General features: G+C 61.7%; 51 protein-coding genes and 1 pseudogene. 26 read left to right on the top strand and 26 right to left on the bottom strand.

All coding sequences use genetic code 11. The annotated features are described in order from the left end of the window. Positions 1-122 precede the first annotated feature (122 nt). From D6T64_RS05115 to D6T64_RS05090, 7 genes are all read left to right on the top strand, one after another. On the top strand, positions 123-851 hold the full coding sequence (locus D6T64_RS05115; protein ID WP_119972621.1) for a hypothetical protein: 729 nt from the start codon (positions 123-125) through the stop codon (positions 849-851). A gap of 1 nt (position 852) precedes the next feature. Then, a complete protein-coding gene (locus D6T64_RS23395; protein ID WP_158594810.1) occupies positions 853-2,472 on the top strand; it encodes a hypothetical protein in 1,620 nt (539 codons plus the stop codon). Between the two features lie 14 nt (positions 2,473-2,486). Then, positions 2,487-3,986 carry an SCO6880 family protein gene (locus tag D6T64_RS05105; RefSeq protein ID WP_199719066.1) on the top strand — a complete coding sequence of 500 codons (1,500 nt, stop codon included), beginning with the start codon at positions 2,487-2,489 and terminating at the stop codon, positions 3,984-3,986. Next, positions 3,986-5,644, top strand: a complete 1,659-nt coding sequence (locus D6T64_RS05100; protein ID WP_233550836.1) for an ATP/GTP-binding protein — start codon at positions 3,986-3,988, stop codon at positions 5,642-5,644. The genes D6T64_RS05105 and D6T64_RS05100 overlap by 1 nt, the downstream gene beginning before the upstream one ends. A gap of 77 nt (positions 5,645-5,721) precedes the next feature. After that, positions 5,722-6,984 carry a type IV secretory system conjugative DNA transfer family protein gene (locus D6T64_RS05095; protein WP_325049774.1) on the top strand — a complete coding sequence of 421 codons (1,263 nt, stop codon included), beginning with the start codon at positions 5,722-5,724 and terminating at the stop codon, positions 6,982-6,984. Further along, positions 6,918-7,451, top strand: a complete 534-nt coding sequence (locus D6T64_RS23510) for a type IV secretory system conjugative DNA transfer family protein (RefSeq protein WP_325049773.1) — start codon at positions 6,918-6,920, stop codon at positions 7,449-7,451. Before D6T64_RS05095 ends, D6T64_RS23510 begins: the two co-directional genes overlap by 67 nt. After that, a complete protein-coding gene (locus D6T64_RS05090; RefSeq protein ID WP_233550835.1) occupies positions 7,448-7,867 on the top strand; it encodes a DUF4913 domain-containing protein in 420 nt (139 codons plus the stop codon). Before D6T64_RS23510 ends, D6T64_RS05090 begins: the two co-directional genes overlap by 4 nt. Here D6T64_RS05090 and D6T64_RS05085 read toward each other — a convergent pair whose 3' ends face one another. The 5 genes from D6T64_RS05085 to D6T64_RS05065 are packed head-to-tail and all read right to left on the bottom strand — an operon-like array spanning position 7,868 to position 12,682. Continuing rightward, a complete protein-coding gene (locus D6T64_RS05085; protein ID WP_119972618.1) occupies positions 7,868-9,061 on the bottom strand; it encodes an XRE family transcriptional regulator in 1,194 nt (397 codons plus the stop codon). Then, complete coding sequence (locus D6T64_RS05080; RefSeq protein ID WP_147364475.1) at positions 9,021-9,668, bottom strand: hypothetical protein; 648 nt, start codon at positions 9,666-9,668, stop codon at positions 9,021-9,023. The genes D6T64_RS05085 and D6T64_RS05080 overlap by 41 nt, the downstream gene beginning before the upstream one ends. A 50-nt stretch (positions 9,669-9,718) precedes the next feature. Continuing rightward, positions 9,719-10,588 carry a hypothetical protein gene (locus tag D6T64_RS05075; RefSeq protein WP_119972612.1) on the bottom strand — a complete coding sequence of 290 codons (870 nt, stop codon included), beginning with the start codon at positions 10,586-10,588 and terminating at the stop codon, positions 9,719-9,721. Between the two features lie 13 nt (positions 10,589-10,601). Next, on the bottom strand, positions 10,602-12,242 hold the full coding sequence (locus tag D6T64_RS05070) for a relaxase/mobilization nuclease domain-containing protein (RefSeq protein WP_119972609.1): 1,641 nt from the start codon (positions 12,240-12,242) through the stop codon (positions 10,602-10,604). Beyond that, positions 12,239-12,682 carry a plasmid mobilization protein gene (locus tag D6T64_RS05065; protein ID WP_119972606.1) on the bottom strand — a complete coding sequence of 148 codons (444 nt, stop codon included), beginning with the start codon at positions 12,680-12,682 and terminating at the stop codon, positions 12,239-12,241. Before D6T64_RS05065 ends, D6T64_RS05070 begins: the two co-directional genes overlap by 4 nt. A gap of 148 nt (positions 12,683-12,830) precedes the next feature. On the opposite strand from D6T64_RS05065, the gene D6T64_RS22195 reads away from it, so the two are divergent. The 4 genes from D6T64_RS22195 to D6T64_RS22190 all read left to right on the top strand — a co-directional run bounded on the left by D6T64_RS22195 (position 12,831) and on the right by D6T64_RS22190 (position 14,050). After that, positions 12,831-13,139 (top strand): hypothetical protein, encoded by a 309-nt coding sequence (locus tag D6T64_RS22195; RefSeq protein ID WP_147364474.1) that lies wholly within the window; start codon positions 12,831-12,833, stop codon positions 13,137-13,139. A 245-nt stretch (positions 13,140-13,384) separates the two neighbouring features. Then, positions 13,385-13,645 carry a glutaredoxin domain-containing protein gene (locus D6T64_RS05060; RefSeq protein WP_119972602.1) on the top strand — a complete coding sequence of 87 codons (261 nt, stop codon included), beginning with the start codon at positions 13,385-13,387 and terminating at the stop codon, positions 13,643-13,645. A 10-nt stretch (positions 13,646-13,655) separates the two neighbouring features. Then, on the top strand, positions 13,656-13,853 hold the full coding sequence (locus D6T64_RS05055) for a hypothetical protein (RefSeq protein ID WP_119972599.1): 198 nt from the start codon (positions 13,656-13,658) through the stop codon (positions 13,851-13,853). Then, the gene (locus D6T64_RS22190; RefSeq protein ID WP_147364473.1) at positions 13,850-14,050 is read left to right on the top strand and encodes a helix-turn-helix domain-containing protein; all 201 of its coding nucleotides are present in this window, start codon (positions 13,850-13,852) and stop codon (positions 14,048-14,050) included. The genes D6T64_RS05055 and D6T64_RS22190 overlap by 4 nt, the downstream gene beginning before the upstream one ends. A gap of 140 nt (positions 14,051-14,190) precedes the next feature. Here D6T64_RS22190 and D6T64_RS05050 read toward each other — a convergent pair whose 3' ends face one another. The 3 genes from D6T64_RS05050 to D6T64_RS05040 form a co-directional block, all read right to left on the bottom strand. Continuing rightward, entirely contained in the window at positions 14,191-15,216 is a 1,026-nt protein-coding gene (locus tag D6T64_RS05050; protein WP_119972596.1) for a zeta toxin family protein, read from the bottom strand. After that, positions 15,216-15,671, bottom strand: a complete 456-nt coding sequence (locus D6T64_RS05045; RefSeq protein WP_119972592.1) for a hypothetical protein — start codon at positions 15,669-15,671, stop codon at positions 15,216-15,218. Before D6T64_RS05045 ends, D6T64_RS05050 begins: the two co-directional genes overlap by 1 nt. A gap of 758 nt (positions 15,672-16,429) precedes the next feature. Continuing rightward, positions 16,430-16,807 carry an ArsR/SmtB family transcription factor gene (locus D6T64_RS05040; protein WP_119972588.1) on the bottom strand — a complete coding sequence of 126 codons (378 nt, stop codon included), beginning with the start codon at positions 16,805-16,807 and terminating at the stop codon, positions 16,430-16,432. Between the two features lie 39 nt (positions 16,808-16,846). On the opposite strand from D6T64_RS05040, the gene D6T64_RS05035 reads away from it, so the two are divergent. Then, complete coding sequence (locus D6T64_RS05035; protein WP_147364472.1) at positions 16,847-17,857, top strand: quinone oxidoreductase family protein; 1,011 nt, start codon at positions 16,847-16,849, stop codon at positions 17,855-17,857. 152 nt (positions 17,858-18,009) lie between these two features. Here D6T64_RS05035 and D6T64_RS05030 read toward each other — a convergent pair whose 3' ends face one another. Continuing rightward, positions 18,010-18,960, bottom strand: coding sequence for a helix-turn-helix transcriptional regulator (locus D6T64_RS05030; protein ID WP_119972582.1), 951 nt, complete (start codon positions 18,958-18,960; stop codon positions 18,010-18,012). Between the two features lie 88 nt (positions 18,961-19,048). On the opposite strand from D6T64_RS05030, the gene D6T64_RS05025 reads away from it, so the two are divergent. Continuing rightward, on the top strand, positions 19,049-19,414 hold the full coding sequence (locus D6T64_RS05025; protein ID WP_119972579.1) for a VOC family protein: 366 nt from the start codon (positions 19,049-19,051) through the stop codon (positions 19,412-19,414). A gap of 406 nt (positions 19,415-19,820) precedes the next feature. On the opposite strand, the gene D6T64_RS05020 is transcribed toward D6T64_RS05025, so the two are convergent. The 3 genes from D6T64_RS05020 to D6T64_RS05010 form a co-directional block, all read right to left on the bottom strand. Beyond that, on the bottom strand, positions 19,821-20,330 hold the full coding sequence (locus D6T64_RS05020; RefSeq protein ID WP_119972576.1) for a hypothetical protein: 510 nt from the start codon (positions 20,328-20,330) through the stop codon (positions 19,821-19,823). 274 nt (positions 20,331-20,604) lie between these two features. Beyond that, complete coding sequence (locus tag D6T64_RS05015) at positions 20,605-21,771, bottom strand: MFS transporter (RefSeq protein WP_092108683.1); 1,167 nt, start codon at positions 21,769-21,771, stop codon at positions 20,605-20,607. Next, positions 21,768-22,106 (bottom strand): ArsR/SmtB family transcription factor, encoded by a 339-nt coding sequence (locus D6T64_RS05010; RefSeq protein ID WP_199719065.1) that lies wholly within the window; start codon positions 22,104-22,106, stop codon positions 21,768-21,770. The genes D6T64_RS05015 and D6T64_RS05010 overlap by 4 nt, the downstream gene beginning before the upstream one ends. A 382-nt stretch (positions 22,107-22,488) precedes the next feature. Here D6T64_RS05010 and D6T64_RS05005 point away from each other — a divergent pair. After that, a pseudogene (locus D6T64_RS05005) lies at positions 22,489-23,654 on the top strand (IS30 family transposase). Positions 23,655-23,688: 34 nt separating this feature from the next. On the opposite strand, the gene D6T64_RS05000 reads toward D6T64_RS05005, so the two are convergent. After that, complete coding sequence (locus D6T64_RS05000; protein ID WP_119972572.1) at positions 23,689-24,501, bottom strand: arginase family protein; 813 nt, start codon at positions 24,499-24,501, stop codon at positions 23,689-23,691. A gap of 222 nt (positions 24,502-24,723) precedes the next feature. Further along, a complete protein-coding gene (locus D6T64_RS04995) occupies positions 24,724-26,133 on the bottom strand; it encodes an aminotransferase-like domain-containing protein (protein WP_119972569.1) in 1,410 nt (469 codons plus the stop codon). Here D6T64_RS04995 and D6T64_RS04990 point away from each other — a divergent pair. Next, positions 26,132-27,175, top strand: coding sequence for a DMT family transporter (locus D6T64_RS04990; RefSeq protein WP_119972566.1), 1,044 nt, complete (start codon positions 26,132-26,134; stop codon positions 27,173-27,175). The genes D6T64_RS04995 and D6T64_RS04990 overlap by 2 nt on opposite strands. A gap of 37 nt (positions 27,176-27,212) precedes the next feature. On the opposite strand, the gene D6T64_RS22185 is transcribed toward D6T64_RS04990, so the two are convergent. Continuing rightward, entirely contained in the window at positions 27,213-27,434 is a 222-nt protein-coding gene (locus D6T64_RS22185; protein ID WP_134360430.1) for a hypothetical protein, read from the bottom strand. Positions 27,435-27,716: 282 nt separating this feature from the next. Between D6T64_RS22185 and D6T64_RS04985 the strand changes: the two genes are divergently transcribed. Then, entirely contained in the window at positions 27,717-27,932 is a 216-nt protein-coding gene (locus tag D6T64_RS04985; RefSeq protein ID WP_035880385.1) for a PLD nuclease N-terminal domain-containing protein, read from the top strand. A 193-nt stretch (positions 27,933-28,125) separates the two neighbouring features. Continuing rightward, the gene (locus D6T64_RS04980) at positions 28,126-28,593 is read left to right on the top strand and encodes a GNAT family N-acetyltransferase (protein ID WP_035880386.1); all 468 of its coding nucleotides are present in this window, start codon (positions 28,126-28,128) and stop codon (positions 28,591-28,593) included. A gap of 547 nt (positions 28,594-29,140) precedes the next feature. On the opposite strand, the gene D6T64_RS04975 is transcribed toward D6T64_RS04980, so the two are convergent. From D6T64_RS04975 to D6T64_RS04960, 4 genes are all read right to left on the bottom strand, one after another. After that, the gene (locus tag D6T64_RS04975) at positions 29,141-30,028 is read right to left on the bottom strand and encodes a DUF6024 family protein (protein WP_035879775.1); all 888 of its coding nucleotides are present in this window, start codon (positions 30,026-30,028) and stop codon (positions 29,141-29,143) included. After that, positions 30,028-31,245: an HAD hydrolase family protein gene (locus tag D6T64_RS04970; RefSeq protein ID WP_081882460.1), complete on the bottom strand. Its 1,218-nt coding sequence runs from the start codon at positions 31,243-31,245 to the stop codon at positions 30,028-30,030. The genes D6T64_RS04975 and D6T64_RS04970 overlap by 1 nt, the downstream gene beginning before the upstream one ends. Next, positions 31,242-31,739, bottom strand: coding sequence for a hypothetical protein (locus D6T64_RS04965; RefSeq protein WP_051973807.1), 498 nt, complete (start codon positions 31,737-31,739; stop codon positions 31,242-31,244). Before D6T64_RS04965 ends, D6T64_RS04970 begins: the two co-directional genes overlap by 4 nt. Positions 31,740-32,574: 835 nt before the next feature. Continuing rightward, positions 32,575-33,753, bottom strand: a complete 1,179-nt coding sequence (locus tag D6T64_RS04960; protein ID WP_051973715.1) for an MFS transporter — start codon at positions 33,751-33,753, stop codon at positions 32,575-32,577. A gap of 809 nt (positions 33,754-34,562) precedes the next feature. On the opposite strand from D6T64_RS04960, the gene D6T64_RS04950 reads away from it, so the two are divergent. After that, a complete protein-coding gene (locus D6T64_RS04950) occupies positions 34,563-34,811 on the top strand; it encodes a hypothetical protein (protein ID WP_134360431.1) in 249 nt (82 codons plus the stop codon). Between the two features lie 48 nt (positions 34,812-34,859). Then, entirely contained in the window at positions 34,860-35,792 is a 933-nt protein-coding gene (locus D6T64_RS04945; RefSeq protein ID WP_119972563.1) for a phosphotransferase, read from the top strand. 72 nt (positions 35,793-35,864) lie between these two features. Here D6T64_RS04945 and D6T64_RS04940 read toward each other — a convergent pair whose 3' ends face one another. Continuing rightward, positions 35,865-36,467 (bottom strand): hypothetical protein, encoded by a 603-nt coding sequence (locus tag D6T64_RS04940; RefSeq protein ID WP_119972560.1) that lies wholly within the window; start codon positions 36,465-36,467, stop codon positions 35,865-35,867. 994 nt (positions 36,468-37,461) lie between these two features. On the opposite strand from D6T64_RS04940, the gene D6T64_RS04935 reads away from it, so the two are divergent. Next, positions 37,462-38,586 (top strand): epoxide hydrolase family protein, encoded by a 1,125-nt coding sequence (locus D6T64_RS04935; RefSeq protein ID WP_119972557.1) that lies wholly within the window; start codon positions 37,462-37,464, stop codon positions 38,584-38,586. 72 nt (positions 38,587-38,658) lie between these two features. Here the strand turns inward: D6T64_RS04935 and D6T64_RS04930 are convergent, their stop codons facing one another. Further along, the gene (locus tag D6T64_RS04930; RefSeq protein ID WP_119971496.1) at positions 38,659-39,180 is read right to left on the bottom strand and encodes a hypothetical protein; all 522 of its coding nucleotides are present in this window, start codon (positions 39,178-39,180) and stop codon (positions 38,659-38,661) included. A 372-nt stretch (positions 39,181-39,552) separates the two neighbouring features. Further along, on the bottom strand, positions 39,553-39,957 hold the full coding sequence (locus D6T64_RS23630) for a MerR family transcriptional regulator (RefSeq protein ID WP_377012970.1): 405 nt from the start codon (positions 39,955-39,957) through the stop codon (positions 39,553-39,555). A gap of 58 nt (positions 39,958-40,015) precedes the next feature. Between D6T64_RS23630 and D6T64_RS04920 the strand changes: the two genes are divergently transcribed. The 5 genes from D6T64_RS04920 to D6T64_RS04900 all read left to right on the top strand — a co-directional run bounded on the left by D6T64_RS04920 (position 40,016) and on the right by D6T64_RS04900 (position 43,437). Then, positions 40,016-40,819, top strand: coding sequence for an aminotransferase class IV (locus D6T64_RS04920; protein WP_119972551.1), 804 nt, complete (start codon positions 40,016-40,018; stop codon positions 40,817-40,819). A gap of 203 nt (positions 40,820-41,022) precedes the next feature. Then, on the top strand, positions 41,023-41,460 hold the full coding sequence (locus tag D6T64_RS04915; RefSeq protein ID WP_119972548.1) for a DUF1579 family protein: 438 nt from the start codon (positions 41,023-41,025) through the stop codon (positions 41,458-41,460). Between the two features lie 158 nt (positions 41,461-41,618). Beyond that, a complete protein-coding gene (locus D6T64_RS04910) occupies positions 41,619-42,101 on the top strand; it encodes a hypothetical protein (protein ID WP_119972545.1) in 483 nt (160 codons plus the stop codon). 168 nt (positions 42,102-42,269) lie between these two features. Continuing rightward, the gene (locus D6T64_RS04905) at positions 42,270-42,794 is read left to right on the top strand and encodes a nitroreductase family protein (RefSeq protein ID WP_119972542.1); all 525 of its coding nucleotides are present in this window, start codon (positions 42,270-42,272) and stop codon (positions 42,792-42,794) included. Between the two features lie 37 nt (positions 42,795-42,831). Then, entirely contained in the window at positions 42,832-43,437 is a 606-nt protein-coding gene (locus tag D6T64_RS04900) for a class I SAM-dependent methyltransferase (protein WP_119972537.1), read from the top strand. A gap of 93 nt (positions 43,438-43,530) precedes the next feature. Here the strand turns inward: D6T64_RS04900 and D6T64_RS04895 are convergent, their stop codons facing one another. After that, positions 43,531-44,091: a nucleoside/nucleotide kinase family protein gene (locus tag D6T64_RS04895; RefSeq protein WP_119972534.1), complete on the bottom strand. Its 561-nt coding sequence runs from the start codon at positions 44,089-44,091 to the stop codon at positions 43,531-43,533. A 216-nt stretch (positions 44,092-44,307) separates the two neighbouring features. Between D6T64_RS04895 and D6T64_RS04890 the strand changes: the two genes are divergently transcribed. Next, the gene (locus D6T64_RS04890; RefSeq protein WP_119972531.1) at positions 44,308-44,892 is read left to right on the top strand and encodes a recombinase family protein; all 585 of its coding nucleotides are present in this window, start codon (positions 44,308-44,310) and stop codon (positions 44,890-44,892) included. Positions 44,893-45,189: 297 nt separating this feature from the next. Here the strand turns inward: D6T64_RS04890 and D6T64_RS04885 are convergent, their stop codons facing one another. The 3 genes from D6T64_RS04885 to D6T64_RS04875 form a co-directional block, all read right to left on the bottom strand. Further along, on the bottom strand, positions 45,190-45,822 hold the full coding sequence (locus tag D6T64_RS04885; RefSeq protein ID WP_199719061.1) for a class I SAM-dependent methyltransferase: 633 nt from the start codon (positions 45,820-45,822) through the stop codon (positions 45,190-45,192). A 264-nt stretch (positions 45,823-46,086) separates the two neighbouring features. Beyond that, positions 46,087-46,506 (bottom strand): hypothetical protein, encoded by a 420-nt coding sequence (locus D6T64_RS04880; protein WP_119972528.1) that lies wholly within the window; start codon positions 46,504-46,506, stop codon positions 46,087-46,089. 106 nt (positions 46,507-46,612) lie between these two features. Then, positions 46,613-47,164 carry a DUF6578 domain-containing protein gene (locus tag D6T64_RS04875; protein ID WP_147364471.1) on the bottom strand — a complete coding sequence of 184 codons (552 nt, stop codon included), beginning with the start codon at positions 47,162-47,164 and terminating at the stop codon, positions 46,613-46,615. Between the last annotated feature and the right edge of the window lie 45 nt (positions 47,165-47,209).

The following is a 47,209-nucleotide window of genomic DNA, read 5'->3' as shown; positions in this document are numbered from 1 at the left end:
GCGAGCACGTAAAGACGTTCGTCAGCATCCTCGTTGGCGTCATGATCATCGGCGCAGCAACGGCATTGGTCGGATTCATCTCCGGCTCCTAGCCACCCCCCCAACGCGCGAAGGAGCAACGCATGACGAACACCGAACAGAGAAGCCCGCTCTCACGACCGGGATTCGTCGCAGCCGCCATCGTCGTCGGGATCATCGCCCTCGCCTCGATCATCGTCCTCGTGACCTCTCTCACCCGCGGCTCGGACGATAACAACGCGCAGCCAACAGAAGACCCATCAACGTCGTCGACGCCCGGTGCGGAGGCTTCCGACGAAAGCGTGTGCGGCCTATCGGGGTTGGAGACAGAGAGTGCACTGACGGCGGCACCAACCAACGAATGGGAACTCGTTGGCTCCGTCGCCGCACCGACCGATCCGGAGGGTTCAGGACCGGGGGCCACCTCGGATCAATTTCGAACGTGCTTTGCGCATACAGCGGAGGGTGCCCTCTTCGCAGCAGTGAATTCGGTAGCCGCTAGTACCGACTCACGAAACTCATCTCGCATGTGGGAATTGTTGGCTGATGGACCGGCCAAAGACACGGTCAAAGCCGCGGGTGAACAACCAACATCGACAGGCAACACGCGCCTTCAAGTTGCTGGCTTCAAAGTAAACAACTACTCAGCCGACGAGGCGACCATCGACGTTGCCTACACGATTACCTCAGAGGGCGGAGCCCTCGTGAGCTATCCAACAGTCCTCCGTTGGGAAGCTGGCGATTGGAAGGTCGTCGTCACGGAAACCGGGGCACCCATCGCGCCCGGCCCTCTGTCCAACCTTGGCGGCTATATTCCTTGGTCCGGTGTCTAACGTGGCTGCAACAGAAACTGATTGCTCAAACCCGGCCTTCGCCATTCTCAATGCCGCTGAATGCGCGCGGCAGGGCATTGGTGATGTCGTCGCGAATGCGTCGAACGATGCAGTTCAGGAGTTAGCCAACAGCGTTCTAGAAGGTTTCGGGAAGGCTCTGGCGAGCATTGGGACGATGTGGGTCGCCGTGCCGACCCCGGTCCTCACCGCCGGAGACGGTACGACTCGACTTCCTACGAATAACCCCGGCTCGGATGAGTTCGCGACAATCCTCGGATACGTGACCTTCATCGGTCTCACCCTCGCGGTTCTGTCGATTATCGCCCTGGGCGCGATGATCGCTCTTCGGAGCCGACGCGGTGAGGGGTTTCGTCATGTGGGCACCCTCGGAGTGATCTTCATAGCGATCTTGCTCATCTCCGGTGCGTCCGCGCTCGTGGGTGGGCTCTTGGGCGCGGTCGCTCCCGAGGGTTCGTCATCGACCGTCGGATTCTTGCAGAACTCGCTCTGGTACTACGTCGGCGGCCTCGCGGTCCTCTCCGTCATCATCGGCGGGATTCGAATGGCGTGGGAACAGCGTGCACAGCCGGGAAAGGAACTGCTTCAGTCGCTCATTACTCTCATCGTGGTTTCGGGAACTGGGCTTGCAATCATCACTCTCGCGACCACTGCCGCGGATGCGTTCTCGATTTGGATTCTCAACGGAGCTACGGACTGTGATGTGTCCGCGGCCGGGGAGTCCAATTGCTTTGGGACCAATGTTGCGGCGATGGTCGCCATTACAGCCAGCTCGCCGATCGGGCTGATCGGGGTTCTCATCCTGGGATCGATAGCTCTCCTGATGACCTATGTACAGGTTGCACTCATGGTCGTGCGTGGCGGGCTGCTGGTCATCCTGGCCGGCGTGTTACCGCTGACGGCGAGCTTTACGAACACTCAGATGGGCAAACAGTGGTTCGGGAAGGTGATCGGCTGGACGATTGCCTTCATTCTGTACAAGCCCGCTGCGGCACTGATCTATGCCGCTGCGTTCAGCCTTACCGGCACGGACGCGTTCAAGGACGATGGCGGAGGTATCTGGACGATCCTCACCGGACTTGCGCTGATGCTCATGGCCTTGATCGCATTGCCGGCTCTACTCAAGTTCGTGGCTCCGATGACGGGAGCTGTCGCAGGAGGTGGAGCCGCGGGCATGGCGATGGCCGGCGCCGCTGGCGCAATCGGCGGGGACCTGGCTAGCGGTGCGATTAAGCGAATGAGCAGTTCCTCTTCGACGCCAACGGGCGGCGGAGGCGGCGGAGGCGAAGCCCCGACCGGTTCAAGCGCCCCCGGTGGCGGCAAGCCATCGCCGTCAACCCCGACGCCCTCTGGCGCAGGGGGAAGCTCTGCGGCTGGTGCAGGAGCAGCCGGAGCAGGAGCAGCGGGCGGTGCCGCTGCAGCTGGTGGTGGGGCTGCAGCTGGTGGTGGGGCTGCAGCTGGTGGCGCGGCCGCCGCCGGGCCCGCTGCACCCATTGTGATGGGCGCAAAGATGGCGGGCGACGCAGCCAAGGGGGCCGAAGTCGCTGCCAAGAGTGCCGTGCAGTCGGCGGCCGATGACTCAACCGGACCTAGCGGTTCCTAAGCAGGAGGTTCTCGATGACAACGCACAGCGCACCGCGCAGCTACGGCAACTGGACAAAACCAAAGACCGCTGGCCTTCTGGGCTTGGGGTCAATCGGCACGGCGGTTCTGTTCGTTGGTGCCGGATTCAGCGTCATCGTGACGATGGCCTCAAACATTCTCAACGGCGTCGTCACAGCGCTCATTTTCGGCGCTTTTCTGCTGACGGTCGCCGTGAAAGACAAGCACGGTCAAAGCCTGCTCATGCGGGCCACCACCCGGGTCGGGTGGATGGTAACCAAGAGCACGGGGACGCACATCTACCGGTCGGGGCCGCTGGGCCGGGCCGAGTGGGGCACAGCGCAACTGCCGGGCCTGGCCGCAGGCTCAAGACTGACAGAGTGGCACGATAGCTATAATCGCCCGTTTGCCTTGTTGCAGATCCCGACTACGTCGGACTACACCGTCGTTATTGAGACGGAGCCCGATGGTGCAGCGCTCGTTGACCGCGAACAGGTCGACGTGTGGGTTGCCGAGTGGGGCATGTGGCTCGCAGGCCTCGGCGATGAACCCGGTATCGAGGCCGTGTCTGTGACGATTGAGACAGCGCCCGATACGGGTACGCGGCTCCGCCGCGAGGTGAACAGTCGCATTGATCCAGAGGCCGCAGACTTCGCCAAGAACATTCTCCACGACTTGGTGAAGCAGTACCCCGCCGGTTCTGCGACTATCAAAGCTTTCGTGGCGATCACCTTCAACGCCGCTGCCCGCGTCGGAGGCAAGAAGCGCACGCCGGATGAAATGGGCCGCGAGCTGGCATCGCGCCTGCCCGGTCTCACGCAAAGCCTGTCCTCAACGGGGGCGGGGGCAACGCGCCCCCTGAGTGCCCAGGAGCTCTGTGAAGTCATCCGCGTCGCCTACGACCCGGCTGCAGCTCGTCTCATCGATGACGCGAACGCGGCCGGTGAGCCGCCGGAGCTCTACTGGCCGGAGGTCGGCCCCACCGCCCATCAGGCGAACTGGGACACCTACCGGCACGATTCAGCGTTGTCGGTGACATGGATGATGAGCGGTGCCCCGCGCGGCAACGTCCCCTCAAGCATTCTGGCGCGCTTGTTGGCGCCGCACCGAGACGTCGCACGGAAGCGTGTCACATTGCTCTACCGACCAATTGATGCGGCCAAGGCCGCGGCGATCGTCGAGGCAGACGTACGCGCCTCAACATTCAATTTACAGTCCTCGAACAAGCCCACAGCACGGAGCATGACCGCGACACGGGCTGCTCTCGCCACGGCGCAGGAGGAAGCATCGGGCGCTGGCTTGGTCAACTTCGGGATGCTCGTCACCGCCACGGTGACAGGCGCCGCCCATGAGGCCGACGCGAAGGCCGCGATCGATAACCTCTCTGCGACGGCCCGGCTGCGGCTCCGTATCGTGCACGGTTCTCAGGATTCCGCGTTCGCGGCCGCGCTGCCGCTCGGCCTGGTCCTGCCCAAGCATGTGCGCATTCCATCTGAGATTAGGGAGCAGCTCTAATGCCCGCCATCGATTCCAACCGGCGCAAGACGCCGAAGGTGAAGCCGCCCGAGCGGGCCAAAGCGAAACAGAAGAAGCCAGACACCGTGAAGAAGCCCCAGGTCCGTCGTCCCGGTCCCCGAGGATGGTTGGGTCGAGGTCGCGGCGAGTCCAGCGTCATCCAGCCGGCAGATGAATGGCGCGGAACGACCGTTCAGGTGTGCGGCATGCATCCCTTTTCGGTCGGAACAGGAACCCCGATGGTCGGCGTCCCGATCGGCCTCCAAATCTTCACCGGAGCGACCGTGTGCGCCGACCCCATTTCCTGGTTCCAAGACGCAGGTCTCATATCGAACCCCTCAGTGTTCGTGCTGGGACTGCCGGGCCTGGGCAAGTCAACGCTCATCAGGCGGATGGCGGCCGGCGGCGCCGGATTCGGAAACCTGCCGTTGGTGCTCGGCGATCTGAAGCCCGACTACGTCGACATGATTCGTGCCCTGGGCGGGCAAGTCATCACCCTCGGCCGTGGCCGTGGGCATCTGAACGTCCTCGATCCCGGCGAGGCAACAGCGGCCGCTGAACGGTTGCGCCTCGCCGGTAAGGAGAAGGAGCGCCAAATGGTGCTCGCGGACGCTCACGGCCGCCGGCAAACGATGGTGTCGGCCCTGCTCACGATCCTCCGCAAAGACCCACCCTCCGCTCGCGAAGAATCCATCATCGACCGTGCCCTCACCGTGCTCGACGAGCGCAACGAGGGAGTCCCGGTATTGGGCGACTTGCTGCGCGTGATTCAGGAAGCACCCGCGGAAGTGCGCGCGGTGGCCCTGGACCGTGGCGACCTCGAGCGGTACAAGAAGATCACGGAGGAGCTCGAAGCCTCACTCATCAGCCTCACATCGGGTGGACGGTTGGGCGAGACCTTCGCCCACCCCACCGACGTTCCCATGATGAGGGACCGCCCTGTGGTGTACGACGTGTCCTCGATCGATGACTCCGACACCGACATGCAGGCCGCGATCCTGCTCGCCTGCTGGTCCGCGGGCTTTGGCACTGTCAACATCGCCAATACTCTGGCTGACGCCGGTCTCGAGCCCCGCCGTCACTACCTAGTCGTGCTCGACGAGCTCTGGCGGGCACTGCGCGCTGGAGCGGGCATGGTCGACCGCGTCGACGCCCTCACCCGGCTCAACCGTCAACGCGGCGTGGGCCTGGCAATGATTTCGCACACGATGAGCGACCTGCTCTCCCTGCCGAGCGAGTCCGACCGGATGAAGGCACGCGGATTCGTCGAACGGTCCGGCATGGTCATCGCTGGCGGTCTCCCGGGCGCGGAAATGCCCATGCTCACCAGCGCGGTTCCGCTCTCACGCGCCGAACAGGAACTGCTCACCTCCTGGCAGGCTCCCGGCACATGGGATACCGGCTTGGGACGCGAATCTGACCCGCCCGGCCGGGGGAAATTCCTCATCAAGGTCGGAGGCCATCCTGGCATCCCGGTCAAGGTCGAGCTGATCGAATCGGAGCGTGCGATCAACGACACCAACAAGCTCTGGCATCCAGCTTCCTCGTTCCCCGAACCCGACGAGTCGAACCCAATTATTGGACGTGGTAACGCCGACGACGACGGGCGTGAGGTCGACGCCGAAGGTACAGCAGCCGACGAGGACAGTGCAGCATGAGTGCATCGAACAGGCGAAACCAAAATGGTCTTGACGGGCAAACGATCATGCTGATCGTTTGCCTCACGCTCGCGGGCGTGGCTTTGGGCGCTGTCTGGGCGGCCGTGACATGGGGTTCACACATAGACAGGGTCAACCCCGATCTGACCGGTGACCCGTTCGGCCTGTTTTTCGGCGTTCTGCAAGGCTCCGTCGCCTGGCCAGCATCTGGGACATGGATTCTCGCCGCCACGCTCATCCTGGCCCTCGTCCTCGGACTCGCCGTCGCCGTGTCCGTCTCGCGAGCGCGGCGGCGTCGAAGCAATGTCGACGGAGCAGCAACCTACATGGGCAAGGGCCGCGATCTTCGCGCTCTCTCAGCTACCGGCGCGAAAGCGACCGCGCACCGCCTCGGCGTCACCGACTGGCTCGGCGTCCCCATCGGCATCACCGTTGCGGGACGTCAGAAGCTCTACGGCTCCCCGGAAGACATGCATGTGGATATTTGGGGGCCCCGCACCGGCAAATCGACGAGCCGTGCAATCCCGGCGATCCTGTCTGCGCCAGGCGCAGTCCTCACCACGTCGAATAAGCGAGACGTTCTCGATGCCACGCGTGATGTGCGAGCCGTAGCCGGCGGCCGCGTCTGGGCGTTCGACCCACAACGCATCGCCCTCGAAGAACCAACGTGGTGGTGGAACCCACTGAGCTACGTCACCGATGACGTGAAGGCCGCGAAGCTCGCCGAACACTTCGCTACCGGTTCTCGCGCCGGCGACTCTCGCGCGGACCCATATTTCGACAACGCGGGCCAAGACCTCCTGGCCGGCTTCCTCCTCGCCGCCGCCGTCGCTGGCCTACCTATTACCAAGGTGTTCACCTGGACCACAACGCCCGGCGATGAGGCTCCGGTCGACATTCTGCGCGCTCACGGATACGACCAGATGGCCGACGCCGTCGACGGCCAAGTGAACGGCGAGCCGCGTCGTCGCGACAGCGTCTATGGGACGGCCGCGCAGATGGCGTCCTGCTTGAAGGTCCGCGCCATTGGGCAGTGGGTGACGCCTCTGGGCGGCAACCTGGCGGGGGATTCCCGGCCGCAGTTTGACCCACACGCCTTCGTGCGCAGCAACGACACCCTCTACAGCCTCTCCAAGGAAGGCAAGGGAACCGCCGGCCCCTGGTCACCGCTCTCACCGCGGCCACTGTCGAAGCGGCAGAAGAACTGGCCACAACCCAGCCCGGCGGGCGTCTGGCCGTTCCCTTGCTCGGTGTTCTGGACGAAGCAGCCAACGTGTGCCGTTGGCATGGCCTCCCTGACTTGTACTCTCACTACGGCTCAAGGGGCATCGTCCTCATGACCATTCTGCAGTCGTGGTCGCAGGGTGTTGAAGTATGGGGCAGAGACGGGATGCGCAAGCTCTGGTCAGCCTCCAACATCGCCGTCTACGGCGGCGGCGTTAAGGAACCGGAATTCTTGAACGAGCTCTCCCAAATGGTCGGCGACTACGACAAACACACCACCTCAACCAGTGTCGGCCGAGGAAACCGGTCAACATCTCACCAAGTGCAGCGCGAGCGCACCTTGGACGTCGCTGATCTCGGAGCTCTACCCCGCGGCCGCGCCGTCGTGTTCGCTTCCGGTGCACCCGCAACACTGATCGAAACGGTGCCGTGGATGCGCGGTTCACAAGCTGATGCTGTGCGCGCGTCCATCGCCGCACACGACCCGTCACGCCGCGCGGAGCCGGTCGACGAGCCCCCAGTACTGGCAAACGGCACGCAAGCCGGGTCGAATGAGGCTCCGAAACAGGAGGATGACCTGTGAGCGAGTTCGACGCACTCCGTGACGATGACGACGACGACACGGAAGCTTCAGAAGAGGCCGTGCCGCAGCTGTTCTACGGATCGTCGGACGAGTTCATGCGTGACCGACTCCGACACATGTACTCCCGCCGCGTCGGCCCCGGCAACGCCAGCTTCCGCTGGGCGGCAAACTGGTGGAACTACCCCGAAGCTCTCGCCCGCATCGACGCCCTCTGGCGAGCATGGGAACACCTCAGACTCGACGGTGCCACAGGATCAAGCACCTGGTGGATCGAACACGCGGACCACCACATGCCGATCCTGATGAGCACAGAAGGACCGTTCGCAAAGTCAGAGGACACGAACAAGCCCGGCGAACCTCTGCCCTACAAGGCGCCACCGGAAGGGCTATTCCCCGATATGCGCGAACCGTCCTAGCTACTCTGATCGGGAGAAGATACTGGTCACGTTCAGATTTGAGCCCGCAATGGCCGACGGAAGTGCAGCTGGCGCACGGAATTGTCCATCGACTAGCGGAGCCAGGAAACGGGCGGGCCACGAATTGATTTTTCGTCGAAGGGTTTCAATGTTGATGTTTTTGTCGTAGGCCCGTTCGATCAGACGCGTTATTAGTAGAGGTTTCTCGACTTCACGTCTGTCGAAACCTGGCTCCTGCTCGCGCCACGTCTTGCCAGAGGGATACTGCCGTCGGGTCGAGAGCTGTTTATACAGGCTCCGTCGGCGTTCCGGCGTTATAAGGCCCAAGCGATGACCCTGTTCAATCAGCGCGCTGATTGATACACCCCATCTCAGTTTGAGAGGCAGCAAGGACTCCAACGTCGCGTGGGCAGGCCATTCATTTTTGAGGCTGTCGCCTGGCATAAGAAATTCACCAGCAAAAGCGAATGCCGCTTCCTCGGCATCCTCTGGCTTCGCGTATCTATGCAGGACGAGATGCCCCACTTCGTGCGCGAGCGACATCCGAGTGCGCTCCCAAGAATCGATGTCGCGCACCAAAACAACTGGCCGCTGGCGGGCTTCTCCGACCCAAAGAGAAACGGCGTCATGACGAGCGGTCGCCTCTGCCGCGAATTCTGCCGAAAAGATGAAGACGCCGGCCCGTTCAAGGACTCTCATGAGCTGCGCTATTGGAGAATCCGGGCGGATGCCCAGTGCCTCTCTGGCAAGATGCGCAGCTTCATCCGGGGGGAGATCTGATGGCGTTTGCGGAAGGGAGAGCTTGACTAATTCCCCTGTCTCAAGGAGAACTCCGTGGAGAAGATCTCCGCAAAGGCGTGCCCAGGCAGCGACTTCATCTTCCTGCGTCTTGGTCATAGATTTCTTGGCGCGGAAGCAGAGTGCGCTTCGCTCAACTACCGTCACCGGAGGCGATGAGAAGTAGTCTTCATCGAATCCGAGTACGTCGCTAAGTTTCGCTAATTCATCGACATCGATCGGGCTGAACGCCTCTGAAGATTCCAGCCGTGAATAACGGGTAACTCCCATTCCGATACGTGTGGCGACATCGCCTGCTTTGAGGCCTTCAAGAATGCGGGCGTCCTTGACGCGGGCGCCGTAGACCCGCGGCCGCTCATACTGCGGTGGCATCTCCAAACTCGTCAGTGTCAACATCTGAACCTTCTCCTACGTACGATTCACCCTCGCCGCGTTCCGGGAAGATGTCATCCAAATTGTCATGCTCGTTTGTGGTCTCGGGGTCGATATCCGAAGACGGGGCTAGAGCTACGCGATCGAATTCAATTTCGTCGATGACCTCGCACCCGTGGAGGAAGAAGTCTTCCTTCGCGGTGTTGGTTTCGACAAGCGTGAACCTGGCGAGACCAGTGAAGTTGCTGGAGTAAAAAAGACAAGCTCTGCCCGTGTTGCGAGGGAAGAGGCCGTCGTCGCCGAGGCTGAAGTCCTCGCTGAACATTGTTTTGGGCCGGTGGGTAAGTCCGATTAGCCCCAAACGTCCAGAAATACGAACCGACAGGCTGTCCGATTGGCCACCAGTGACCGTAATGCCGAGTTTCTCAAGCTCCGTGAGTCCTTCGACGTCCATGAGAATGGCCTCACGAACACCACCGTGGAAGACAGCGGGGTTCCGCCGACCGCCTCGGGTCGATTGACGTTCACTTATCGCCCTTTGGATAGCCTTGTCAGTAATGCCGGCGAGTACCTCAAATGCTCGAGGGACAAGGTTCGCAATTTCTTCAAGGGACGTCAACTTGTTGGGCATGGTGTAAATTTACACTCAAATGTCACCTCACGCGATACGACACGCCGGGCTCATCGAGAGAGTCCACCGCGGTCCCGCTGCTGCACGCTGCTCTTTCCGCTGCGGCGTGGTTTGGCCGCCTTGCCCGACTGGGACATAACTGCCTCGCGCGGGTGCTTGGCGTTTTCACCATCTGCGAGGATTCGCGCGTTGATCGTCTTCTGGTCGGCCTTGCCTTCAAGGCTCGCGGCGAATCGCTCGCGCCGCTCTGAGCTGTCGTATTCCAGTTCCCCCGAACCGCGCTCGACGCGCGCCTGGTCGGTGGCTTCGGAGGCCTGCTTGCGCTCTTCGTCGCGAGTGTTGAGGTCGGTACTGTCGATTCCCTCGAGGTCGCTGGTATTCCAGTCGCGGTCGGCCGCTTCCTTAGCCTCACGTTCGTGACGGTCGGCGTTGGCGAAGAGGAGCTGGCTTGCGGTGAGGTCGTCGCCAGCTCGCTGCCGTTCGGTTGCGGCATCGGCACGGTCGCGCTCTGCGTCTCGCAGTGCCGCTGCGACGGCAGCGGGGTCCGCTCCGGGGGCGTCGATGTCGATGCCGTAGCGTTCCTGCACCTCGTGCTTGATGGTGTCACCGGCGTCACGGGCAACGTCGTCGAAATCGCGCCAGGCCGTGGCGGTCTCGTGCACACCGGCGATATCATCGGGGGTGGCTTGGTTCCACCATTCGGGTTGATCGACGGGTGCGAGGCTGGCTCGGGCGGCTCCACGCTCAGCCTCGAACCGGGCTTCCAACTCGCGCGCTTCCTGACTTGCGCCAGCTTCACGCTGTCGCGCCAGCTGCTCGCGCAGCCTAGCGATGCGTTCACCAAACTGCGACGCAATAGTGAGTGCGATGCGCAGCGAATCGTCGAACGTCTCGCCAACACCGTCAGTTTCTTCGGCCATGATCTTCCTCCGTCTAGTCTCTGCCCAGACCGTCACGCTCACGCGGAGTAGCTGGGGTCTTGCGCTTGGTGGGTTGCAGCTTGTTCGGCACCGGAGAACCGGTTCCCGGCGCCGCGAGCCCGTCGGTAGCTCGTCGCATGACGTCATGGACGTCAGCTGGCGTGCGTGAGTCCGGCTGTGCAGATTTGCTGGGCACCGCTGGCAGGCGATCGGTGACCGCGGCGAACTGGTTGCGCAGCATCATCGTGACTTGCTCGGCCCGGCGGGCATCACCGACCGCGCTGTGCATGTCAAGAATCGCCACCAAGACACGACCCAGCTGCCGGAGCATGATCGCCTCGGCCATCGTTCCCTGACCACCGCTGGCCGCCTGCATGAGAATCATGGCGGCGTTCGACGCTGATCCCAGCTGGGCCGGTTTCGGCCGTGATTGGTAGGCCCGAAGGTGCGCCGAGCGGGCCAGCTCCCGGGATGTCTGCGCGAGCGGTCCTGGTGTCGCCTCGACGCGCTGCGACCACGCGGCGAAAGCGCCGGCCGTCTCGCGGGCAACATGCGCCCACGTGGCTCGATCGGTCAGGGGAACGTCGCGGAGATGCTTGCGCAGCTGCCCGATCTCGTCGCTGTACAGCGACCACATCTCCGGAGTCGGCGTGCTCTCTTCCCGGCCCGGTGCGACAGGTCGGTACTCCCACGGGTTCTTAGCCGTGGCCCGCCATTCATCCACAGCTCCTTGTGCCGTCTGGGGGCTATCTGGCCACCCTTCCCGAAGCCTGGGCAAGGTGAGGTCACGGGCCAGCCGGCCACCCCCGTACCAAATCGGCTTCTCCCCAGTCAACGGCCGCACCGCTATCGAGTAGCCGGCAACAACGTCATCGCGACCGGCGGCGTAGCGCGGCCGAATGAGCACACCGCCACGGCGCAACCGGCGAACAAATTCGCCCTCGTCAACCGAAGCGGTCGCAGCGGCCCGCACGGTGCGCTCCATCTTGTGAGCGTCAACCTCCGCGGCACTCGAACGCGCGGCACGCTCACGCTCGGCGGGCTTGACGCCGCGCTCTCCGAGGCCCTGTCCGCGACTCTCCAACTGCTCAAGCCCATAGTCGCGCTCGAGGTCGCGGCACACGTCCTGGGCACGCGTGAAGTCGTTGTGAGTCGTCGCTTTGGTACCGTCCTCACGCACCAACGACACAGCCAAGTGGATGTGATCGTTCCCGTTCGTGGAAAGTCCGTGGCGCACCGCGACCCATCGGCACGCGGCTTTACCGCTGCTCTCGGTAAACCCCATCCGATCTGCGAAGTCCTGCGCGATCAATCCCCACTTCTCATCCGACAGCTGACCCTCTTCGGCACGCAAGGACAGCGAGCAATGCCACACGTCACCGGCAACGCGCTTACTCGTCACCTCGCCCGTAACCGGGTCGGAATCCTTCACCATTCGGAGCACCTCAACGTCGAACGCACGACGTGGAGCGTCCAGGCTGCGCGCAATCGCCAGGGCTGTATTGGTGTCCAACACGCTGTAACCGTGCTGTGCCATGATCGCGGAGTCGCCGGCGACGAGGTGCTGTTCCTCATGTTCGTTGTGCCGACCACCCCCGGCCAAGTACACCATCAGGCCGCCCATCTGGCCGCCCCGTCGAATGTTCGGCATCATGAGTCAGCCAGCCTGTCGATGACGTCCTCGACCTTGACCGCGAGGGCCCGATACTCAGCCACAACGGCAGCAGCAGCACCGGGGAACTGACCCTCCGTATTGGCGAACTTTGCCAGCTGATTGACGTTGTTCGAGACGTTCGCCATCAACCTGGTCACGACGAACAACTCCGCAATCGCACTCTTACGATCCGTTGTCGTCTCAATGTTCGCGTTCATCGCGGACTCAAACAACAACCGCGGCACCGTCACATCAGCGACCACCGCGCGAGCACGCAACTGAGCATCTTCCTCAGCGGTGACGTAGACCCGGTAACTCTTCTCTCGCCCGCCATCAACATTGGCGCGGCGCCGGCGCCCGAACAAGCGACGCTCGTTCTTCTCCGTCAACGTGTTCGCCTCCCCCTGGCCCAGCGCAGCGACCCCGAAAATCGGGGACATACGTCAAGTATGCCAATTCCGGCGCGCGGCGTCCAGAATTTGAAGCCATTTACCACCGGTAAATGTATAGCTTGCTCCAAATCGGCACCGCCGATATGGCACGTTTCCACCCTCGTGAAGCGTGTGCCAAGCCTGTACTCTGGGGAACATGAGCGACGCGAATGTGAAACCAGAAGATGCAGCCACTCGAGCGCGGGCAATCATCGAAGCGAACGTGGACGCCCGCGTCGAAGCGGTACGAGTACTCGCGGATGCCGGCAACGAATACGGCGCGGCAGACCAGCAACTAAAGTTAGCGACCCTCGCTCACGAACACGCGTGGACGGCCGCCCTGGCCTCCGGATGGAGCGAAAAGGACCTACGTGCTACAGGCGTCAAAGCACCCGGCCAGTCCGCGCCGAAGGCACGCAAACGACGCACCACTGTCCCACCCAAGACCACAACCACTGAGGCGTAGCCTCCGGCCCTATACCTGTAACGAACAAGCCCCGTCGAGCACAGCTCGACGGGGCTTCTTCGTGCAACTCCGTTGCCTTTTGGGCTGTTTATCGTACGCATCATTCCTCTCTTGGCAAGGGCTTTCGCGGCATATCCTCACTCGCTGCGCTCCCTCCGGTATTCCACGGTCCCTGGCCAATTCACCCCTGACGCTGTAAATCGGCGTGCGCCAAAAGGCAATGGGGTTATAGAGAGGACCACACCATGAATGAACCGCTAACCGTGTACACGCTGCCGAACTGCATGCAATGCACGATGACCACCCGAGCCCTCGACGCCGCCGCCCTGCCGTACACCGTGATCGACCTCACAACAGACGCGCGAGCCGCCGACCTGATGCAACAGTTCGGCTACACCTCAGCGCCCGTCGTCATCGCCCGCGTGGTGTCCTGGTCCGGCTTCCGGCCCGACTGGGTCGCGAAGATAGCCGCCCTGCGCGACCACCCCTCCCTCACCGGCGAGTAGGCGCCCTGCAATGGAATTCAGCACCCTGCAGACGACCCTGCCCGTCAGCGACTTGGAACACGCGGCGCGCGCACGAAAAGTTGCCGAACGCCTCGACGACCTTCGCGCCTACGGCCGCCACGGCTACACCCTCGCAAACACGCTCACCGTCACCGGAACCAACTACGTGACCCTCATCGACACGCTCACAAAGGACCAAGCCAAATGACCACAGCAACCTGCACACCGGCCTCACCCCTGATGACACCGGACCAAGCCAGCGATGCGCTGGGTATTTCCCTTACGGAGCTCCAGAAAATGAGACTTGGCACCGCCGGACCGAACTACCACGGCATCGGCTTGGGCCTCATCCGCTACAACACAGCAGACGTCATGCGCTGGCGAACATTACGGGCTGCAGCATAGGCGCGTCCGGCGCGGCTCCGTGGCATCGATCGCGGCCTACTTCAACGCGCGTCGAAACGTCACCGAGCCGGCGCCGAGCTGCGCGAACGCGGCAACGACTGAGACAGCGTCAATCCGACCGCCAGGCAATGCTGATGACGCTACTCACGTCCGCGATCATCCCGACCACGGCCGTCCCGTGACCTCGGCGCGGGACGGCGCGGGGAAGCAAGACCATCGGTCGCCCGCGCGCGAACCGCCGCAACACTCGCGTCAACAAGCTTGCTCCGCGGCGTTAGTCGCACCATGTCCACTTCCAGCACACGGTCGGCACCTTCAGCTGCCGTCCGGAACCGCCGATAGTGATCGACCGCGCCGCACTCCACCGCCAAACGCTCGGCAACAAACTCCGGGAGCGAACGACCATCTGGGCCATCAAAAACAGCCCGCGCATATTCGCTGGGGACCCACCTGCCCCCGAGGCCCTCGCCACTCTCAAGAGCAACTTCGTATGACTGTTGCCACCGCTTCGCAATGCGGGATTCGGAAAGCTCATACGGCACTTCCACATCCACCACGTCCACGCCGTAACCTGCCGCCTCGAGTTGCTTTCCCAGCCCCAAAGCCGAGACCTCGGACGACAGAACCGTGTCGATGACGATGTTCGCCCCGGCGCGTATCGCTTCTCCGCGGAGCCGTTTCGCGAGCTCGGACGATTCTTCGTGAACGAGTGACGCCAACTCCAGCGGGAAGAATTTCTCCCCAGCCGTCTCGTGATCCTTCACAACGGCGGGTTTCAGAAACGCGTCGTAACTGCCATCATCGATCGCGGCCCGAAGCAACGCATGCTTGAAATCATCTGCGTCAATGGTCAGCCACTCGTTAGCTGTGTCCCCCAGGATCTCGTCACGCAATACCGTGCTCTTGCCGGCACCAGGCGGCCCAGCAAGAACGATCGCACGATTCTCGAACCGAACCCCAGGACGACTCTTCACAACCTCTCGAATGAGCCGATCATGAAGCTCCGCCCGACCACTCCTCACAATGGCGCGACCGCCAACATAACGAAACCACTCAGGATTATGCACCGTGGCATGAGGGCCATCCGGCGCGAGCGCCTGCCCCGGTTTGGCAAGAGCGCGCACGGTCTCGCGATGGGCGTCAATCGCGCCCCCATCACCAGCCACTACTGAGAGGAATCCGCAGCACGATCCAAGATCGCATCGTAAATCGCACCGTCAATGAGCCCGTCGCTCAGTGCGCGCCCGACCTCATCGAATGACCCAGAAGCAGACACCAGGAGCGAGTCGTAACCATCCGTCGGCGCCTCCGACGGGTAGACCCATCGGCCCAACTCATCAACGAGCTGGGCCCGAGTCAACTCCCCCGTGGCATACCGCTGCGCAATCTCATACGGAGACGCACCAGAAAACCCCGGTACCGGCTCCACCACCTTTGCCGCAGTCCGCAACGCAGAATGAATCGTCGGCTGCTTCACCCCCAACTGCGACGCAAGCTCCGTCTGACTCATGATCGCAGCCAAACGACGCAACTCCCGAAGGTAATCCAGACGGTCAAGGTCAAGCCGCTGGCGCAACGTCCGCGCCCTCTGAACCTCAGGGCGGTAACTAATCGTGGTCATACAAACCACCTCCTATAGACCATTCTATAACACGTGTATAGAACTATCTATAGGTAGATAGTTAATCTCAGGAGACGCCCGCAAGGGGAACCCCTTGCGGGATCGCACAAAGCCGGGACGCTCAGAGAATTCAGGATGCAATAGTGAGGGTGATGGGGTCGGTCTCGGCAGGTCCGCCACATTGTTCAGTCCCGCCCACGCGGACCCAGTTGAGTGTCACGTCCCTCTCGGCGAGGACTTCGTTGCTTGGTGAGAGTGCGCGAATAGTGACATTTTCTGGAGTCGCCATTATTGTCGAGATTTCCCACGAGTGTTCATCGATCCCGACGGACTCGTCTGGTGATAGCTGACTTGGGGCAGGGCCTGAACATTCGCCGTCGGCGCACAACTCAACGACGCTGACGTTAGATGTTGTGCCTTCGAGCTCGACGGTGACAGTGTTGTCCCACCCGATCGTGGGGCACACGTCCGAGACTGAGCAGCCGGACACAACGGCACTCACCATGAGCGCGGCACTGAAAACGACCAATCGCCTTGCCGTATTGATCGATCGCGTGGAAGCCATGTCGTCCCCATTCATTGCTTGTGATGCGAGGATAGCTGAACCGCCTTAGCCATGGCTCAGATGAACAAAGCGTCACGTAAAGGGAACCCTCTACGGGACGGCTGGCGCTCGAGACGTCCTCCTGGCGTCCGTAGGCATTGGATTGTTGAGCCTGTTGAGCCTGTTGAGCCGCCTTTGGAGCGTGGGGGCATGCTCAGAAACGCACCGAGGCGACTTCCGTTGCAGCGATCACCGCATCAAGGAAGCCCGGGAAACGGGCATCGACCTCTCGGACACGGAGCATGGTCCAGCGTTGCGTTCCGCGGTCTTCTTGACGGATCAGTCCCGCCTCGCGAAGAACTTTGAAGTGGTGGCTCAGCGTCGACGGTGCAACATTTACAGGGAATGTTCCGCAGGCGCGCCCGTCGGGTTCGGCATGGAGCGTGCGCACAATCGACAGCCGCGTCTCGTCGGAGAGGGCATGCAAGACCGCAGTCACGAGAACCGTTTCGAGCGTCGGGTGATGAAGTGCCGGGCGCGGATTGTGTCCCACACTTTCTCCTTTCGAGTATTTACGAATGAATGCTAGCATCCGAGGTATTGTTCGATACATTTCGAAAGAAGGCGAAACGTGATCACTTCAACGATGCGAGCTCTCACATTCCACGGCCCCGCGACGGACACTTCCCAGACCGATGTCGCCGTGGTCGTGAGGCCGGCACCCGGCCCCGGCGAGGTCTTGATCCGTGTCACCCACGCCGGTATCAACTTCAAAGACGTGATGATGCGACGGGGTGATCACGCCTACTCGTCCGTCTGGCCCGTAATTCCCGGCCTTGAAGTCGCCGGCGTAATCGAACAGGTCGGCGACAGAGTGGATAGTCTCGAAATCGGTAAACGAGTAGTTGCCCTGACCAACACGGGCGGTCTCGCTGAGTACGTTGTCGCCAATGCAATGCTGACTGCACGCATCCCGGACGGAGTAGCCTCCGAGGTCGCAGCCGTGGTGCCCGGGGTATGGGCTACGGCATGGCTGCTAGTGAATGAAGCCGCCCGGGTCCGTGACGGCGACACGATCCTCGTCCACAGCGCGTCGGGCGCCGTCGGTACCGCCATCGCAGCACTCGCGGAAGCAATCCCCGACACCACCCTCATCGGCGTTGTCGGAGCCGCAAGCCGGCTAGAAGACGCGAAGAGCGCGGGCTATCAGCACGCCTTCGTCCGGGACGACCATCTCGTCGACGCCGTCCTCAGCCAGCTGGGCGGCACCGGCGTTGATATCGTGCTCGATCCTCAAGGGACCGCGTGGCTCGACGCCGATCTACGCATGCTCGCTCCCCATGGCCGCGTCGTGCTCTTCGGCAACGCTTCCGGCACTCCTCTTGACCCGGTAGCTACCGAGAGGCTCTCAACCAGCAACGCCGCCGTCGGCGGCTTCAGCATCGCCGCCTTGTCGACCGCGGCACCGAAGCTCGTCCAACGCGCCATGAACGCCGTGCTGCACCTGGTCGCCGAAGGCTCCCTCAGCCCTGAATCTACGATCGCTGAGGGCCTCGATCAGGCCGCCGCCCTCCAGGAACAACTCGCGATTGGCAGCGCAAAAACGAAACACGTAATAAGAATCACGCCAGAACTCAGATGACGCGGACGGCCGGTAATAGTCACCGCCACTGCGCCCGGTTGAATCCGCCAACCCTCTAGGGGACGCGCAGAGTCCCCCATTTCGGACTCAATATCGATCCACCCCAGACACGAAGCCGTAGGGTGGGGTGTCTTCGGACTCTGCGGCCCGGATCAGCCTTGGTACAGGTCTGCCATGGCAGTGGCAACGTCACGCATAACGATCTGCGCCTCCGGCGGACTCGTGACGTGGAGGTGGGCGCCGAATTGCAACAGCTGACGCACGGACTCCACCTGGTCGTAGATCACGGTGATCTCGACTTGTTCAGCGTCAATGGGCTGACTGCTGGCGAGACGCGAGCCTAGAAGCCGGCGAGCGAGGTCAAGCCTGTCCTTCTTCAGCGTTGCGATGATTGTGACGGCTCCCCGGTTCTCTACCGCCGCACTCAAGTCACGGCTGACACTGGCGAGCGTTGCGTTCGGTCGAAGGCGCCGAACCTCTGGCAGGACCTCCCAGCCCTCCAATCTTTCGAGCGAGTACAGCCTCGGCAGGCGGTCGACATCGGCTACCAAGTACCACCGGCCGGACTTCACCAGAAGACCGTATGGGTCAACGGGGTGCCATGAGGCATCTTTCTCGGCACTTCTCCGATAGTGAATCCGCAGACGCCTGCCCGACTGCAGGTTTCTGGCGAGTTCGGCGATGCCGACGATGCTTGGCATCGGGCTAAACCATGGAGTGTTGTCGACAACGATCACTTCAGACAATGGCAATTCCGACTGGCGACCCGGCGGGCGTCGGGCCGCGATCTTCCTTTGGGCGCTGCGCGTCGTTGAATCGATGCCAAGTTGGCGCGCTTGCCCAGGGTCCAAACCCAGAAGCTTTAGCGCGTCGACTTCAGCGCGGCTGAGGGCGGACACATCCAGCTGTGACCCGGGAAGGAGGACGACGCCTCCAAATCGGCCGCGCTCGGCAAACACCGGTACGTCTGCGTTCGCCAGAGCGACGACGTCGCGCAATACCGTTCGAACCGACACGCCTAACTGCTCTGCCAGCTCAGGTGCCGTCATGCGGTGGCGCGCCTGGAGCAGCAACATCATAGAAAGCAGGCGTCGGGATTTCATCTCACCAGTATCAACGAATACCAGACATTATCTGTCATGTATTGATGGAATGCTTGGCAGAGCCGAGAACGCTAACGAAGGAGATCCCATGGCAACACCGAACCTGTTCCTCATCTACGTCACGGACGTCGAACACTCCACCCGCTTCTACGCCGATCTCTTCGAGATGGAACCCGTCACCATCACCCCGCGATACGTCCCGTTCGAAGTAGCCCCGGGCGTGCTCTTCGCCCTGTGGTCGGGCCGCAGCGACACAGTCACGACGGCGACGCCGCGAACCAGCGAGTTGGGGCTAATGCTGCCGGGATCAGCATCCGGAGTCGACGACTGCTTCGCCGCGTGGACGGCCAAGGGCGCTACTGTCATCGAAGAGCCGCACGAAGACGTCTTCGGGCGCACATTCGTGGTCGCCGACCCGGATGGCAACCTCATTCGTGTCTCCCCGATCGACTGAAACGGACTACACGTGCAGGCTCGATTGTCATTTCTGCCTCTGGCGGTCGCGAAGACCTGTCCGGCCGCCCGGCCGGCCCGCTCTCACGCGCGATATGTCGCCACCCACTGCTGGACAGGCTGAGTACCATGCGCCGCCCGTTCCGGCGGGATGTCCCATAAGCCGAACGGCTTACGGGCACCCGGCACTCCGGGACTCCGGGACTCGCGTCGTCTTACTTCGCTGGCGATGTGAGACAGATGGGTTGCGAGACCCCTGGCCGGCCGGAGAATATGCCTGGAGCATGTCGACGAACCTCACTCAGTTTGCTTCCCGGAGGTTGAGGTTGCGCGCAGGCGGGTGCTACGCGGCAGGGTGCACTTCAACTGGGGCAAGCGATGCCCTTGGCCCCATCACGTTCTCAAAGTTATTGAGTCTGCATCGGAGTGATAGTGAGATCGACTGAACCAAATGGGAACGGGTAGAAGAATGTGCCCGCGCCATTCCAATCGGTAATGGGAATCATCGCAAACCAAATCTGGCTAATCGCGACCGATGCGACAGCGACGACCACGACCGTCAAAGCGCCTCGATTGAGGTAACGCAACGCGGCGGGAACATCGCTTGCCCGGCGGAGTACGAAGGTAAGCGCTCCGATCACGATCGCGAAGATCCCGATATAGATAAAGACACTCGGTTGGAGCGTTAGGTTAATGCAGCTCGGCGACAGCTCGGTAACGTTTCCGGCTGCATCGATAAATGTGCCATCAGCATTCACACCTCCTGGGCAGTAACCTTTGCTGGCCACAGTAAAGGCGCTGTACCCAAGCGCAGCGAACATGGCGAGCACAATTAGGCGCCGGATGCGCGCAACGACCGGACGCACCGGCAACGCGTCTGCCTCCTGCACACCTTCGGGCTGAAGGGACAACGACATTTGACCCCCCGATCAGCCAGCAGCGGCCTCGCTTGTAGCCTACCGACCGGCTCAGGGTACGGGCAAAGTCGCCCGCAGGGGGCATTCCCGCCATCGGAGTGCCTTCGGCATTGGGCAACCCGTTAGCCGAACCTTGACCGGGACACATTTTTATCAGCTCGAGACCGTGGGATCCAGGAACGGCGGGCGCTTGCCCAGCTTCACTCCTGGCGGCAGGATGGATGCTAGCGGAGGACGTTTTACCGCCGAGGTTGGCAACGGATTGGTTGGCGTGTCACGCCGCCACGGTGGCACGAGGTTCAGGTTGCCGGCGGAGCGCGCTGATACTGAACCAGGCTGCGAGGACGACCGCCAGTCCTGCAGGGATCAAGGCCCAAACAATGAGTTCGGTGGCTCTGGTCCCTGTGAGTAACAGGCTACTTCCAGCAGCAGCGCCGACGGCGGAACCGAGATACATTGCCGCCATCTGGAACGCGATGATTGGCATCGCCTGCTCGGGTCGATCCCCGACGAGGGCTTGCTGCACGGTAGGCACGCTTGCCCAGCCTGCCGCGCCCCACAATGCTGCTGCGATTAGCCAGACTGCGGGGGAATCGGACACCCACATCGCAACGAAACTGGTCAGGAGGACTCCCGGCAGCACGATCAACAGGACTCGTGGCCCATAAGTGTCCAGTGGTCTGCCAATCAGTGCAGAGCCAGTGACGCCTCCAATGCCCCAGGCCCACACGAGTGCGAAGCCCCACCCTTCGAGGCCCTGGGTTTCTGCCATCGGCAGCACATACGTGTACAAGCCCAGGCTGGCAACGCCGAGTAGGAATGCGATCAACACCCCAACGCAAGTTCTCGCGGACCGGAACACTCCAATTGCCGGGCCTATCGATTTCGGCAACGAGGGCAACGTTCGAGCGCGGGCAGCGAGTGCGAGCATACCGAGCACACCAACGACGACGACCAGCCCCATCGTCCATCGCCAATTCAAAAGATCGCCGATGAGCATCCCGACCGGCACGCCGATAACAGTCCCGGCAGACAGACCGAACGTCACCATCGCCGTGGCCCGGCCCCGCTCGGGCTTGGTGACCATCGCGGCCGCGGTTACCATCGCCACCGCAGTGAGTACGCCCGCGCCGGCACCCGCAATCAGCCTGGAAGCGAGGAAGACCTCGATTCCAGGCGCGACCACAGTGATGAGGTTACCGAGGTTGAAAACGCCCAGCGCAATGAGCAGTGCACGTGCGGTGTGTCCGCGGCTGAGTCTCCCCGACATCATGGGGCCAGCCAGCGCATATGCGCCGGTGAATGCGGTCACCCCGAGCCCGACAGCGGCCACCGTCGTGGTCAGCGAGTCCGCGATCGAAGGCAGCACCCCGGCAAGCACATAGGCATCAATCCCCAGAGCAATGGCGGCGGCCACCAATGGCCATACCTTGCGAATCATGCCTCGGCCATCCCTGGATTTGATTCCTGGTAACCGTGAAGCACGGTGCCGATAAGTCCCGGGAAGCGAGTTTCGAGGTCGTCGCGACGCAGCTGGATCATGCATTTACGACCCTCTGCGCGGACGAACACGACACCGGATTCGCGCAGCAGGCTTGTATGGTGTGTCAGCGTTGACCTCGGAAGGTCCGGCCCAAGCTCGATACTGTCAACTTCACCCCGCTCCGAGAGCAGCTGCACCATCGACAAACGCAGGGGCTCACTCAACGCGAACATCACTCTCGGGATTGCGATGTCCCCAGTCTCTGGATGCTTGTACACGCGTGCTGCTGCCATCTGGCCCACCTCATATCGTTCGACTATTCTCGCACAAGCATAGTGCGAGAATAGTCGAACGATAAATCGTGGGTCGCCGCAAAACGGGCCAGCGTGTATCAATGGCTTGATGGCTGCGTGATCACGGCGACAAATGCCACCCAGCATCTGTGACGGAAACTAGAAAGAGCGCTACCCTCCAGAACAGTTGCACTGGCCAAACTGTGGTGCTTCATTTCGCCATCTCCAAGCCGCCCCGCAAGCCGGACGCCGAGGGGGACACGCAAACGGTCGATCGGCGACTTTCATCCGTTCCGTTTGGGGAACGCGTATTCAACCGGTCGTTGCAACACTCCATTTTTGAGAGGTGTTGCCGATGTGGTCGAAGTTTGAGCTGGTGGAGATGCAGGCTCGGTTTTGGGTGTTGATGTCCAAAGGGTCGACGCTGACGGCGGCGTGTGATGCTGTGGGAGTGAATCGACGAACTGGACGGCGTTGGCGCCAAGCAACGGGAGGACGGATCCCTGTTCCGGAGGCCGAGAGGTCCGGGCGGTACTTATGCTTAGACGAACGGCTGCGAATCGCGGACTTGCATGTGAACGGCGCCGGCGTGCGTGCGATCGCTGCCGAGATGGGCCGGTCTCTGCGACGATCAGTCGGGATTTAGCTCGCGGTGGGTCCCAGGCTGGCCCACGAGCGCGAACAAGGTATGCCCCGTATGCGGCGCACAAACAGGCTGAGCTTCGCGGGCGCCGACCCAAGGCCAGCAAATTCGATCACCCGGAACTAGCATCCTTGGTGCAGACGAAACTGTGCGTGAAATGGAGTCCAGAACAAATCAGCGACCACTTGGCGACAGCGTTCCCGGACCGGCAGGAGATGCGGGTGAGCCCCGAAGCGCTTTACCAAGCACTCTATGTGCAGGGGCGCGGTCATTTGCGTGCTGATCTGCATCAACACTTGCGCACCGGCCGTGCCATCCGTCGGCCGAGACGGCCTGCCTCGAAGAACTCGGGCAAGATCCCCGACATGATCATGATCAGCGAGAGACCAGCAGAAGTTTCTGACCGTGCCGTACCTGGCCATTGGGAAGGAGACCTGATCTTGGGGTCAAACTGCCGATCGGCCATCGCCACCCTCGTGGAGCGTCAGACCCGCTTCACGATGCTGGTTCACCTTCCCGGCGATCACAGTGCCATCACCGTTCGCGATGGCCTGTTAGCCACCATCAAAACCCTGCCTGAGCGCTTGGCTAAAACCTTGACCTGGGATCAGGGAACGGAGCTGGCTCAGCACCGGCAAATCACAATGGCCACCAAGATGGCCATCTACTTCTGTGATCCGCATTCTCCGTGGCAACGCGGCTCCAACGAAAACACCAACGGGCTGCTGCGTCAGTATTTCCCCAAGGGCACCGACCTCTCCGTCCATTCACCCGAACGGCTCCAGGAAGTGGCCACCGAACTCAACGATCGACCGCGCAAAACACTCGGCGGCATCACCCCCGCCCAAGCCATGCAACGACTACTGTCAGAACCAGAAAAACCAATCGTTGCAACGACCGGTTGAATCCGCCAACCCTTTACGGGACGTCTGGTGGGTCCTATCGGTTGGCGTCTAGAAGTGGTTCGAGTGCGGAGACAAGGCGCTCTGCCTGCGAGCGGGCCTGCTCCGTATCTCCGTGGTCCTCGAATTCACCGATTTCGATGCCAATGACAGGGTTTCGGGCGAGGCGTGTGGCGACTGCGGTCAGGTCATCGAGCGTGAGACCGTGAGGCACTGTGTAGTCGGTTGGCATGATTCCAGGATCGAGCACGTCGCAGTCGAGATGGAAGTAGACCGGGCGGTCTGAGATAAGTTGATCGAGTTGCGTGAGCATATCGGGTCCGCTCGCGAGGGCGATCGTGCCAGTGTCGACGTGGGACTGCTCTGCTGGATCCAGATCGCGAGTTCCTCCGAGAACGACGTTTCGGGGGTCGAGGCCGGCTCCGAGTCCAGAATCCCACCAGCCGAGGGACGCGCTCAGGGCCAGCCCTCCGAGGTAGCCAGTGGTGGTGTTCTCCGGAGTGTTGAGATCGGCATGGGCATCAAACCACACGACGATGGCGTCAGGGTGCTGTGCGGCAATGTTGGGGAGAGTAGCGATGGCTGCGGCGCACCGCGGCCAGGCGAAGACCGGACTGCCGCCCAGACTCAACGCGGCGCTGTGAGCCACTTGTAAGGACTTGAGCCCCGGCAGTGCCGCGGCCAACTCGACGTCCCAATTTTCGTTGAGAGCAGGTTCGGGATGCCCGATGACAGTCGGCTCAATCCCTAGCCGCCGCCCGAGGGCAGCTCCTACGATGGCAGCGCCCTTCATGCCTCGGTCATTGTGATCGCCGATGCGTCCGGTGTAAACGAGGACACTACTGCTCATAATTGACCCATCTGATTCGCGCCCACTCAGATGTGGACGTATTCCCGACGCTACCGTACGTCAAGTGCGGGCAGATTTCGCACGGGTCCTACAAAATCGCAGCGAAATCGGGCTGCCCTGTCTGAACCCCCTACGGGACGGGTGAGACAGCAGTCCCGCGGCGGCACGACTCATACGTGGTGCGATCGAGGTGACAGTCACCGTTCGTGGGCCGCGGCGCCGTCAGTGATTGGACGACAACGCCTGGCCGATGATGCGGGCTCCGTCGGGGAATGCCCCCGGGTTTGGCCCGGAGTAGTTGAGTCTGATGTAGGGGCCGGTGGCCTCGGCAGGGAACCAACTCGAGCCGGCAGCGATGAGGACTCCGGCGTCTTCGCAGTCTGCGACCAGCCGCTCGAGGTTGGTCCCATCGGGCAAGCGAGCCCACAAATTGAGACCACCAGTCGGAACCGTGGCTATGTGGGCGTCGGGTGCGTACTCGAGCAGACTCGTCAGTAGCAGGTCACGCCGGGCCCGCAGCTGCGGGCGAAGGCTGCGGAGGTGGACCTGCCACCCCGGCTGGGTGACGACATCAAGTACTGCAGCTTGAAGGAGCCCGCTGACATACATCGATTCGGCGCCGCGGTCCCCGAGAATGCGTTCCTTGGCGGGACCGCGAGCAATAATTGCCGCCACGCGCAGGGACGGCGACACACTCTTGGTGAGGGATCGCACATAGACGACATGGCCGGCGTCATCGCGCGCGGCGACCGGATGCGGATCAGTATCGATGCCAAAGTCATGGGCCCAGTCGTCCTCGACGAGAAAGGCGCCGTGCGCCCGAACGACGTCGAGGATCTGTGTCGTGGTGGTCTCTGACCACTGTGCGCCGGTGGGGTTCGCATAGGTCGGCTGTGCGTAGAAAACCCGTGCACCCGTTTCTTGGAACGCCCGAGCGAGCTCGTCGGGATCCGGCCCCTCAGGTCCGGACGGAACCGGGACCACGTCGACCCCCGCTTGAGCGGCAGCCTGGATGGCGCCCCAATAGGTGGGCGATTCCATCAGCAGCGGTGCGCCGGCGGTGACCAGGGCACGGAAGATCGTGGCCAGGCCGCTCTGGCTTCCGGGCAGCACGATGACATCGCTAGGCAGGGGCGGAGTGACGCCGACCGGTGTCGCGGCGCCGAGCTCCTGGGCGAGCCAGGACTGCAGTTCCGGAAGCCCCGCGACCGGGGAACGCGTCAGAGCCGCGTCGCTGCGGGCCGCGCGGGCCAGCGCCGACCGCACCAGCCGCTCGGGCAGTAGCTCGCGGTCGGGATACCCGGAATGCAAAGCGATACTCCCCTGCGGCGCAGCGCGCAGCGCCGGGCTCAGGCGGCCGAGGTGACTGTTCGGGGAGCGCAGCGCTGCGGTCTGCCAGCTGAAGTCGAGCGGACGAGCGGTACGCACCGCGCGAACGAACGTGCCGGCGCCGGGCCGGGTCTCGATCAAGCCCTGAGCTACGAGAGTGCGCAGTGCTTTCTGCACCGTCACCGGGCTCGCACCGTACTTTGCGACAAGCGTCCGGCTGGTGGGCAATCGGGCGCCCGGCGCCCGGCCAGCAATCCACTCGCGCAGCGCGGCCACAATCCGAAAACTGCTATCGTTATCCATGTCAGATCATAATAGCGCTATCAAGCGGATGCCCACACCGCTATCGCCCTCCCGGGCCGGCCTCACGTGGGGGCTGCTCGGCGTCGCCGCGTTCTCCTTCACCGTGCCGTTCACCCGCGTGGCCGTCGAGAGCATGTCCCCGTTGTTCATCGGATCCGGGCGCGCAGTCATCGCTGCGGTACTCGCCGCCGCCGCCCTGATTATCACCCGGCAACACCTTCCGCGGGGCAACCAGTGGCTTCGCCTCGCTGTCGTTGCAGGTGGGGTCGTCGTGGGCTTCCCCCTCCTGACATCCTTCGCCCTCACCACGGCGTCTGCTAGCCACGGCGCAGTGGTCATCGCTCTCCTCCCAGCGGCGACGGCCGTGATGGCCGTCATCCGGGGAAAAGAGCGACCACCGCTCCCGTTCTGGATAATGGCCACCGTCGGAGCACTGGTGGCCGTGGCCTTCGCGTCCCTGCAGGGCGGCGGAGCCATCCGCTTGAACTGGTCCGACCTACTCCTATTCGGTGCCGTCGTGGCCGCGGCCATCGGTTACGCCGAAGGGGGCCTGCTCGCGCGCGAGATCGGGGCGTGGCAAACCGTGTCGTGGGCCCTCATTCTGGCCGCGCCCGTCACGGTCACCCTGACGACAATTGCCATCGTCGACCAGCCACCTACCGGCACGCCCACCCAATGGGCGGCCTTCGCTTACCTTGGCGTCGTGAGCATGTTCCTGGGATTCTTCGCCTGGTATCGCGGACTCGCCATCGGGCCAATGGCCCAGGTCAGCCAGGTTCAACTCACCCAACCCGTCCTCAGCATCGTCTGGGCCGCACTAATCCTCCACGAACAACTCACCTGGCAGACCATCATCGGCGGCACCGCCGTCATCCTCTGCGCCGGCATCGCCGTACGAACACGCCTGGGTCGCGACTCACCCCGCCCGACCCAAAACGTGAACACTAAAATAGCGCCGGTTGAAGCAAAAACCGGCACCAACTGCCCGCAGGTGAACGTCTCACGGGACACTGCGGCTGTCGGGTATCAACGGAACGAATAGTGGTGCCGTCCGCTCTCGTCTGCTTTCTGGGCTGAAGTCAGAGGATGAAGGAGGAGACGATCATCGCTCCGGCGAGGCCGGTGACGGCAAGGAGCACGAGCAGCGCCCGATTAACACGACGGCGGCTAACCGTTCCCTTTCGGAATGTCGATGGTGACATTCGTTCTAGGTTGGGAAGAAGGGCCTGAAACGGTGGATCTTGCGGTGCTGAGCGGATAGGTTCCTTGGCTGAGTGTCCATCATCATCGATTTTCGCCATGCCTTCATGGTATCGGCTACGAACCAGACGACGCCGAATACAAGATGTTGGTCGGGCGCTAGCCCCTCGTCCCAAGTGCTGCTGCGATCCAATGCGTATTGTCGGCTCCGCGACGGCCCGTGCCCGCCGAATCATCCGGTGCAACGCGTCCCGGGAGTCGAACCTCGTGCGGACGAACTTGAGAAGTCGGGGTTCCACGGCCTCGCGGAGTGGAAATTTGACAGTGCTCCTCCCTGTTGATCAGCTTGGCAGACAGGATGCCTGTCGAACCGGGGGACGACGATGAACAATCCGCTTATTCCAGCTTTCTACGACATCGCGTGGAGCGGCGTTGTAGTGGTGATGCTCGTGGCTCTCGTGGTGGCCCTGGTGCAAATTCGGCGCGCACCTTCGTTGAGTTCGACCGCTCGGGCCATTTGGGTGCTCATTGTGCTTTTCGCTCCCATCGCAGGTCCTGTGATCTGGTTCCTTGTCGGCAGACGACCTCAGCCCGAGTAGCGCCGGCCTTGTGGTGCTGACTATCGATTCTTGGAAATGTCGACGATGCCTTGCGTGGACTGCACCTTGAGAGGAACCCCCTGCGGGACGCAGAAGAAGGGATGCCTTCGTCGCTATCTAAATTGCCGCGCGGAAGCGATCCCTGCGAACCACATCGTGAACCATCTGTTGTGCGATCGGGCAGACTGGCGAGATGACGAAGATCGTGGTGCGTGAAGCCAAAGCACTCGAGACGGAGGCAATCGCGGGATTGCGCTGGCGGTGGGTGGTGGAGCGGGGCGGAGTTCCGGTCGTGAGCCGGGAGGACTTCGTGGCGTCCGTAGTGGCTTTCGCGTCCGCGCATGAGCAGACACATCACCGGGTCGTGGCGATGCGCAGCGGAGTGGTCGTCGGCATGGCCTGGCTGGCGGTGCTACCCCGCGTGCCCAGCCCGCGCGCCACCGATCGTGCTTCCGGAGACGTGCAGTGCGTGTACGTCGTCCCCGAGGAACGAAACGTCGGCATCGGCGACACGATGATGACGGCCGTTCTGGACAAAGCTCGACAGCTGGGCCTCGAACACGTCACGGTGCACTCCAGCCCCGAGGCAATCCACCTCTACGAACGCACCGGGTTCACCGCCTCACCGCGCGTCTTGTTCGCCGATTTCGCCGGTCGTTGACGGGTTGCGACGCTCTGGGAGTCGAGCGTTAGCCGGTCGCGAGGGTGCTCAGTCGGGATGCTGGTCGTTCCGTCCGTGTTGCGCCGCACCGCGTCGTTGACGAGAGCGCCCGTGCCGCCGAGGAGCGCACGAAGAACGGCTGTCAAACGATCGAAATGCAGGAGCGTGCAGAGTTTGTCCAAATGAGAATTCTTGTCCAGAGGAGCTCGCAAGCGGAACCTTTAGTGAGATGTCGGAAGGGAGCTGGTGAACACCACTTCGGGCATCTGGGAAGTCGTCTGCGCCGGATGCTTTACACGGTCCTGCGGCGATGAGACGTGTTGGACCGTCAGGGTGCGATCGATTCTCGGAGAAAACTGCAGCGGGAAATTTCAGAGGTTTCCCATTCCTCAGGTTCTTCGAAATTTACGTCTGTGGTGCGTGACTGTTGAAGTGATAAATGCACCGAGGAGTAGGACCGTGAGGACCGCAAAAGATACGCGGGTCGGATTGATCCAGGCGGGAATCATGTCGTAGTTGGCGTTGCACGTATCACGCAAATGCGTTGTCAGCGCCCCAGAGCCCGATTGACGGCCATCCGGAACTCGAGGACGTGATCGACTGCCGCTTCGCCCGGCCTGCCTCTTCGTACGAAGGAGAAGCGGGCTGTGTTGAACTCCCGGAAATGACGCCAACCCGTCGGCGCCAGTCGATCCGCGACAGGAATGCCGTCGGTGGTGGTCAGGCACACATACGGCGCACCCGGCCCTGACGCCAGTGGTCGAAGCCCGCGATCGAGACACCACGCGCTCAGCTCCGGACTGACGTTCACTTGGGCCAGGTTGGCTATCCTCCCGTCAAGGTTCTTGATCGCCGAAGCGGCGCGGCGAAGAAGTTCGATAGACTGGGCACCTGACTCGGCCACCCTTAGGACGCGATGAACCGGTTCCAGGTCGGGGACATCGCGGCGGACCAGCACCAGTCCCAGGCCGACCACCAGGCCAAGGTGCTTGTGCAAAGGCGCGATCGCGACGTCGCTGCCTGTCAGGAGCGCGGGGGTGAGCACAGTACCGAGTGACTGTGCAGCGTCGACGATACGGATGCTTCGTCCACCAAGTTCATCGACCACTGCGGTGACCGGCGAGACGTGGGTTCGCAGCTCCCAGTCGGCTAATGGCCCGGCTCGCGGCAGCAGAAAATTATAAGGCGAGTAGTGCTGTTCGATGGGGCCCTCGGTATTGATGCTGCGGCCTGCGTTGGTCGCGGCGAACAACACCGCCATCAAGGCGGAGGTGGAATTATGAAGCAGATAGGGCCGGAAGTCTCCCGCGCCCAGGTCACGGACTAGTGCGCAGGTGATGGTGGACCGCAGCTCCGCTGCCTGAGCGTAGTAGTGTCCGTGCCCGGTAGACACCTGCAGATCTGGATGTAACGCCGCAGCGTCCAGTGCGCACATCAGGCCTCGAGCTCATCGGAGGCTGGAATACTCACCACGTGCCACAAAGCCGTGGCCACTGCGGCATCATCAGCTGATACCCGGCGCACATGTCTGGCTCGTTCCAGGCCGGGTAACCCGATGCCGACCACGAACGCAACGTCGGCCCGGGCTAGCAACTCTTGGTCATTCAGATCGTTGCCGAACGCCACAACCACTGACCCGTTAGCGTTCATCCGGAGGTCAAGTGGCTTCGCTTTTGTGACGCCGGCGGCTGTGATATCGATAACCCCGCCGGCGTGCAGACATATCTCCACGTCGTCGCCGGCCGAGTCCCGGAGTCGGCATATCCACAAGGCAGAATCCTGCGAGTCCACAACCAGCTTGATGACAGTCGCCAGGTCAGGGTCAGCGTCGGGGCTGTACTCGGCCCGATCGGGATAGGCCATCCACGAGAAGCCGCCGCCGCTGACGACAAACCGGTCGCCATACTCAAGGTAGAAGGGAACGGCCTCTGCGCGAAGGCACGCGATCATCGCCCTCAAGGGTTCACACGGCAGCGCTGTGGTCTCGGTCTCCCTTCCGTGGCCAGTCCGGAAGGCACCGTTGCAGCACCACCACTCATCCACTCGATCGGCCAACGCACCCATGATTTTGCGGGCTCCGCGAGGAGCGCGTGACGTAGCCACCACCAGATGGATATCGCTTCGCTCGCCCAGATGGTCCAGGGCCGCGCTCACCTTGGGTCCCGGGTGGCCTCCGTCGAAGGCGATGGTGCCGTCCAGGTCGACGATGATGGTGCGCTCGGCAGGCCGACCGAGACTCGGCATCGACCCCGGACGCAGCAGCCCCTGGGCGAGGAGCGCGGGCACCACGAAATGATCGAAAATCGAGCCCAGCTCGATACCTGCCTCTCGGAATCCGCCGTCGATCCAGGCGACCTCCTCGATTTCCTGACCCGGGGTTGCGGTCCCGTCCGCCTCAGCGAGAAACACCTCGATCCGCACCGTCGAAGACGGCTCAAAGGCAGCGCGGTCAGAGTAGGTCCCAAACCGTTGCCAAGACCGTAGATGCAGCCCGGTCTCTTCTGTGAGCTCACGTGCCAAGGCCTGGTCCATTCTTTCCCCAGGTTCCGGTTTTCCTCCCGGGGAAATAAAAGTCGTCGAGCCACGCTTTCGAACCACAAGGAGTAAGCCGCCACGGAGGATCACAGCGGCCGCCTTATCGATTCTCCTCATCCAGTAATCTCAGCCCGATCGCGCGTCTCGTGACCAATGGCCAACGAACGCCCGCTGAGAAAGTTGATGATGTCGTGACTCAGGGCCTCCTTCTCCTGGAGGTAGGCCAGGATGGTCTCATCCGTTGGTGTGGAGAAGCTGTCGCCGAAGATAGAGACACCCTCCAAAGACTTTGTGGAGAGGCCGAGCTGAAGGAGGCGATATTTGACGTCGTCGCCCGATGTGGCGAACTCGTAGATAGGACTGCGGTAGTCGATTCCATATTCAGCGAGGAACCCCTCGAAGTACTCTCGGGCGACCATGCGCTGCTCGGGGAAGTCCTGCTGATAGCGAGCGATGCCATCGTTCATAATGGCGAGGCCGTTGCGACGACAGTAGTCGACGGCGTGTGCGTGGATGGCGATTTTCTCGCCGAGAAGGATGAGATTCTTGCGGTGGGTCAAGATATCGTGCTCGATATTCGCTATTGCGATGGACCGGAAGGCGCCGCTCACGTCACTGACTACGTGAGTCACGACGAGGTCACCGAAGCGGGCCTGCAGCTCCTTAACTCGAAGGGTGAGCAGTCCGCGGTGGAGCGAGCATCCGTTATTTCCACTGAAGAGGTGGACGGGGATCCCCTGAGCATGAGGCGGGCAGCAACCAGAGTGCTGTCTCGTCCGCCACTGAACATAACCAACTGGGCATTCTCTTTTTCAATAAGCATTTATTCTCCGCAATTCATTGTCAATGACTGCTAATGACTGCTAATGACTGCTAATGACTACCAATGCTTCGCGCAGCCTAGCAGACCGTTAGCGCGCCTAGAATTATGACTGGTCAGCCTGCCGGCGTGGATGTTCGATTTCTGCGTGTTACTGGTGAATGCTGATGTGATGAGTGGTGCGCCCGTACCGTGACTTGAGACAGTCGGTAGGAGGATCATGTTTCATAATGAATTGTCGTAACATTCAGTGTATGGACGCACCCTGTAGACGGTTGAAAGTATCATTTTCGTTCACCCTGTAAGACCGACAAAACCTTCCGTGACACCAACCGATATAACAGGTTGCAATGGCCTGCCGCGGATATCTCGGACAGTCGGCCCTGGGTGAACATGGTGATCGCTGATCAAGTTTATTTCCTGGGATCGACGGGTGAATGAAGGCTCGATAAGTGGGGAAGATGCAGTTCAAGATCATCATGGTGTCGCGGGTTCAAGTCCCCTTTCCGCTAGACAGCATTCACTAAAATTGCCCAGAACTTCCGCCGAAGTCCGGGGCATTCTTCTTCCTGTTATGGGTCGAGACCTGGCTAGAGCCTCGTGTCGAGAGAGATATCCGCAACCCGCTATATGTCTGCACGCGGGTAGCGCGGTTTGCCACGGAGCGCGAGCGGAAGCGTAGCGAGGCAGATGCCGGCCGCGACGAGCAGTGCCGTGGAAAATGACAGCCCGGCAGCGAGTGTACCGATCAGCACTGAGCCCACTGCCGTGCCCAAATCGAATCCTATGTTCCACACAGCGCTGGCGGTGCCGTACTGCCCCCGTTTCACCGCGGCGAGGGACAGCAGCAGGGTCAGGTTCTGGAGTCCACCAAAAGCGATGCCGACTAAGATCAGCCCTGCAAGGAAGAGCAGGATGCTCGTCGCGTCAGGATTCTCGACCGCGGTGGCGGTGAGAATAAGACCGATGACTGATATCAGCACCAGCGGCCACAAAAAGCGCTGGGCGCCATAATGATCAGCTAGTCCGCCAACGCCCCACCGAGTCACTGCCGCGCTGAAGGTGAGCAGCGCGAGTCCGCCGGCCGTCGCGGCTGGCGCTGAACTCATCTGTGGCGCGAAGGTGATGAGCGCACCGCCGGCCAGTGTGACGCCACCAAGGAGAAGCATGGGGCCAAGGAGGCTGCCCAGCAGAAGCCGCCCCCCAGTCCCCGTGTTGTTCACCGTTGTCGTGGGTTCGGTCGGCGGCTGAAGAGCGCGTTCGGCTGTCTGTTCCCGCAGAACACGGGCCAGTTGTGGCGCAGAACTGATGCCCAGAATCGGCAGGGTGCCGATTGCAAAAACTGCCCAGAATCCCACTGACTCGGACATCCATGGCCCGAGGGGGAAAAGAACTACTTGCGGCACCGCGATTGCCGCACCGCAGGCCCCGATGGCTGCACCGTGTTGGGCACGCGGTACGAGATTGGCCACCACGGTCGATCCGGCCACGGTGAGCACACCAAACCCTATGCCACGCACTATTGAGAGGAGCAAAATCCAATTCAGATGGTCAGAGAAAAGAAACAGCAACGACGGAACCCCCAGAAGCACCAGGCCAGCGGCCAACACGCGACCGGTTCCTAGACGACTGAGAAGTCGGGGAACGAACGGCTGCGTCACAACCGTTGCCAGCAGCAACACTCCATTGACGAGACCGGCACCGGCCTCATTCGCACCGCCGGTTACCGCCCAAAGGGGTACGACGGGTAGGAGGGCAGAGAAACCGGCGAATCCAGCGGCCGTGAAAACAAGTAGCGCCGGCATTCCTGCAGCGCGCCACACCGGCGGTGGGGTTGGTGCGGGATTGGGGCTCACGTTGGACAACCCTAACCGTAACCCTAACTCCAACTCCAACTCCTAAGCGCCAAGGGCGGTGTTGCGATCAGCAATGGGGCCAACATTTTCTTGTTGCGCGGTCGACCTGATCTCCTGGGTACGGTGGTCGCCGCTTGTTTACTCGGGTGCACGGCCGACCGCGTGTCTCCAGAATCTGACACAGGCGCGTCCGCGAACGAGGGGACCGATAGGACCGAGACTCGATCGGCCAAGATAGCTCGATGTATGCAGGCGGAAGGGTGGGACGTCACGTACTACCCGTCAGATGACTCGTACGGTGGCGAGACGTCGACGGATCAGGCAGATCAGTATGACGCGTCGGCCGTCGAATGTGGAGAGCGGTTTCCCGTGACCGGCCCGAGCTCGTTTGAAGAGTATTCTCAAGCTGATTGGGATCAGTTGTACAAGGGCGAGGTTGCCCGGGCTGCTTGCTTGCGAGCGGAAGGGGTTGAGATCCCGGGTGCGCCGTCGAAGACTGTTTTCATCGAGGAGTACCCGTCCGGGGATGGCTGGTATGCGTACAGCTTCGTTTCTCCGTCAGAAGTCGGACGTGATACTTGGGAGGACCTGAATCAGGCGTGTCCTCAGTCGTGATCACTCGTCTCAGCTGAGTTATTCTCACTTAAATAATTACCGTCATCGACCAGCCCTCGATAACGCATTGGCTCATTGGGCGGCGTTCGCCTACCTCGGAGTGGTGAGCATCTTCACCCGGGCTGCCGCTTTTCGTACCGCGAGTGGCCATCGGGGCTATGGCCCAGGTCAGCCAGGTGCAACGCACCCGACCTACCCTGCACATCCTCTGGACAGCGCTACTCCTCCGCGAAGAGCTCAACTGGCGGACCATCATTGGCGGCATCGCCGTCATTCTCTGCGCCGTCATCACCGTGCGAAACACCTCTATCGCGTCAGGCTCACCCTCCGCCGAGGACCGTGAAGTTGGACCAGAAACAGTCGAGGCGATGCCGAGCACCAACCGCCCGTAAGCCGAACCCCCTGCGGGACAATCGCTCAAATCCGTTAGCGTAGCTTGAATGGCTATGCACGACGACGAGTTGCACATTGACGAGCAAGTAGCTCGCCGGCTGATATCAGACCAGTTTCCCGAATGGCGCCTTGAACCCGTCCGTCGCATCGTGACGGACGGCACGGTGAACGCCATCTTTCGAATCGGTGCCGACTTCACGGCACGATTCCCGCTGCGCTGCGCTGAGCCAGCTGATATGTCCTCCGAACTCAACCGAGAAGCCTCAGCAATGCGCGAGCTGGCGACGTGTTGTCCGGTCCCGACTCCGGTGCCCATGGTCGTAGGCAATCCGGGTTACGGCTTCCCCCTGCCATGGTCTGTACAGACGTGGCTACACGGGGCCGTGGCAACGCCCAAAGGTTTAGCGCACTCCAACATGTTCGCCCATGACCTCACCGGCCTCGTGCATTCGCTTCGCGCCGCGGCAACCAAGGGACGCCACTTCGCGGGCTCTGGTCGCGGCGGAGATCTGAAGGACTCCGACGAGTGGATGGAACTCTGTTTCCGAGAAAGCGCCGGGTTGCTTCCCGTCGATCGGCTACGCATTCTCTGGATGGAGTTTCGGAGTTTGCCGCCTTCTGGCCGCGAGGTGATGACTCACGGCGATTTGACTCCGAGCAATCTCCTCGTCGAGGGCGACCGGCTGGTTGGCGTCCTGGATGGCGGTGGGTTCGCTCCGGCCGACCCGTCACTCGATCTTGTCGCCGCGTGGCACCTGCTCGATGACAAGAGACGAGCGCTCGTCCGTAGCGAGCTGACTTGCGATGACCTCGAATGGTGGCGTGGAGCTGCGTGGGCGTTCCAACAGGCGATGGGCCTGGTGTGGTACTACCGGGAGTCGAACCCAGGGATGAGCACTCTCGGGCAGACCACCTTGGCGCGCATCGTCAACGACCCAGAGTTTTCGGCGCCTACCTCCGGTAGCCCGGGAGCCCGTTAGCGGAACCCTGAGCGGAACGGAAGGTTTCTCTGGTCCGGTGCGAATAGGACTCACCGAGCAGCCACCGCGCGATTAGATCATTTCGTGGCGCGCCAAGCAGTCGAGGTACCAGTTGAAGCCGACATCATTCACGTCGCCAGTGACCATGGAATAGTAGTTACGCTCGTTGGTTCCGGCTTCCCGGTAACCGGTCACCGCGACCAAGAATGTGCTGAGGTAATCGGACATTCCATATACTTTGGCCCCGGTCACCTGACCAGCTTCGCGTTCAAGAACAATCGACGTGCGCTGCCCCAGCGCGTGTTGAATCGTCAACAAGTTGTAGGCCAGCCACGTCGCATCCGTCAATGCCGGATGCGCCGTTTCGGCACCCGGGCGATTATTCTGCGTCAGAAACAGGCTCCTCCAATAGTCCTCGTAGGCCTCAGGACCACAGTCTTTCATCGCTTTCTCTTCTGCGCTGTACAGGCGTTGAAGTACATCAGGATGAGTGATTGTGTACAGCTTGTAGATCAGGTCTTCACGGACCTCTTCATCATTGCGGTAGTCCTCACCGGAAATCGCTGCCAACGGGATCTCATAGGCCCGAAATTCCTTTTCCAGCCAACCTTCAACGGCCTCCGTTGTCCACGCTCGCGGATCGGTTATCTTCCAGCGCTCAAACAGACTTGTCACTGTGTCGCTCCGTCTCATTCCATCGATAAGTCCACGATATCGGGTGGCCCAGCCGATGTTTAGACCGCCGCAAGACGATGTGTCGATGCCGCTGGCCCCCATCGTCGTGGACGGGTGCACTGGCCGCGAAACTGTCCATTTCACCAACCTTTAGAGGTTCAATTCGGTCTTTGTGTCACCGTTTGCGACCTGGTCCGCGTTCAAGCCAGCCGCGGAGTTGTTCTAGTCGTCGTATCTTGAGCAGACGGATGAAGTGAAACTCCCCATCGACTCCCCACAAAGCAACGATTGGGGTCCACCTTCGTTTGTTGCCCGCGGTTCTCCAACAGAGAGAGGGGAAAGTGTTCACATCGGTGTCCCCGGACGTGATGTCGCTCTTCGCGATGGTGCATGTCGAGAGGAGTCCATAGACGACTACCGCGGACTCGTTGCATCGCGCGCCCATCGTGTACCCGCGGATCATTAATGTCATTCCGGCGATGACCATGATGAAGAAGAGCCACGCGCTTTCGGCGTGCGGAAGCTGCGATACGGCGAACACAGCAAGACCCAGACCAGGAAAGGCATTTGCAAATCGGTTTACAACATGCGGGTACAACGGCATTGCCTCATCATGGCCTATCGAATGCTGGAGCAATCCACGCATCGCTGCGGGAAGCTCACCAAAGTTGAAACTTCAACCCAAAGAGTTGACCTGAAACAATCTCACGCCGCCGAAATGCTACCCCTGCCCACCCGTGGCCTCAGTAACGGGCGTCCCGTTAGCCGGACGACGAGTGCGACGAATTGGGCACCAAGCCACCCGGCGCCCGAGCGCACCGATGGCGTGTCAGTTGGGAACGGCTTGCGGGACGAATTCCTGCGCCCGTAATCTACCCGTGCCTTACGGCATTGATGGTCCAGACCTGCGCGAACGCGTGATCGACCGCGCTTGTCGCTGTCCCGCCCTTAGGGGTAATTCTCAATCGATACCGCGAACTGGCATCATTCGAGGATGAGCAACAACCCAGCACCCTTTGTCATCCACCTCCATGATGACGTTCTTGGTGATCTTCGCAATCGTCTTCGGAATACGCGCTGGCCCGATGAAGCGCCGGGAGCTCCGTGGAGTCAGGGCACGGATCGGACCGTCCTGCGATCGCTCGTAGATGAGTGGGCTGAGGGTTTTGACTGGCGTGAGCAGGAGCGAGCACTGAATCGCTATCCGCACTTCATGGCCGAGATATCGGGCACCAAGGTGCATTTCATTCACGTGCGGAACGGGAAGCCCCCACTCATCCTCACCCACGGCTGGCCGAGCTCTTTCGTCGAGTTCCTGCCCCTCGTGGATCGCCTGTCCCAAGACTTCGACCTGATCATCCCCTCACTTCCCGGTTATGGCTTCTCCGAACGCCCGGCCCGGGTCGGGATCGACGCCGCCTACACGGCAGGACTATGGCTCAACCTCATGGAGCAGCTCGGGTACTCGCAGTTCGGAGCGATCGGCGGCGACTTCGGCGCGGCCGTAACGACCCACCTCGCTCTCATTGCCCCCGAGCGGGCGACCCGGATCATGATCACCACCCCGGAGATGCATCCTGTCCTGGATGCGAACAGCCACCCTCTCTCCACCGCAGAGAAGGCGTACCTCAAGCACGTGGAAGGGTGGGACGCCACTGAGCGCGGATACAGCTCTATCCAGTCGACGCGCCCTCAGACTGTCGGGTACGGGCTCAGCGACTCGCCCGTTGGACTCGCCGCGTGGCTGATCGAGAAGTGGCGAGCCTGGAGCGACAGCGACGGCGACGTCCTTGAGAAATTCGGGACAGATTTCCTACTCACGAACCTCACGCTCTATTGGGCAACAAACTCGATCACGCCATCAATGCGCGACTACTTCGATGCACGCTGGCACAGCACGGCACTGACCGGTACAGACTTCGTGAGCGTTCCGACCGCCATCTCGGTGTTCGCAAACGAGTTCGCTCCTACGGGGACACCGCCTCGCGAATGGTACGAACGCCTCTACAACGTCCAGCAATGGTCAATCGCCGCTGCTGGTGGCCATTTCGCCGCTGCCGAGGAACCCGACCGGGTAGCGCACGATGTTCAGACGCACTTCACTGCGGCGTTCGCGTAAGCCGAACCTCGTCCAGGCACGGTACTTCCGCTCTGGTCGGCGGGGTCTGTCCTCCGATGACTGTCCAGGCGGTCAGGAGGCGATGGTGAGGGTGACCGGGCCAGCTTCTGACGGACCACCACACTGTTCGCTGCCGCCGACGCGCACCCAGACGAGTGCCACGCCCTTCTCGGCGAGTATGTCTTCGTTTGCGGAAAGCGCTCGGAGAGTCGCGTTCTCCGGCACCTCCATGGTGAGCGCGATCTCCCACGAGTGATCATCGACTTGAGAGGCGAAGTAGGGACTCTCCCAAGCCGACGGACTGGGCGTGTACGTCTCACGATCCTGCGGACGCAGCGTTTCCACCTGCACGGGTTCATCCGTGGCTGGCTCACCGAGTGCAGGAATGGAACACTGATCATCGATGCACATCTGCACCGTACTTACCTCACCGATCGCGCCGTCGAGCGTCACAGCGACCGTATTGCCCCACCCGATCGCGGGGCAATTGACGTAGCTCGATGTGGAGCAGCCCGCGAGGGCGACAATCGCGATCAGGGCCGCTCCGATACTGACAAGGCCGACGTCCCTGGACTTGGATCCGGCGTTTGCCATGTTCCCCTCATTCCGTTCGTCTCCTTGAGACTAGCTTTGCCGCGCGTCGGATTCTCTAACGGTGACGGCTGACAACGGCAGGAGAGGTGCGATTACCGCGATGCTGGGGGCGCCGGTCGTGGCTCCGGCTCCGGCGAGTGCTCCGATCTGACCCCACGGCAGGTGTCACCGATGAACGTCCCAGCTCGCGTCTAGCAAAGTGCGTATGCAGTTTCGCAAGCCGGACGACGAACGCGACAGATCCGGGCCAAACCACTTGGCCGCGGCGTGCGCCCACGTTGTGTCACAGGGGAACCTCTTGCGGGACGGTGGAGGCAGCAGTCTTCGCTGGGCTCTAGTGCATCGCCGGGGCTTCCCAGCGAGGTGACGAGATCATCGGGGCAGATCCGGAAGGAGCTCGCCTTGGGGTTCACTCTTGACTCTGGCAGGGTGGTAGGCATTTGGACCCGAGTTGATGAGGGCTTCGAGGCCTTTGCGAGTGCTCACGAGGTCTGCGATACGCGCGTCATAGGCCTTGAGGTGCTCCACTAGGACGGGTGTCGCGCACGGCTCGAGGCGCCCTGGCTCGGAGACGCAGTCGATGAGTTCAAGAATTGTGCGGGTTGGCAGCCCAACGTCTAGGAGGGAACGGATCGCTCGCACTCTGTCCACCACCGCGGGGTCGAAAAGCCGCTGGCCCGACGTAGACCGGTCGGCGGCCAAGAGGCCTCTGCTTTGGTAGTACCGAAGAAGCCGCGGCCCGACTCCTGTGAGCGCCGACAACTCACCGATGCGCATCATTTCGTGCGGAGTGGGTTTTGCCTCTGACACTAATGTCACCTCATACCCTTCACTCATGACGCACTCACTGACACTCCTCAACGGTACAGTCGCCTCGTCTGACGACTTGGCTCCACTGGCATTTGCGGGCTTTGCTCACTTCACGGCAATGCAGATTCACGATCGATCCATACGCGGTCTGGACCTGCATCTGCAGCGGCTCCGAGATGCCAGCGACACGATGTTTGGCAGGCACCTTCCGGATGCCCAAATTGTGGACTATCTCCGTGTGGCACTCAACGCAGCACCCGAGGACGCATCGTTGGCATTATTCATCACGTCGTCCCCAGGAGAGTTCGTGGCTCCTCGCCCTGAAATACAGCTGGATGTTGTGACGAGAATCACAGACGCTGCCACGGTTCCCCTGGGGCCGTTGGCCTTAGACGTTGTTGCCCACCAGCGCGACCTGCCTCATGTGAAGCACGTCGGCGAAGTGGCCAAGACGCTGCTTCTTCGTCAGGCCGTCACGCGGGGATTTGACGATGCTGCCTTTGAAGATTCTGAAGGACGACTAAGCGAAGCGACCATTTGGAACCTGGCCTTTTGGGATGGACGCTCAGTGATTTGGCCCGAAGCCAACATCCTTACCGGCGTAACTATGCAAATTCTCCAGCGCCAACTCAGCGCACTCGGCGTGGACCAGAAAACCCAACCCATCCGTCGAAACGAACCACTTGGCCAACTGGCGGGCGTCGTGATGAATTCGTGGACCCCTGGCATCGCCATCGCCCGAATTGGTGATCATCGGCTGATAGCCGATGCCGACTTCACAGGACTTCTCCACTCTGCTTACCAGCACGAGCATCTCGTAAGCGTCTAAGTAGTAACCGTTTTCGTAACCAGAGTCGCTTTCAGACGTGCCCTCCACCGGGGGCTTAAGCCACCAATAGCTCCTGGGTCGTGCCGGTATGGGAAGGCTCAACGGGTACGCTGACGCCTGAACCGCCGGCATCCGGTCGGGCGATCCGTCACCGGCCACCTCAGAGGATTGCCCGGTTTGGCTCCCGAACGTAGGGTTGAATCATGGCTGAGCATGAAGAGTTGGCAGTTTTTCTGGGTGACTGGCATGCCGAGGGCACCTCTTATGGTGGTGACGAGCAGTCGCTGGATAATCCGCACGCGGGAGCGAGTCCGTGGAACAGCATCCACTCCGCCCGTTGGCATTCGGGCAACTACTTCATCGTGCAAGATGAGCGCGCGAACGGTCCGTTCGACACACTTAGTCTGATGGGCTGGGACGCTGAAGCCGACCGCTATTTCACCCGAACGGTCGAGAATCACGGCTTCGCACGCGATTACACTCTGACTGTCGACGGTCATACTTGGACGCTAACGGGCGAGCACGAGCGAGCAACGTATCGATTCGGCGAAGACGGTCGCAGCCAGGAGATCGCCTGGGAGTGGAAACCCGCCGAAGTATGGCTACCGCTTTGCGACCGCACCGCTAATCGCATCAACTGATCGAGCACCAACGACTTCCAACGGTGGGTAAGTCTGCCTAGCGCTGTGTCATACGGGAACGGCTAACGGGACGTCCGCACCTGAAGCGGACCTCCCCGTAATTCGACTGTCGGCGGTACCCGGTACGGTAACGGCAACTAGCTATATTGGAGGCCCCTGTGGACCACTCTCATCCGAACGACATTTTCATCAAAGCCGGTGGAGTCGAGGTCGAAAAGCCGCCTCTCGTCGTCGACGGGGACAACACGCTGAGCGGAACACACAATGGATCAGTGTGCGTGCACGACGGGACGCTCACTATCGTGCGAGGCGCCACCCACAACGGGTCGCTGACGGTGCAACCATCCGCGCACGTCGCCATCCACGGCGTGCACAACGGGTCGTTGACAATCGGTTCCTCCGCGACGAGCGAAGTCCTCGGGGCACAGAACGGGAGCGTGCACGTCGACGCCAATGGCGCTCTTCGAGTGGCGATCGGCGGCCGCCTCGCCGGATCCTTGACAGTCGCGGGTCGAATCGAGAACGCTGGCGTGCGAGGCGGCACGGTCACCAAGATTGGCGGAGAAGTCATCGACCTCCCTGGGTCGACGATTAAGGAACCACAGTGCGGCGCAGATGGAGCGAACGTCGTTCGTTGGTAGGTCAGCGCCACAACGTGTTCTCGAGTCGTCACTGACGGCGAAACACCGCTTGTAGCGGCGAGTGGGGCGTCCAGTTAGCCGAACGTCCAACGCGACACTGTGTGGCATCTTCGGCCTGACCCCGGCCGCGTAAAGTCGTTCATCCCCTTGGGATGGGAAGCTGAGGGGATGGAAGCACTGGATTTGATTCGAAGTCTCAACGCACGTCCGGCCGTTCGTTCGTTCACGGATCGCCCGGTGCCCTCGGACGTGCTCTCGGAGATTATTGAGGTTGCCCGGTGGACTGGCTCAGCCCGCAACCGACAGCCCTGGCGCTTCACCGCAGTCTGTGACCAGGAACACCTCGAAAAGCTCGGCGGGCTCGGGGCTTACGCGCAGCACATTGCGTCCGCACCGTGCGCCCTCGTTCTTCTCTCAGCCGACAACGGCTATCGGGACACGGAGTTCGATCTCGGCAAGGTCAGCCAGACAATCATTCTCGCCGCGACCGCCTTGGGGCTCGGAAGCTGCCTGGCCACCATCTACCCGGAGTCCAACGTGGCCAAGGCGGCCCAATTGCTCCAGGTGGAAAGCGGATGGCTCCCGCACCACGCCATTTCCATCGGATACCCAGGAATTCCGAAGACGGGCACCCGAGCGATCGCCACCGGCCGGCTGTCCACGGCAGATCTACTTTCCATTCACCGCCCGTGAGCCGAACGGCTATCAGACCGTACTTAGACTCGATATCGTGACTGCCAATAGGGTTCGTGAGGCCTACGCCGAGAGAGCGGAGGAATACACGAGGCTACTCGGATCAATCGCTGACACGCACGAGTTAGATCAGCAGCTTGTCGGCCACTGGGCGCGCGAAATACAGGGCGCGGTAATCGACGCAGGATGCGGTCCCGGCCACTGGACCGACTTCCTGAACAAGTTGGGGGTCGATGCCGAGGGCATTGATCACGTTCCAGCCTTCATTCGGAACGCGAGAATGAGATTCCCGAATGTGCCGTTCCGAGCCGCTTCACTTGTCGATCTCGGCGTCAATGACGGATCCGCAACCGCAATCCTTTCGTGGTACTCCGTTATCCACCTTGCGCCGACGGAGTTGCAATCGGTTCTGGTGGAGTTCGCCCGCTGCATTGCCCCCGGAGGAAGTCTCCTCCTCGGGTTCTTCGAGGGCGACACCGTTGAGCCTTTCGCACACGCTGTCACGACCGCCTATTTCTGGCCTATCGGCAAGATGAGCGCAAAGCTCGAGATCGCAGGTTTTCAGGTTGACTCGGTGCACACTCGAACCGATCCAGGCAAGCGGCCCCACGCCGCGATCATCGCCCATCGAACAGATGTCTGAGCGCCATCAGTGGCCGTCCGTTAGCCGAACCTCATTAGGCATTTACCGACCAATTCTTGATTCGCCCGCATGCTGACGGCACAGACCATGTTGCTAAATATCTGAAAGGGCCGAACTCGCAGTACGTCCAGTCCATCCAGAGATCGAAAGGATCTCGGCGGCGATGTCGGAGACTGTGCGGTGGTCGGTAGGAATGCGGTGCACGGCAGCCGATGCGTCACCATGCAGTTTCACCGCTGCCGCTGTGCTCCGTTCGAGTGCGTCCTCCAACCCCGACCCGATCTCGCGCCGGGCAAGGCGCTGTGCGGCGGTCGAATCACCCGCGGTCAGAAGCACCCCGACGGCGTGAACATCCGCTCCGAGCGCGGCGGTCAGAGCGGACATTTGCAGCACGCTAACGGTGTTGGTAAAGATCAGACGCGAGTAACCGGCGGCTTGATAGTTGCGCCACATGGCCGCGAGGTTCTGCTCGGCAAGATCGATGCCGTTCCTCCAAGGCTCTGGGTGCGCTTGGTCGAGGTTGTCTCCCTCGATGAGGGCGTGAGGAATGGATTCAAGCACGAGCAGGCGCGAAAATTCGGCGGCCACAGTGGTCTTGCCAACGCCAGAACGGCCACCGATGAAGATCACGTCAGTGCGGGTCGCGGGCAGCATCCACCCAGTCTGACACAGCCAATCGGCATCGAGCCCGACCCGAGCTCAGCCGACTATCGGAGGTGGGAAATACAGCCCGTAAGCCGGACGGTGACCGGGACACCTAAACGCTCACGGAGCGCCGATAGTGATCCGCATAGTTCCGGGAGCGCTCGATTCCTGTATGCCCCGCCCGAGAAAATGCCCGGTGAAGGGGGATAAACGGTACACTCCAGCATGACCGGAATGCTTATCGGCTACGCGCGCGTATCCACCAACGACCAAGACCTCACGGCCCAGAAGAACGCCCTCGCCGTCCTTGGTGTCTCACTCCAGCAGACGTTCACCGATCAGGGCCTGACCGGAACGAACCGTGCCCGGCCAGGTCTTCGCGAAGCGTTGGCCGCCTGCCGAGCCGGCGACACCCTCGTCGTGACCAAGCTCGACCGACTGGCGCGCTCACTTCGCGACGCGAAAGACATCGTCGATGACCTCACCCTGCGTGAAGTGAAGCTCAGTATCGGCGGTTCCGTTTACGACCCCACCGACCCGGTCGGAAGGCTCCTCTTCAACGTGCTCGCGATGGTCGCTGAATTCGAGGCCGACCTGATCCGCGCCAGAACTCGCGAGGGGATGCAAGTTGCCAAAGCGGCCGGTCGGCTCCGCGGCAACCAACCGAAACTGTCCCCGGCGCAGGAGAAACACCTGGTCGAGGTCCACCAGCGGGGCGAACACACGACGGCGCAGATTGCTGAACTCTTCAGCGTCGCCAGATCCACGGTCTACCGGGCAATCCAACGAGCCGGGGACACCGCCGCCTAAACGTGCGTCGTGGAAAGGAGTATGGGTATACGGGCGTTTTGTGCAGAGGGGTACGGAAAAGCCAGTTCACACTCGCCCGCACAACCCCGAAAACACCATGGCCGTTGTTCAGACGACTTCGGAAAATGACAGATCGCCCTCGGCGCTCTTCATCCGAACGGGTGTCCCGGTCACCGTCCCTGAGTGACACGTGGGTGGTGATTTCGGATGTTTGGTGGCGAGACTGTCGATCTGACGCGTGGGCAGTTGGGCCTTCGTCGTCTGCGAGGTGCTGCGGTTGCCGGTCGCCGGGGAGGATCAGACCGTTCCACTGACCCGGGCAATTACTCGGCGCACGACCTTGCCTGAGGACGCGCTGACCACTTCCTCGTCCATCAGCACTTCCACCCCAGCGAGGGCCGTCATGACGGCCGAACCATCAAACGCTGCGTATAGTCTGCCGGCGTGGTCTCGCCGATCGGATCCCTGGGTGACACGCCAACTCAGAAAGAGCGTTCCCGTGGGAATAAGGAGGCTGAGCATTCGGGCGACGGAGGGCCCGACTTCAGCATCGGGCAGATGCATGATGACCGTCTCGCACAGCACGTTTGTGAACGATGCGTTCATGACTCCGTCGAGTCCCGGCAACAGTCGGCATTCGAAATTCACCTCGGGGTGGCGCCTGCGTGCCTGGGCCAAGAGTCCCTGCGACGCATCGAATCCCGTGGTCGGGAAGCCGTGCATCGAGAGCCATGCGCTGTCGCGACCGCTGCCGCACCCCACGTCTGCGGTGGGGCCTGGCGTGAAGTGCTCCGATAGCAGCGCATATAAATCTGTCGGGGCGTCCTGCTCCTGCTCCCACTCATCGGCGTAACTGGCGGCATCGGCGTCGTATGCCGCAATCGTCTGAGAATCCATGCCGCCAGTCTGCGCCATGTCTGGATCGATCAATGTCAGGAGTGGACCTACCGTGGTTGCGGCCGGGACGCCTGCAACGAAGACAACTTCGCGGCAAGCTAGAGGTTCCGAGGCGATATGAATACAGCGACCTCAGCAGCGGCCCTTGCCTCGTCACGCTAAACGATCGGCTGCCGGTCAACGCGAGCTGTTCCGTTGAGGGTTCCGCTCCCGGGCGGTGATGCCGCTATTCTGCGGCAATAGAGCACCGCCACTCTTCTTCAATAGCCACAGGGGTGGCGGAAAAATTCGGCTGCGTCAGCCGATGAGTGTCGACCATGCGACATCGATCACGCAGAGACCATCGTCGGTTTCGCGGTAAAAGACGTAGCCGGGATGTTTGTCATCCGGAGTCGCCCCCTCGGGAAGACCCTCCAGGTTGATGTTCCACTGCGGATCGAGTGGTACTTGTTCATCCCAGTAGTCGGCAAAGAACCGTTCCGGCTCGCCTGCAGAGCGGCCTTCCCAATCTTTTGCCGTACCGAGGTCGGCTTCGGCGTCTTCGCAGACGAGATCGGATGTTCCGCCAGAAGCGAGGTCTTTGATGAGGTTCTCGGTAGTTTGGATAACTTGAGCACCGTCGTTCCCCCAAATTAGCGTGTCTACGGAGCACCCGCTCAAGACCACTGCGCACACAGTTGCGAATCCGGCGAGAGCGAGAGCGCGACGAGGCTTCATGCCTTGAGGCTACAAGATGGCACGTCGCCGAATCACTTTAAGCGGAGCTTCCTAGAGCCCGCGTGATTTCTTGTCGTGCCCGCTCCGCGTTCCGCGAGCGGACACTCTACGCGTGCTCCTCGACATCAACGAGCCAGCCTTCCAGCGAGCGTCGGCGTTGCTCGGGCGGTGGAACAGCGGTCCCTTCGACGCGAGGAAGCGGTTCGTCGTCGTCATCGATGCGCAGCCGAACTCCCTGAGCCGAGGTTAACCTCGCTGAATTCGTAACTGGCTCGATCTCGATCATGTATCGCGAGGGGGAACGGGCGAGGAACGCTCCGTTGCCGAACTCGCGGCCAACCTCCGCCCACTCGTCGCCGTCCGCCGCTTTGATCGATTCCGGCGGCGCGCCGTGGCCGGGACGACGTAATGACCAACGCTCGATGACGTCTCGCGTGACCTCGTGTACCGCGACTACCCGGCCGCGCACACGATCGGTGAACTCTTCCTCATGGTGCGACTCCATCGCTTCCACCGCGGCGAATAGTTCCGGTCCGAGCATGTCAGCGAGAGCAGCAGGCGGCGTTCGCGTCTCGATACCGAAGTCGACCTCATCGCCGATGGTAAAAGCATCGCCACAGCACGCCCATTCCCATTCCGTCAGCCACACGCGCGTCATAACCCCACGCTAACCCAACGCCCACACCGCGACGCAGCCGACTCG

The organism is Cryobacterium melibiosiphilum (assembly GCF_003602235.1).
GTDB lineage: Bacteria > Actinomycetota > Actinomycetes > Actinomycetales > Microbacteriaceae > Cryobacterium > Cryobacterium melibiosiphilum.
The sequence above is the reverse complement of the archived record's forward strand: the minus strand, read 5'-3'. Positions and strand labels throughout refer to the sequence as shown.

What these genes read in the sequence shown, in the direction of transcription:
- D6T64_RS04930 (WP_119971496.1), bottom strand. Translation starts at nt 39,180, where the DNA reads ATGGCAAACGCCGGATCCAAGTCCAGGGACGTCGGCCTTGTCAGTATC.
- D6T64_RS04935 (WP_119972557.1), top strand. Translation starts at nt 37,462, where the DNA reads ATGAGCAACAACCCAGCACCCTTTGTCATCCACCTCCATGATGACGTT.
- D6T64_RS04895 (WP_119972534.1), bottom strand. Translation starts at nt 44,091, where the DNA reads ATGCTGCCCGCGACCCGCACTGACGTGATCTTCATCGGTGGCCGTTCT.
- D6T64_RS04880 (WP_119972528.1), bottom strand. Translation starts at nt 46,506, where the DNA reads ATGAAGCCTCGTCGCGCTCTCGCTCTCGCCGGATTCGCAACTGTGTGC.
- D6T64_RS05000 (WP_119972572.1), bottom strand. Translation starts at nt 24,501, where the DNA reads ATGAGCAGTAGTGTCCTCGTTTACACCGGACGCATCGGCGATCACAAT.
- D6T64_RS04915 (WP_119972548.1), top strand. Translation starts at nt 41,023, where the DNA reads ATGGCTGAGCATGAAGAGTTGGCAGTTTTTCTGGGTGACTGGCATGCC.
- D6T64_RS05055 (WP_119972599.1), top strand. Translation starts at nt 13,656, where the DNA reads ATGGAATTCAGCACCCTGCAGACGACCCTGCCCGTCAGCGACTTGGAA.
- D6T64_RS04980 (WP_035880386.1), top strand. Translation starts at nt 28,126, where the DNA reads ATGACGAAGATCGTGGTGCGTGAAGCCAAAGCACTCGAGACGGAGGCA.
- D6T64_RS05115 (WP_119972621.1), top strand. Translation starts at nt 123, where the DNA reads ATGACGAACACCGAACAGAGAAGCCCGCTCTCACGACCGGGATTCGTC.
- D6T64_RS05060 (WP_119972602.1), top strand. Translation starts at nt 13,385, where the DNA reads ATGAATGAACCGCTAACCGTGTACACGCTGCCGAACTGCATGCAATGC.
- D6T64_RS05065 (WP_119972606.1), bottom strand. Translation starts at nt 12,682, where the DNA reads ATGTCCCCGATTTTCGGGGTCGCTGCGCTGGGCCAGGGGGAGGCGAAC.
- D6T64_RS05045 (WP_119972592.1), bottom strand. Translation starts at nt 15,671, where the DNA reads ATGACCACGATTAGTTACCGCCCTGAGGTTCAGAGGGCGCGGACGTTG.
- D6T64_RS04890 (WP_119972531.1), top strand. Translation starts at nt 44,308, where the DNA reads ATGACCGGAATGCTTATCGGCTACGCGCGCGTATCCACCAACGACCAA.
- D6T64_RS05105 (WP_199719066.1), top strand. Translation starts at nt 2,487, where the DNA reads ATGACAACGCACAGCGCACCGCGCAGCTACGGCAACTGGACAAAACCA.
- D6T64_RS04875 (WP_147364471.1), bottom strand. Translation starts at nt 47,164, where the DNA reads ATGACGCGCGTGTGGCTGACGGAATGGGAATGGGCGTGCTGTGGCGAT.
- D6T64_RS04945 (WP_119972563.1), top strand. Translation starts at nt 34,860, where the DNA reads ATGGCTATGCACGACGACGAGTTGCACATTGACGAGCAAGTAGCTCGC.
- D6T64_RS05025 (WP_119972579.1), top strand. Translation starts at nt 19,049, where the DNA reads ATGGCAACACCGAACCTGTTCCTCATCTACGTCACGGACGTCGAACAC.
- D6T64_RS05080 (WP_147364475.1), bottom strand. Translation starts at nt 9,668, where the DNA reads ATGCCCAACAAGTTGACGTCCCTTGAAGAAATTGCGAACCTTGTCCCT.
- D6T64_RS05015 (WP_092108683.1), bottom strand. Translation starts at nt 21,771, where the DNA reads ATGATTCGCAAGGTATGGCCATTGGTGGCCGCCGCCATTGCTCTGGGG.
- D6T64_RS22185 (WP_134360430.1), bottom strand. Translation starts at nt 27,434, where the DNA reads ATGGCGAAAATCGATGATGATGGACACTCAGCCAAGGAACCTATCCGC.
- D6T64_RS04985 (WP_035880385.1), top strand. Translation starts at nt 27,717, where the DNA reads ATGAACAATCCGCTTATTCCAGCTTTCTACGACATCGCGTGGAGCGGC.
- D6T64_RS05010 (WP_199719065.1), bottom strand. Translation starts at nt 22,106, where the DNA reads ATGGCAGCAGCACGCGTGTACAAGCATCCAGAGACTGGGGACATCGCA.
- D6T64_RS05075 (WP_119972612.1), bottom strand. Translation starts at nt 10,588, where the DNA reads ATGGCCGAAGAAACTGACGGTGTTGGCGAGACGTTCGACGATTCGCTG.
- D6T64_RS04995 (WP_119972569.1), bottom strand. Translation starts at nt 26,133, where the DNA reads ATGGATAACGATAGCAGTTTTCGGATTGTGGCCGCGCTGCGCGAGTGG.
- D6T64_RS05070 (WP_119972609.1), bottom strand. Translation starts at nt 12,242, where the DNA reads ATGATGCCGAACATTCGACGGGGCGGCCAGATGGGCGGCCTGATGGTG.
- D6T64_RS05040 (WP_119972588.1), bottom strand. Translation starts at nt 16,807, where the DNA reads ATGCTAGCATTCATTCGTAAATACTCGAAAGGAGAAAGTGTGGGACAC.
- D6T64_RS05030 (WP_119972582.1), bottom strand. Translation starts at nt 18,960, where the DNA reads ATGAAATCCCGACGCCTGCTTTCTATGATGTTGCTGCTCCAGGCGCGC.
- D6T64_RS23630 (WP_377012970.1), bottom strand. Translation starts at nt 39,957, where the DNA reads ATGCGCATCGGTGAGTTGTCGGCGCTCACAGGAGTCGGGCCGCGGCTT.
- D6T64_RS22195 (WP_147364474.1), top strand. Translation starts at nt 12,831, where the DNA reads ATGAGCGACGCGAATGTGAAACCAGAAGATGCAGCCACTCGAGCGCGG.
- D6T64_RS04970 (WP_081882460.1), bottom strand. Translation starts at nt 31,245, where the DNA reads ATGAGGAGAATCGATAAGGCGGCCGCTGTGATCCTCCGTGGCGGCTTA.
- D6T64_RS22190 (WP_147364473.1), top strand. Translation starts at nt 13,850, where the DNA reads ATGACCACAGCAACCTGCACACCGGCCTCACCCCTGATGACACCGGAC.
- D6T64_RS04990 (WP_119972566.1), top strand. Translation starts at nt 26,132, where the DNA reads ATGTCAGATCATAATAGCGCTATCAAGCGGATGCCCACACCGCTATCG.
- D6T64_RS05020 (WP_119972576.1), bottom strand. Translation starts at nt 20,330, where the DNA reads ATGTCGTTGTCCCTTCAGCCCGAAGGTGTGCAGGAGGCAGACGCGTTG.
- D6T64_RS05085 (WP_119972618.1), bottom strand. Translation starts at nt 9,061, where the DNA reads ATGTTGACACTGACGAGTTTGGAGATGCCACCGCAGTATGAGCGGCCG.
- D6T64_RS04975 (WP_035879775.1), bottom strand. Translation starts at nt 30,028, where the DNA reads ATGTGCGCACTGGACGCTGCGGCGTTACATCCAGATCTGCAGGTGTCT.
- D6T64_RS05100 (WP_233550836.1), top strand. Translation starts at nt 3,986, where the DNA reads ATGCCCGCCATCGATTCCAACCGGCGCAAGACGCCGAAGGTGAAGCCG.
- D6T64_RS04905 (WP_119972542.1), top strand. Translation starts at nt 42,270, where the DNA reads ATGGAAGCACTGGATTTGATTCGAAGTCTCAACGCACGTCCGGCCGTT.
- D6T64_RS04920 (WP_119972551.1), top strand. Translation starts at nt 40,016, where the DNA reads ATGACGCACTCACTGACACTCCTCAACGGTACAGTCGCCTCGTCTGAC.
- D6T64_RS04960 (WP_051973715.1), bottom strand. Translation starts at nt 33,753, where the DNA reads ATGCCGGCGCTACTTGTTTTCACGGCCGCTGGATTCGCCGGTTTCTCT.